General features: G+C 58.2%; 55 protein-coding genes and 1 tRNA gene (2 of these 56 cut by a window edge). 27 read left to right on the forward strand and 29 right to left on the reverse strand.

What is annotated here, in order from left to right:
• Positions 1-1,039: the 5' portion of an ASKHA domain-containing protein gene (locus ACR3E0_RS10065; RefSeq protein WP_480478604.1), read on the reverse strand. Its footprint begins 1,010 nt before the window's first position; 1,039 of the gene's 2,049 nt are visible here — the first part of the coding sequence; its start codon is at positions 1,037-1,039; its stop codon lies beyond the left edge, outside the window.
• A gap of 217 nt (positions 1,040-1,256) precedes the next feature.
• Here ACR3E0_RS10065 and guaB point away from each other — a divergent pair, with 217 nt between their 5' ends.
• The 3 genes from guaB to ACR3E0_RS10080 all read left to right on the forward strand — a co-directional run bounded on the left by guaB (position 1,257) and on the right by ACR3E0_RS10080 (position 6,348).
• Entirely contained in the window at positions 1,257-2,705 is a 1,449-nt protein-coding gene (guaB, locus tag ACR3E0_RS10070; protein WP_480478606.1) for an IMP dehydrogenase, read from the forward strand.
• Positions 2,706-2,792: 87 nt separating this feature from the next.
• The gene (locus ACR3E0_RS10075; protein WP_480478608.1) at positions 2,793-3,950 is read left to right on the forward strand and encodes an RsmB/NOP family class I SAM-dependent RNA methyltransferase; all 1,158 of its coding nucleotides are present in this window, start codon (positions 2,793-2,795) and stop codon (positions 3,948-3,950) included.
• A 106-nt stretch (positions 3,951-4,056) separates the two neighbouring features.
• The gene (locus tag ACR3E0_RS10080; RefSeq protein ID WP_480478610.1) at positions 4,057-6,348 is read left to right on the forward strand and encodes an ATP-binding protein; all 2,292 of its coding nucleotides are present in this window, start codon (positions 4,057-4,059) and stop codon (positions 6,346-6,348) included.
• Between the two features lie 6 nt (positions 6,349-6,354).
• Here ACR3E0_RS10080 and ACR3E0_RS10085 read toward each other — a convergent pair whose 3' ends face one another.
• Positions 6,355-6,948: a sulfotransferase family 2 domain-containing protein gene (locus tag ACR3E0_RS10085; RefSeq protein WP_480478612.1), complete on the reverse strand. Its 594-nt coding sequence runs from the start codon at positions 6,946-6,948 to the stop codon at positions 6,355-6,357.
• 191 nt (positions 6,949-7,139) lie between these two features.
• Between ACR3E0_RS10085 and recA the strand changes: the two genes are divergently transcribed.
• From recA to ACR3E0_RS10105, 4 genes are all read left to right on the forward strand, one after another.
• Entirely contained in the window at positions 7,140-8,204 is a 1,065-nt protein-coding gene (gene recA, locus ACR3E0_RS10090; RefSeq protein ID WP_480478614.1) for a recombinase RecA, read from the forward strand.
• Positions 8,205-8,373: 169 nt separating this feature from the next.
• Positions 8,374-11,046, forward strand: coding sequence for an alanine--tRNA ligase (alaS, locus tag ACR3E0_RS10095; RefSeq protein ID WP_480478616.1), 2,673 nt, complete (start codon positions 8,374-8,376; stop codon positions 11,044-11,046).
• 1 nt (position 11,047) lies between these two features.
• On the forward strand, positions 11,048-11,335 hold the full coding sequence (locus ACR3E0_RS10100) for a DUF1330 domain-containing protein (RefSeq protein WP_480478618.1): 288 nt from the start codon (positions 11,048-11,050) through the stop codon (positions 11,333-11,335).
• A 420-nt stretch (positions 11,336-11,755) separates the two neighbouring features.
• The gene (locus ACR3E0_RS10105; protein WP_480478620.1) at positions 11,756-12,328 is read left to right on the forward strand and encodes a transglutaminase-like cysteine peptidase; all 573 of its coding nucleotides are present in this window, start codon (positions 11,756-11,758) and stop codon (positions 12,326-12,328) included.
• 88 nt (positions 12,329-12,416) lie between these two features.
• On the opposite strand, the gene ACR3E0_RS10110 is transcribed toward ACR3E0_RS10105, so the two are convergent.
• The 6 genes from ACR3E0_RS10110 to ACR3E0_RS10135 all read right to left on the reverse strand — a co-directional run bounded on the left by ACR3E0_RS10110 (position 12,417) and on the right by ACR3E0_RS10135 (position 17,945).
• Positions 12,417-12,977, reverse strand: a complete 561-nt coding sequence (locus ACR3E0_RS10110; RefSeq protein WP_480478622.1) for a hypothetical protein — start codon at positions 12,975-12,977, stop codon at positions 12,417-12,419.
• A gap of 300 nt (positions 12,978-13,277) precedes the next feature.
• Positions 13,278-15,095, reverse strand: a complete 1,818-nt coding sequence (typA, locus tag ACR3E0_RS10115) for a translational GTPase TypA (RefSeq protein ID WP_480478624.1) — start codon at positions 15,093-15,095, stop codon at positions 13,278-13,280.
• A gap of 77 nt (positions 15,096-15,172) precedes the next feature.
• Positions 15,173-15,508: a DMT family transporter gene (locus ACR3E0_RS10120; protein WP_480478626.1), complete on the reverse strand. Its 336-nt coding sequence runs from the start codon at positions 15,506-15,508 to the stop codon at positions 15,173-15,175.
• Between the two features lie 378 nt (positions 15,509-15,886).
• Positions 15,887-17,050, reverse strand: coding sequence for an HD domain-containing protein (locus ACR3E0_RS10125; protein ID WP_480478628.1), 1,164 nt, complete (start codon positions 17,048-17,050; stop codon positions 15,887-15,889).
• Positions 17,047-17,292 (reverse strand): hypothetical protein, encoded by a 246-nt coding sequence (locus ACR3E0_RS10130; protein WP_480478630.1) that lies wholly within the window; start codon positions 17,290-17,292, stop codon positions 17,047-17,049. Before ACR3E0_RS10130 ends, ACR3E0_RS10125 begins: the two co-directional genes overlap by 4 nt.
• Positions 17,292-17,945, reverse strand: coding sequence for an alpha/beta hydrolase (locus ACR3E0_RS10135; protein WP_480478632.1), 654 nt, complete (start codon positions 17,943-17,945; stop codon positions 17,292-17,294). The genes ACR3E0_RS10130 and ACR3E0_RS10135 overlap by 1 nt, the downstream gene beginning before the upstream one ends.
• A gap of 178 nt (positions 17,946-18,123) precedes the next feature.
• On the opposite strand from ACR3E0_RS10135, the gene iscR reads away from it, so the two are divergent.
• The 10 genes from iscR (at position 18,124) to ACR3E0_RS10185 (ending at position 25,951) form a co-directional block, all read left to right on the forward strand.
• Positions 18,124-18,582 carry a Fe-S cluster assembly transcriptional regulator IscR gene (gene iscR, locus ACR3E0_RS10140; protein WP_480478634.1) on the forward strand — a complete coding sequence of 153 codons (459 nt, stop codon included), beginning with the start codon at positions 18,124-18,126 and terminating at the stop codon, positions 18,580-18,582.
• A gap of 51 nt (positions 18,583-18,633) precedes the next feature.
• The gene (locus ACR3E0_RS10145; protein WP_480478636.1) at positions 18,634-19,677 is read left to right on the forward strand and encodes a cysteine desulfurase family protein; all 1,044 of its coding nucleotides are present in this window, start codon (positions 18,634-18,636) and stop codon (positions 19,675-19,677) included.
• An 18-nt stretch (positions 19,678-19,695) separates the two neighbouring features.
• Positions 19,696-21,216, forward strand: a complete 1,521-nt coding sequence (sufB, locus tag ACR3E0_RS10150) for a Fe-S cluster assembly protein SufB (RefSeq protein WP_480478638.1) — start codon at positions 19,696-19,698, stop codon at positions 21,214-21,216.
• A complete protein-coding gene (locus ACR3E0_RS10155) occupies positions 21,216-21,419 on the forward strand; it encodes a hypothetical protein (RefSeq protein WP_480478640.1) in 204 nt (67 codons plus the stop codon). Before sufB ends, ACR3E0_RS10155 begins: the two co-directional genes overlap by 1 nt.
• A gap of 49 nt (positions 21,420-21,468) precedes the next feature.
• Entirely contained in the window at positions 21,469-22,224 is a 756-nt protein-coding gene (gene sufC, locus ACR3E0_RS10160) for a Fe-S cluster assembly ATPase SufC (protein ID WP_480478642.1), read from the forward strand.
• Positions 22,224-23,504, forward strand: a complete 1,281-nt coding sequence (locus tag ACR3E0_RS10165; RefSeq protein ID WP_480478644.1) for a SufB/SufD family protein — start codon at positions 22,224-22,226, stop codon at positions 23,502-23,504. The genes sufC and ACR3E0_RS10165 overlap by 1 nt, the downstream gene beginning before the upstream one ends.
• Positions 23,504-23,989, forward strand: a complete 486-nt coding sequence (locus ACR3E0_RS10170; protein WP_480478646.1) for a YIP1 family protein — start codon at positions 23,504-23,506, stop codon at positions 23,987-23,989. The genes ACR3E0_RS10165 and ACR3E0_RS10170 overlap by 1 nt, the downstream gene beginning before the upstream one ends.
• On the forward strand, positions 23,986-24,552 hold the full coding sequence (locus ACR3E0_RS10175) for a Yip1 family protein (protein ID WP_480478648.1): 567 nt from the start codon (positions 23,986-23,988) through the stop codon (positions 24,550-24,552). The genes ACR3E0_RS10170 and ACR3E0_RS10175 overlap by 4 nt, the downstream gene beginning before the upstream one ends.
• Positions 24,553-24,564: 12 nt before the next feature.
• Positions 24,565-25,785: a cysteine desulfurase gene (locus ACR3E0_RS10180; protein WP_480478650.1), complete on the forward strand. Its 1,221-nt coding sequence runs from the start codon at positions 24,565-24,567 to the stop codon at positions 25,783-25,785.
• Positions 25,786-25,874: 89 nt separating this feature from the next.
• Positions 25,875-25,951 (forward strand) — tRNA-Arg (locus ACR3E0_RS10185).
• Between the two features lie 273 nt (positions 25,952-26,224).
• Here ACR3E0_RS10185 and ACR3E0_RS10190 read toward each other — a convergent pair.
• The 6 genes from ACR3E0_RS10190 to ACR3E0_RS10215 all read right to left on the reverse strand — a co-directional run bounded on the left by ACR3E0_RS10190 (position 26,225) and on the right by ACR3E0_RS10215 (position 32,255).
• Positions 26,225-27,220, reverse strand: a complete 996-nt coding sequence (locus ACR3E0_RS10190) for an ABC transporter ATP-binding protein (RefSeq protein ID WP_480478652.1) — start codon at positions 27,218-27,220, stop codon at positions 26,225-26,227.
• A gap of 1 nt (position 27,221) precedes the next feature.
• Positions 27,222-28,250 carry a Gfo/Idh/MocA family protein gene (locus ACR3E0_RS10195; RefSeq protein WP_480478654.1) on the reverse strand — a complete coding sequence of 343 codons (1,029 nt, stop codon included), beginning with the start codon at positions 28,248-28,250 and terminating at the stop codon, positions 27,222-27,224.
• Positions 28,247-29,086 carry a carbohydrate ABC transporter permease gene (locus tag ACR3E0_RS10200; protein WP_480478656.1) on the reverse strand — a complete coding sequence of 280 codons (840 nt, stop codon included), beginning with the start codon at positions 29,084-29,086 and terminating at the stop codon, positions 28,247-28,249. The genes ACR3E0_RS10195 and ACR3E0_RS10200 overlap by 4 nt, the downstream gene beginning before the upstream one ends.
• 13 nt (positions 29,087-29,099) lie before the next feature.
• Positions 29,100-30,014, reverse strand: coding sequence for a carbohydrate ABC transporter permease (locus tag ACR3E0_RS10205; RefSeq protein WP_480478658.1), 915 nt, complete (start codon positions 30,012-30,014; stop codon positions 29,100-29,102).
• Between the two features lie 66 nt (positions 30,015-30,080).
• On the reverse strand, positions 30,081-31,331 hold the full coding sequence (locus ACR3E0_RS10210; RefSeq protein ID WP_480478660.1) for an ABC transporter substrate-binding protein: 1,251 nt from the start codon (positions 31,329-31,331) through the stop codon (positions 30,081-30,083).
• Between the two features lie 30 nt (positions 31,332-31,361).
• A complete protein-coding gene (locus ACR3E0_RS10215) occupies positions 31,362-32,255 on the reverse strand; it encodes an N-acetylmuramic acid 6-phosphate etherase (protein ID WP_480478662.1) in 894 nt (297 codons plus the stop codon).
• Positions 32,256-32,413: 158 nt separating this feature from the next.
• On the opposite strand from ACR3E0_RS10215, the gene ACR3E0_RS10220 reads away from it, so the two are divergent.
• Genes ACR3E0_RS10220 through nagA form a run of 4 tightly spaced genes read left to right on the forward strand, consistent with a single transcriptional unit; the run spans position 32,414 to position 36,256 of the window.
• Positions 32,414-33,301, forward strand: coding sequence for a glucosamine kinase nucleotide-binding domain-containing protein (locus tag ACR3E0_RS10220; RefSeq protein ID WP_480478663.1), 888 nt, complete (start codon positions 32,414-32,416; stop codon positions 33,299-33,301).
• Complete coding sequence (locus ACR3E0_RS10225; protein WP_480478665.1) at positions 33,298-34,062, forward strand: GntR family transcriptional regulator; 765 nt, start codon at positions 33,298-33,300, stop codon at positions 34,060-34,062. The genes ACR3E0_RS10220 and ACR3E0_RS10225 overlap by 4 nt, the downstream gene beginning before the upstream one ends.
• A gap of 8 nt (positions 34,063-34,070) precedes the next feature.
• Positions 34,071-35,102, forward strand: a complete 1,032-nt coding sequence (locus tag ACR3E0_RS10230; RefSeq protein ID WP_480478666.1) for an SIS domain-containing protein — start codon at positions 34,071-34,073, stop codon at positions 35,100-35,102.
• Positions 35,099-36,256, forward strand: coding sequence for an N-acetylglucosamine-6-phosphate deacetylase (gene nagA / locus ACR3E0_RS10235; protein ID WP_480478667.1), 1,158 nt, complete (start codon positions 35,099-35,101; stop codon positions 36,254-36,256). Before ACR3E0_RS10230 ends, nagA begins: the two co-directional genes overlap by 4 nt.
• Positions 36,257-36,316: 60 nt before the next feature.
• Here the strand turns inward: nagA and ACR3E0_RS10240 are convergent, their stop codons facing one another.
• From ACR3E0_RS10240 to ACR3E0_RS10255, 4 genes are read right to left on the reverse strand one after another with little or no spacing between them, the layout of a single operon-like run.
• Positions 36,317-36,877 carry a sarcosine oxidase subunit gamma gene (locus tag ACR3E0_RS10240; protein ID WP_480478669.1) on the reverse strand — a complete coding sequence of 187 codons (561 nt, stop codon included), beginning with the start codon at positions 36,875-36,877 and terminating at the stop codon, positions 36,317-36,319.
• The gene (locus tag ACR3E0_RS10245) at positions 36,870-39,815 is read right to left on the reverse strand and encodes a sarcosine oxidase subunit alpha family protein (RefSeq protein WP_480478670.1); all 2,946 of its coding nucleotides are present in this window, start codon (positions 39,813-39,815) and stop codon (positions 36,870-36,872) included. Before ACR3E0_RS10245 ends, ACR3E0_RS10240 begins: the two co-directional genes overlap by 8 nt.
• Positions 39,812-40,099 carry a sarcosine oxidase subunit delta gene (locus tag ACR3E0_RS10250; protein WP_480478671.1) on the reverse strand — a complete coding sequence of 96 codons (288 nt, stop codon included), beginning with the start codon at positions 40,097-40,099 and terminating at the stop codon, positions 39,812-39,814. The genes ACR3E0_RS10245 and ACR3E0_RS10250 overlap by 4 nt, the downstream gene beginning before the upstream one ends.
• Before the next feature lie 12 nt (positions 40,100-40,111).
• Entirely contained in the window at positions 40,112-41,362 is a 1,251-nt protein-coding gene (locus ACR3E0_RS10255) for a sarcosine oxidase subunit beta family protein (protein ID WP_480478672.1), read from the reverse strand.
• A 209-nt stretch (positions 41,363-41,571) separates the two neighbouring features.
• Here ACR3E0_RS10255 and ACR3E0_RS10260 point away from each other — a divergent pair, with 209 nt between their 5' ends.
• The 4 genes from ACR3E0_RS10260 (at position 41,572) to ACR3E0_RS10275 (ending at position 44,937) form a co-directional block, all read left to right on the forward strand.
• A complete protein-coding gene (locus ACR3E0_RS10260) occupies positions 41,572-42,435 on the forward strand; it encodes an urea carboxylase-associated family protein (RefSeq protein WP_480481013.1) in 864 nt (287 codons plus the stop codon).
• A gap of 90 nt (positions 42,436-42,525) precedes the next feature.
• Positions 42,526-43,368 carry a glycosyltransferase family 25 protein gene (locus tag ACR3E0_RS10265; protein ID WP_480478673.1) on the forward strand — a complete coding sequence of 281 codons (843 nt, stop codon included), beginning with the start codon at positions 42,526-42,528 and terminating at the stop codon, positions 43,366-43,368.
• Positions 43,369-43,513: 145 nt separating this feature from the next.
• A complete protein-coding gene (locus tag ACR3E0_RS10270) occupies positions 43,514-43,882 on the forward strand; it encodes a group I truncated hemoglobin (RefSeq protein WP_480478674.1) in 369 nt (122 codons plus the stop codon).
• Entirely contained in the window at positions 43,879-44,937 is a 1,059-nt protein-coding gene (locus tag ACR3E0_RS10275) for an adenylate/guanylate cyclase domain-containing protein (RefSeq protein ID WP_480478675.1), read from the forward strand. Before ACR3E0_RS10270 ends, ACR3E0_RS10275 begins: the two co-directional genes overlap by 4 nt.
• Here ACR3E0_RS10275 and ACR3E0_RS10280 read toward each other — a convergent pair whose 3' ends face one another.
• The 11 genes from ACR3E0_RS10280 to guaA form a co-directional block, all read right to left on the reverse strand.
• Entirely contained in the window at positions 44,938-45,552 is a 615-nt protein-coding gene (locus ACR3E0_RS10280; protein ID WP_480478676.1) for a TetR/AcrR family transcriptional regulator, read from the reverse strand.
• Positions 45,553-45,668: 116 nt separating this feature from the next.
• The gene (gene ppk2, locus ACR3E0_RS10285) at positions 45,669-46,538 is read right to left on the reverse strand and encodes a polyphosphate kinase 2 (protein WP_480478677.1); all 870 of its coding nucleotides are present in this window, start codon (positions 46,536-46,538) and stop codon (positions 45,669-45,671) included.
• Positions 46,539-46,587: 49 nt separating this feature from the next.
• A complete protein-coding gene (locus ACR3E0_RS10290) occupies positions 46,588-47,535 on the reverse strand; it encodes an alpha/beta fold hydrolase (protein ID WP_480478678.1) in 948 nt (315 codons plus the stop codon).
• A gap of 8 nt (positions 47,536-47,543) precedes the next feature.
• A complete protein-coding gene (gene metA, locus ACR3E0_RS10295) occupies positions 47,544-48,482 on the reverse strand; it encodes a homoserine O-acetyltransferase MetA (RefSeq protein ID WP_480478679.1) in 939 nt (312 codons plus the stop codon).
• Positions 48,483-48,520: 38 nt separating this feature from the next.
• Positions 48,521-49,393 carry an ATPase gene (locus ACR3E0_RS10300; RefSeq protein WP_480478680.1) on the reverse strand — a complete coding sequence of 291 codons (873 nt, stop codon included), beginning with the start codon at positions 49,391-49,393 and terminating at the stop codon, positions 48,521-48,523.
• 47 nt (positions 49,394-49,440) lie between these two features.
• Positions 49,441-50,337 carry a DMT family transporter gene (locus tag ACR3E0_RS10305; protein WP_480478681.1) on the reverse strand — a complete coding sequence of 299 codons (897 nt, stop codon included), beginning with the start codon at positions 50,335-50,337 and terminating at the stop codon, positions 49,441-49,443.
• A 100-nt stretch (positions 50,338-50,437) separates the two neighbouring features.
• Positions 50,438-51,583: an OmpP1/FadL family transporter gene (locus ACR3E0_RS10310; RefSeq protein ID WP_480478682.1), complete on the reverse strand. Its 1,146-nt coding sequence runs from the start codon at positions 51,581-51,583 to the stop codon at positions 50,438-50,440.
• Positions 51,584-51,709: 126 nt separating this feature from the next.
• The gene (locus ACR3E0_RS10315; protein ID WP_480478683.1) at positions 51,710-52,615 is read right to left on the reverse strand and encodes a DMT family transporter; all 906 of its coding nucleotides are present in this window, start codon (positions 52,613-52,615) and stop codon (positions 51,710-51,712) included.
• Between the two features lie 74 nt (positions 52,616-52,689).
• A complete protein-coding gene (locus tag ACR3E0_RS10320) occupies positions 52,690-53,388 on the reverse strand; it encodes an FkbM family methyltransferase (protein ID WP_480478684.1) in 699 nt (232 codons plus the stop codon).
• 116 nt (positions 53,389-53,504) lie between these two features.
• Complete coding sequence (locus ACR3E0_RS10325) at positions 53,505-54,557, reverse strand: hypothetical protein (protein WP_480478685.1); 1,053 nt, start codon at positions 54,555-54,557, stop codon at positions 53,505-53,507.
• A 260-nt stretch (positions 54,558-54,817) separates the two neighbouring features.
• Positions 54,818-56,377, reverse strand: a complete 1,560-nt coding sequence (gene guaA, locus ACR3E0_RS10330) for a glutamine-hydrolyzing GMP synthase (protein WP_480478686.1) — start codon at positions 56,375-56,377, stop codon at positions 54,818-54,820.
• Between the two features lie 92 nt (positions 56,378-56,469).
• Here guaA and ACR3E0_RS10335 point away from each other — a divergent pair, with 92 nt between their 5' ends.
• Together ACR3E0_RS10335 and ACR3E0_RS10340 are read left to right on the forward strand one after the other, a co-directional pair.
• Positions 56,470-56,913: a GNAT family N-acetyltransferase gene (locus ACR3E0_RS10335; protein WP_480478687.1), complete on the forward strand. Its 444-nt coding sequence runs from the start codon at positions 56,470-56,472 to the stop codon at positions 56,911-56,913.
• Between the two features lie 127 nt (positions 56,914-57,040).
• Positions 57,041-57,136, forward strand: partial view of a trimethylamine methyltransferase family protein gene (locus ACR3E0_RS10340; protein ID WP_480478688.1) — the beginning only. It continues 1,449 nt past the right edge of the window; the window shows 96 of its 1,545 coding nt (coding positions 1-96); its start codon is at positions 57,041-57,043; its stop codon lies off the right edge, out of view.

The raw sequence follows: 57,136 nt of genomic DNA on the forward strand, positions 1-57,136 counted from the left end.
TCATGGTGGTCAGACCCATCTCGCGCGCGGGCAGGGACAGGCTTTCGGACGTGGTCAGTGCAAAGGGGGCCTGACCCAGTTCTACCGGGTCCAGCCCCAGCAGCAGGTGGTGCATGACCGGGTTGCAGACAAACACCGTCTCGACAATCAGCGCGGCGTCGATGTCGGCTTCTGCCGCGATGGAGGTGGTCAAATCGTTGATCGCTTCGCGCACCGCCTTTGTCATCTCCTGATCCCCGCCGGGATTCATCATGGCGTAGGACACGCGGCTCATAAGGTCTTCGCCAAACCGGATTTGCGGGTTCATCAGTCCGGACGAGGCCTTGACCTCGCCGGTCTCAAGATCGGTCAAATGCGCGGCGATCGTGGTCGATCCCAGATCGATTGCCAGTCCGTACAGCCCGCCTTCATGTAATCCGGGCCAGATCTCGACAATGCGGGAAACGGCATCCGCGTGGCCCTTGTGAACGGCGACCGTGACCTCCCATTTGCCCTTGCGCAACGTGGGTTGCAGCTTGGACAACAGGGACAGATCGGCGGTTGCGGCTTCGATCTTCCATTGCTCGCGCAAGGCACGCTCCAGTCGCTCCAGATCACCCGTTGGCGAGTGCATATCCGGCTCTTCGACCACCACGAAATACAGGCGGGTCGCGGGGTCCATGGTGATCGCGCGCGCGGCTGCGGCCTTACGTACGACCTGACGGTGCACCTGGCTTTCCGGCGGGACATCGATGACGACGTCCCCTTGCACCGTGGCCTGACAGCCCAACCGGCGACCCGGTCTCAGCCCGCGCTTGTCGTCATAGCGCTGTTCGACCGCGTTCCATTCGCTCAGCGCATCCTCTTTGACAGTCACGCCATGTTTGGGAAATTCGCCATAGCTGGGTGTGATCTGGCATTTGGAGCAGATCCCGCGCCCGCCGCACACCGAATCCAGATCGACCCCCAACTGGCGCGCGGCGGTCAGAATCGGCGTGCCGGTGGGAAAATGCCCGCGTTTGCCGGACGGGGTAAAGACAACAAGGGGGTCGGTGGTCATGAACGGCCTGCCTTTTGTGTTCGCGCATCTGTCGGGCAAGATATGAGTTTGCGCGCAAAGGGGAAGGGCAATCCGCGGCACGTTTTGTGCATGTTGCGTCTTTTTGGGACGCGGCATTGCTCCGCAGGTGGCAACAACTTGAGGTGGGGGTCTTTTCCTCGGGTCAAATCCATGTAATAGGGTCACCGCCAAACGGGCTTTTGCATGGGGCTAACAGATGCAGATTCGTGAGGCACTCACCTTTGACGACGTTCTCCTGGTTCCGGGCGCATCTTCTGTGCTGCCCGCGACGGCGGATACGACAACGCGCGTGACGCGCGAGATCACCATGAACATCCCGCTGCTCAGCTCGGCCATGGATACGGTGACCGAAGCGCGCATGGCGATTGCCATGGCACAGGCTGGCGGCATCGGCGTCGTGCACAAGAACCTGTCAATCGAAGAACAGGCCCGCGAAATTCGGCGGGTCAAGCGGTTTGAATCCGGTATTGTCTATAACCCGGTGACTCTGCGTGCGGATCAGACGCTTGCCGATGCGCAGGCGTTGGTCGAGCGGTACAACTTCACCGGGTTCCCGGTGGTTGAAGGCGACGGTCGCGTTGTTGGCATTGTCACCAACCGGGACATGCGCTTTGCAACCTCGGATGACACACCGATCAAGGCAATGATGACGTCGGAAAACCTGGCGATGCTGCAGGAGCCGGCAGACCTGGAAGAAGCCAAGAGCCTGATGCGGGCGCGCCGGATCGAAAAGCTGCTGGTGGTTGATGCCGAAGGCAAGCTGACTGGCCTGCTGACGCTGAAGGACACCGAACAGGCGGTGCTTAACCCAACGGCCTGCAAGGATCGGTTGGGACGTTTGCGGGTTGCGGCGGCGACCTCGGTCGGGGATGCCGGGTTTGAACGGTCCGAGCAACTGGTGGATTCGGGTGTCGACATCATTGTTGTCGATACCGCCCACGGTCACTCGCAAGGGGTTCTGGACGCGGTGAAACGGGTGAAGACACTGTCGAACGAGGTGCAGATCATCGCTGGCAACGTGGCCACGGGTGAGGCGACGCGGGCCCTGATCGATGCGGGCGCGGATGCGATCAAAGTCGGCATCGGCCCGGGATCGATCTGTACGACGCGTATGGTGGCCGGCGTGGGTGTGCCACAGCTGACCGCCATCATGGACTGTGCCGCAGCGGCGCAGGATGTGCCTGTGATCGCGGATGGGGGAATCAAGTTTTCCGGCGATTTCGCCAAGGCCATCGCGGCGGGGGCTTCCTGTGCGATGGTCGGGTCGATGATCGCGGGGACGGACGAAAGCCCGGGCGAAGTCATCCTGTATCAGGGCCGGTCGTTCAAATCCTATCGCGGCATGGGCAGCCTGGGTGCGATGGCGCGCGGTTCGGCGGATCGGTATTTTCAAAAAGACGCGGCCAACGACAAGCTTGTGCCCGAAGGCATCGAGGGGCAGGTGCCCTACAAGGGCTCGGCCAGTGCCGTTGTGCACCAGCTTGTGGGCGGCCTGCGCGCCGCCATGGGGTATACGGGCTGCGCCACGGTGGAAGAGATGCGGCGCAACTGCAGCTTTGTGAAAATCACCGGGGCGGGTCTGAAAGAAAGTCACGTGCATGACGTTCAGATCACCCGCGAAAGCCCGAACTACCGGGTGATGTAGGCGATTTGTCAATGACGCCGGAGCCGGGTGTCGAATTGCGTGTTCGAAAACACAGAGTGAGCGGCACGCACTGCAAGGGAAGATAGAATGACACCTGCGGCCCGCGTTCAGGCCTCGATCGAAATCCTCGACGAGATTCTGGCCGGTACGCCGGTGGAAAAGGCGCTGACGGGCTGGGCCCGGCGCAGTCGCTTTGCGGGGTCCAAGGATCGGGCGGCGGTTCGGGACCATGTGTTTGATGCGGTCCGGTGCAGACGTTCGTTTTCGGCGCTTGGCGGTGCAGAAACGGGGCGCGGCCTCATGATTGGGGCCCTTCGTGCGGCCAGAGCAGATCTGGATGCCCTGTTTTCCGGAGACCGCCATGCGCCGGAACCGGTCAGGGCAAACGAAACACCGCGTGAGTTCGCCTCGGACGCCGAGCGATACGATGTTCCGGACTGGTTGTGGCCTCGGTTTTGCCACTCGCTGCAGGAAGACGCGGTCCCGGCCGCTGTGGCACTGCAAAGCCGGGCACCGGTTCATCTCAGGGTCAACACGCTGAAGTCCGACCGGCCAACGGCCATCGCGGCGTTGGCGGCTGATGGCATCTCCGCCCATCCCCATCCGGCATGTGATACCGCGTTGGAGATCACCGATGGCGCGCGAAAAGTCTCACAAAGCCATGCCTATGCTGACGGTCTGGTTGAACTGCAAGACGCTGCCAGCCAGGCCGTTGTGGCCTCGCTGACTCTTGCGCCTGGCATGCGCGTGCTGGATTACTGCGCCGGCGGTGGGGGCAAGGCCCTGGCATTGGCGGCCCATCCGGGCGTCGAGGTGTTTGCACATGACACAAATGCTGGTCGGATGCGGGATCTGCCGTCCCGGGCCGCGCGGGCGGGCGCTGATGTAACGCTGTTGGAAACCGGCGAAGTGGCCGGTTCGGCGCCATTTGACGTTATCCTGGTGGATGCGCCGTGTTCCGGTAGCGGCGCCTGGCGTCGTGCGCCCGCCGGCAAGTGGGAATTGACCGAGGACCGATTGACGCAGCTGACGACTGTTCAGGCTGACATTCTGGACCGTGTCGCGCCCTTTGTCGCGCAGGGCGGCACATTGGCCTATGCGACATGTTCGATGTTGGATGATGAGAATTCGGCCGTCGTCTGGGCATTTCTGTCCGATCACCAGGGCTGGCAGGAAAGAAGCCACAAAGCGTGGCGGGTGACACACGGAACGGACGGTTTTTTTGTTGCACACTTGACGCGGTAGCGCGACGGCGATTAGCAACCAAGGGTAGAGTTTTTCGGCCCGTCGTTAAGCAGGCCTTAACCAATACTGCGCCGTTATTGCGCGACGCCATTGCCCAGAGCCGTTTATGTCCGACACTGCTGAGTGCTTTTCTGAACCTTCCCTTCGCAAATCGCCGATGTTGGGGCGTCTCGCGTCTCTGATTGCGTTGGCCGTACTCCTTGCGGCAGCGCCGGCGCTTGGTGTTTTGCCCGCTGACTGGAATATGGGGCTGGTTGTCGTCGGCGTATCCTTGTTGGTTGTTGCTGTCGGCGCAGTGATCAAAGAGCGCTTGGCGAACAAGACGGCCCAAGAGGCGCGTGCGCTCATGGCCGCTTTTGTGGAGCAGGACCCGTTTCCCAGTCTGGTTGCCAATACGCACGGCCGGGTTCTGGCAGTCAACTCAATGGCGCGACGAAGATTCCATGCAGAACCGAACATGAGTATTGTCCGATGCCTGCGTTCCGTTTTTGCCAACCCGTCGGTGGTGGTCTTGCGTCTGCAATCTCTGGCGGAAACGCGCGGGCGCGCCCGGGAAGAGATTGTCACGCAGGGTCATGCGACCCCGGTTTCGGTATTTCGGTTGGGAGACGGGGTGTTTTGCTGGCGTTTTCAGATAGATGAGCCCGGACCATGGGATGACACGGAACTACCTGTGCTGACGGTGGGGCGCGATGGTGTGGTGTTACGCCTGAACGCTGCGGCAGAACAATTGGTGGGATACCGGCCCGGTTCAGTGGATCAGATCTTTGAAGACAGCATGCCCGAAAACGGCGCGATCTGCCGGGTTCGGACGAAATCCGGATCGGTGCCGGCTGCAGCGTCCTACCTGCCGCAGTCCGGCATTGGCAGAAATCTCGCTCTGGTGCCGTTGCAAGGGTGCCTCGAAACCAATGGCGGTACGGCTTTTGCGGATCTGCCGGTGCCGATCTTGTCTCTGTCTCCCGACGGGATCATTCTTGAGTCCAATCGACTGGCAAACAAACTGCTCGGCGACATCCGGCTGTGTGACACTCATATCAGTCATATCATGCAGGGTCTGGGCAAACCGATTCTGGACTGGCTCGACAAGACGGCCAATGGAGAAGAGGCGCCTCGGTCCGAGTTTTTGCGGCTGTCGAGGGATGACAAGGAAGTCTTTGTTCAGGTTACGTTGACTCGGGTATTAAAAGACGGGCAGGTCCGCCTCATTGCGGTTCTGAACGATGCGACCGAGCTCAAAACGCTTGAGGCGCAGTTTGTGCAGGGGCAAAAGATGCAGGCCGTGGGCCAGTTGGCCGGGGGGGTGGCGCATGATTTCAACAATCTTCTGACGGCTATTTCCGGGCATTGCGACCTGCTGCTGCTCCGGCACGATCAGAATGACCCGAACTACGGCGACCTGGTCCAGATCAACCAGAATGCCAACCGCGCGGCGGCGCTGGTCGGTCAGTTACTGGCCTTTTCGCGCAAACAGACGCTGAGGCCGGAAGTTCTGGATTTGCGGGACACGATTTCCGATCTGATCCATCTGCTGAATCGTCTGGTCGGTGAAAAAGTCCAGCTGACGCTCAGCCATGATCCGGTCCTGAAATCGGTCCGGGCCGACAAGCGACAGCTTGAGCAGGTGTTGATGAATCTCGTGGTCAACGCACGCGACGCCATGCCCGAGGGCGGCGAGATTCGCATTGAAACTGAGGTTTTGAATCTGACGCAGCCCTATCTGCGGGATCGCGCCACGGTGCCGCCGGGCGAGTATGTGACCGTCAAGGTGATCGATGGCGGCGTCGGCATACCGGCAGACAAGCTGCAGAAAGTGTTCGAGCCGTTTTACACCACCAAACGTACCGGCGAAGGTACGGGGCTGGGGCTGTCCACCGCATATGGTATCGTCAAGCAGACCGGTGGTTTCATCTTTGTCGACAGCACGATAAGGCAGGGGACCGAGTTCACGGTGTATCTGCCGGTTTGCGATGCCAAAGGGGACGCCGATCAGAGTACCTTTAAGCTGCCCGAAACCAAGACAGCGCGTCAGGGCGAGGGGGTTGTCTTGCTGGTGGAGGACGAAGCCCCGGTTCGCGCCTTCGCGACGCGCGCTTTGCGGCTCAAGGGCTATACCGTGCTGGAGGCGGAATCCGCCGAGGATGCGCTGAAACTTCTGGAGGATTCGGGGCTGAACGTCGATGTGTTTGTGACCGATGTGGTCATGCCCGGCATGGATGGCCCGACCTGGGTGCGCAAGGCCATGGAGACGCGTCCGGATGTACGGGTTGTTTTTGTGTCTGGCTACACCGAAGGGGCGTTCGGAGATTCCGGCCCCGAGATCGCCAATTCAACATTCCTGCCCAAGCCGTTTTCGCTCAATCAATTGACCGAGGCGGTGTTCCAGCAGATGAACTGAGGGCACCTAAAGGGCAGAGGCGTGAATGTGGAATTCTGCCGCGTGGGACTGTCGGAACCGGCGTTCCGTCTCTTCGGACAGGGTCAGGTCACCTGGCGGCGAGACATTTTCCCGTGGCAGGGTGATCATTAGATTCAGACGATCTTCCAGAAAGCTCAGGATTTTGTCCTGATGTTCGTATTTGAACACGTGGCTGGCACCAAAGCCGTTGCTGCGGGTGCGGAAAAACTGGCTCTGGCTTCCGACATCGGCAAATTCGGGCCGCGGGTTCTGCATATAGGCGCGGACAAACTCATCAAAGCTGAGGTCCCGCGTTGAATGCGGGTGTCCGATGCGGTCCTGCCGGCTGCGGAACCTGTACCAGCTGCCCAGCCAGTCGACGGGTTCGCGGACCACGGCCATGATCTCCATCTCGGTATCGTACATTTTCCGGAATATGTTCTGAAAGAAGCGATCATACCGGCGCACCGGTGCATGTTTCAGTTCGGGCGGGCCTGTGACCACCAGATCGGCCCGGTCGCGCAACGCTGAATGATAGGCGGTGCTGCCAGTTTTGGGGACGGCCAGAAAGGCGAGGCGTTCCTTATAGAAAACAAGCATTTAAACGTCTCTTTTTCCGCGGTCATTCCATCTCAGAGTGTCGTAAACGACTCCTTAATACAATTGCAGAACAGTGAGTTTGGTAAGTTTTTATTGAAATGTTCCCTTTTTGATCCCATAAGGAACAAGAGGCGAACAAAGCAGCGATTGCCGCCCGGCCAAGGGTGTGACAAAAGGAAAGTGACAGGACAATGGCGGATCTTCTGACGATGAGCGACAAGAAAAACGCGGACAAGCAAAAGGCGCTCGACAGCGCGCTGGCGCAGATCGAACGGCAATTCGGCAAAGGCTCGATCATGAAGCTGGGCGATGAAACCACGCAGGAGATCGAAGCGAGCTCGACCGGCTCATTGGGGCTGGACATTGCGCTGGGTATCGGCGGTCTGCCAATGGGTCGGATTGTCGAAATCTATGGGCCGGAAAGCTCGGGTAAGACAACGCTGACCCTGCATTGCATTGCCGAACAGCAAAAACGCGGCGGTGTCTGCGCTTTTGTCGATGCCGAGCACGCTCTGGACCCGCAATATGCGCGCAAGTTGGGCGTCGATCTGGACGAACTTCTGATTTCGCAGCCTGACACCGGTGAACAGGCGCTTGAGATCACCGACACGCTGGTGCGATCGGGGGCGGTGAACATGGTCGTCGTCGACTCGGTGGCGGCACTGACGCCGAAATCCGAGCTTGAGGGCGACATGGGCGACAGCAGTGTTGGCGTGCAGGCTCGATTGATGAGCCAGGCGATGCGCAAGCTGACAGGCTCGATCAGCCGTTCCAACTGCATGGTTGTCTTTATCAACCAGATCCGGATGAAGATCGGCGTGATGTTTGGGAGCCCTGAGACCACAACCGGTGGGAATGCCCTGAAATTCTACAGCTCGGTTCGTCTGGACATCCGCCGCATCGGTGCGATCAAGGATCGCGATGAAGTGGTCGGCAACCAGACGCGTGTCAAGGTGGTCAAGAACAAGGTCGCGCCGCCGTTCAAGCAGGTCGAATTCGACATCATGTATGGCGAAGGCATCTCAAAGATGGGCGAGTTGCTGGATCTGGGCGTCAAGGCCGGCGTGGTCGAAAAATCCGGATCGTGGTTCAGCTATGGCGACGAGCGGATCGGGCAGGGGCGTGAGAACGCCAAGCAATATCTGCGCGAGAACGAGCGTGTGGCGCTGGAAATCGAAGACAAGATTCGCGCCGCCCACGGGCTGGATTTTGAAATGCCGCCCGAAGCCGAGGAAGATGACATTTTAGAAGCCTGACACCCGCGGTCGGACCCGGCTCACGGGCACCGGCCAAGGTGAAGTGATGGAAACAGGGCGGTCCGGACGGGCCGCCTTGTTGCATTCTGCTGTGCCTATCCTGTGGACACTCCGGGGGCGCGGGGCTAAACCTGCGCAGTACCTTATGAATGCGCGCTGAGAGAGCCTTATGCCCACGCTGAACGATATCCGCTCAACCTTTCTGAACTACTTCGCCAAGCAGGGTCATGAAGTGGTTGCGTCCAGCCCGCTGGTGCCGCGCAATGATCCGACCTTGATGTTCGTAAATTCGGGCATGGTGCAGTTCAAGAACCTGTTTACGGGTGTCGAAACACGCGACTATCAGCGGGCCACGACCGCGCAGAAATGTGTGCGCGCAGGCGGCAAGCACAACGATCTGGACAATGTCGGCTATACTGCGCGCCACCATACGTTTTTTGAGATGCTGGGGAATTTCTCGTTCGGGGACTATTTCAAATCCGAGGCGATCCCCTTTGCCTGGGAGTTGATTACCAAAGAGTTCGGCATCGACAAGAACCGGTTGCTGACCACCGTCTACCATACCGATGACGAGGCCTTTGAGATTTGGAAAAAGGTCGGTGTGCCCGAGGATCGGATCATTCGCATCGCCACCCATGACAATTTCTGGCAAATGGGCCCCACAGGCCCATGCGGACCGTGCACCGAGATTTTCTACGACCACGGCGATCACATCTGGGGTGGCCCTCCGGGGTCGGCCGAGGAGGATGGTGATCGCTTCATCGAAATCTGGAACATCGTTTTTATGCAGAACGAGCAGTTCGAAGACGGCTCGATGGTCGAACTCGATATGCAGTCGATCGACACGGGCATGGGGTTGGAGCGGATCGGCGCTTTGCTGCAGGGGAGCCATGACAACTATGACACCGACCTGTTCAAGACCCTGATCGAGGCCTCGGCCGACGCAACGGGTGTCGATCCCTATGGCGACCAGAATGTGCATCACCGGGTGATCGCGGATCACCTGCGCTCGACCTCATTCCTGATTGCGGACGGGGTGATGCCTTCGAATGACGGGCGGGGCTATGTTTTGCGGCGGATCATGCGCCGGGCCATGCGTCATGCGCATCTTTTGGGCGCAAAAGATCCCGTGATGCACCGGCTTGTTCCAACGCTCGTGCAGCTGATGGGCGCACAATATTCCGAGCTTGGACAGGCGCAGCCTTTGATCGAGGAAACCCTGCTGCTGGAAGAGACCCGTTTCAAACAGACGCTGGATCGCGGTTTGAAACTGCTGGACGACGAGGTCGCGGGCCTGGCCGAAGGCGCACCCTTGCCCGGCGACGCGGCCTTCAAGCTGTATGACACCTATGGGTTTCCACTGGACCTGACGCAGGACGCGCTGCGTGAGAAGGGCCGGACCGTGGAAACGGACGGGTTCGATGCTGCGATGGCCGAGCAAAAGGCCAAAGCGCGCGCTGCCTGGGCCGGGTCCGGCGAAGCGGCGGATCAGGCGGTTTGGTTTGACGTGCTGGACGAGGCAGGGGCCACGGATTTTCTGGGCTACGACACGGAAAAAGCAGAAGGCCAGGTTGCGGCTCTGGTCGTGGATGGCGAACTGGTCGACAGGATCGAGCAGGGTGGCAGCGGCTGGGTCGTGGTAAACCAGACGCCATTTTACGGCGAAGCAGGCGGTCAGGTCGGCGACACGGGAGAAATCCGTCGCCTGGATGAACGCTCGGATGTTTCCCAGGTGCTGGACACACGGAAATTCGCCGAGGGCAAAGTTTATGCACACAACGTGACCGTTGACCACGGGACGCTGTCCAAAGGCGATGCTGTCGAGCTTGAGGTTGATCACGCGCGCCGGACGGCGATCCGCGCCAACCACTCGGCAACACATCTTCTGCACGAGGCCCTGCGCGAAACGCTTGGGGATCATGTGGCACAGCGCGGGTCATTGAACGCGGCGGACCGGCTGAGGTTTGATTTCAGCCATTCCAAAGCCCTGACTTTGGATGAGCTGCAAAAGATCGAGCGCGAAGTGAATGATTTCATTCGCCAAAACTCAGCAGTTGAGACACGGATCATGACGCCGGACGATGCGCGTGGGCTGGGGGCTCAGGCGCTGTTTGGTGAGAAATACGGCGACGAAGTGCGGGTTGTGTCGATGGGCAAGGCGCCCACGGGCAAAGGACAGGATGGCGAAACCTGGTCGATCGAACTGTGTGGCGGAACACATGTGCGACAGACCGGTGACATCGGAACTTTTGTCGTACTGGGCGACAGCGCCAGCAGCGCGGGCGTCCGCAGGATCGAAGCGTTGACCGGAGATGACGCGTTCCAATACCTCTCGGCGCAGGATCAACGGCTGGCGCAGGTTGCCGTGGAACTCAAGGCGCAGCCCGAAGATGTCGTTGGTCGCGTGAAATCGCTGTTGGACGAACGCAAGGCGCTGCAAAACGAGGTGGCGCAATTGCGTCGCGATCTGGCCATGGCGGGCGGTGCCGGACAGGGCAATGGTGCCGAACTGCATGAGGTGAATGGCGTTAAGTTCCTGGCCCAGGCACTGACAGGGGTGTCGGGCAAGGATCTGCCCACATTGATAGACGAGCACAAAAGCCGTCTGGGCTCCGGCGCGGTGTTGCTGATTGCCGATACAGGCGGCAAGGCTGCGGTGGCTGCGGGTGTCACATCCGATCTGGCGGACCGGATTTCGGCTGTGGACCTGGTGAAGGCCGCAGTGGCCGAACTGGGCGGCAAGGGGGGCGGCGGCCGCCCGGATATGGCGCAAGGCGGCGGTCGGGACGCCAGCAAATCCGACGCGGCCATCAAAGCCGCTGAACAGGTTTTGGGAGGATAACATGCCTGCACTTTGGATTGCGCACGTGACGGTAACGGATGCCGAGGCGTATGGAAAATACGCCGAACTGGCCGGACCGGCGATTGCCAAACACGGGGGTGAGTTCATTGCCCGGGCTGCGCGTTATGTTCAGCTTGAGGGAAAGGAACGTCCTCGCAACGTTGTGGCCCGTTTCCCGTCGGTCGAGGCAGCCGTCGAATGCTATAACTCGTCAGAATACCAACAGGCGCTTGATCACGCGCGTGGGGCCAGTGAACGTGAACTGGTTGTCGTTGAAATCACCGATTGAGCGTCGCCGAGCGTCACGATTTGCTCACAATTTCGTTAAGTGTGCCGTGCATAAGCGATTTTTTGCTCAAGCGGGCGCAATGGATTGTGTCATTTGCCCGGCGATTTCCGGCGTGAGCAATATTACATAAATGTCATAGTCTTAAACCACTTAGAGCGAGTGGCTTGTTGGTATTCGCGTCACAATTGTGGCCGGACCACCCCAATTCTTGCGCGAAATGGTCAAATTGAGTGACGAATTTCCGCCTTTTTTCCCCTTCAAGGTTGTCCACGATTGCATCTGCGGACCTGTTTACGCTTAGTTTGTGAAAACTAAATAAGGTCCTGTTTGACCGCAGTCGCTGGGAAAACTTTGGATCGAGGGACGGGCATGAGAACGTTTGGCAGTGAGTTCAAGACCGCCGTGGGGCGGATTGCGATAATGTCGGGACGTGCAATTGGGATGCTTGCCCTGGTGGGCGGCTCCTTTTTTATTGTCTCTGAGGCCAGCGCCAGCGAGGGGGCCTTCATCACCGCCGTTGCTGCATCGCCGCCGCCGTCCGGTGCCAATCAGCTGTGTCGGCAATACAGTTGGGCCTGCACGACCAAGCGGTCGGTCTCGCTGTCCAGCCAGCAGGAAATGCAGATCATCAAGCAGATTAACCGTCAGGTGAACGCGTCGACCCGCGAAGTGACGGATCAGTATCAGTACAAAACGCGCGAACGCTGGGCTCTGCCAACAGCATTAGGTGGGGACTGCGAGGATTTCGCCCTGCTCAAGAAGCGGGATCTGATCAAGGCCGGCATTGACCCCAATAGGCTGTTAATCGCAACGGTGCTGGATACAAGCCGCAATGCGCATGCTGTTCTCGTTTACCGCTCTGATCAAGGCGATCTGGTTCTGGATAATCTGACGAACCGAATCAAACCGTGGGCGGCAACCCGCTATCTGTTTCTGCGGATGCAGGATCCAAAACAACCGCGTCGCTGGGTTGGTGTTTACGGAAGAAGCTGAGATCACAAACTGAATTTTAGGCGACTGAAACGCCAGCGCACGGAGAGAGCTGCGCCGGCGTTTTTTTGATTTGTTAATCTTAGCTCATTCAGACGTTGGAGACACTTCCAGTGTCGCCGCCTTCATCGCCGCCTTCATCGCCGCCTTCGTCGCCGCCTTCGTCGCCGCCTTCGTCGCCGCCTTCATCGCCGCCTTCGTCGCCGCCTTCATCGCCGCCTTCGTCGCCGCCTTCGTCGCCGCCTTCGTCGCCGCCTTCGTCGCCGCCTTCGTCGCCGCCTTCGTCGCCGCCGCCGTTGCTACCACCGCCGCCGCCATTGTTACCGCCCCCGCCGCCTTCGTCAGATGCGCCATCGCCGGATCTTTGATCGGCAACACCAATCGATGCAGTGGGGAAGTCAGTCAGAACCGCTGCAAAAGCCGGGCAGACTTGCAGGGTCTGGGCCAGGATATCTTCAAAATCCGCGCGGCGTTGGATGTAGCGCAGCATGCGGGAGTCAACAACCGTGCAGGCACACAGCGTTTCAGTGGATACGGATTGTCTGGCAGTTTTGACCGTGCACATTTCTGCAGCCAGGGCAGGTGCAGCTGAAATCATGGGCGCGGCGGCCGAAACAAATACGAAAGATAACAAACGGGACTTAATACGCATAGCGCAACTCCTTGGAACTCATTACTCAACTACGCCGTTCTTATGCCCCAAATGAGTCGGGCCTTGTATGAACGACGTCACACTTTGGCCGTAAATACACCTTTCTCTGGCCCGATTTACAAGGGGCAATCAAGGTGATCATCGGGATTTAACTCCACCACAGGTAGAATGTTCTGAAAAAACATGTGGAAACGCTTACCTTACGGCAGCTTCTGCATTTCCCATCATTTTTGGAATGGATGAAAAAATGTCACACTAATGCCATTGTTTCCTGTTCGGCCACATGCATGGCCGAGCGGATCAGGCCGATTTCGCCATCCGTTTGCGTTCATGCGGGTCCAGGAACCGCTTGCGAAGCCGTACGGCGTTCGGCGTGACTTCGACCAGTTCATCGTCATCGATATAGGCAATCGCCTCTTCCAGTGAAAACTGGATTGGTGGTGTGAGACGGACGGCCTCATCAGAGCCGCTCGCCCGCACATTGGTCAGTTTCTTGCCCTTTAACGGGTTCACTTCCAGATCGTTGTCGCGTGAGTGCTCGCCGATCACCATGCCCTGGTAGACATCTGTCTGCGGGCTGACAAACATCCGGCCACGCTCCTCAAGGTTCCACAGCGCATAGGCCACGGCCTGACCCTTCTCCATCGAGATCAGAACGCCCGCGCGACGGCCGGGAATCGGACCTTTGTGCGGTGCCCACCCATGGAACACGCGGTTCAGAACACCGGTCCCGCGCGTGTCGGTCAAGAACTCTCCGTGATAGCCAATCAACCCCCGCGAGGGGACGTGGGCGATGATGCGGGTCTTTCCGGCGCCTGCCGGGCGCATCTCGACCAGTTCGCCCTTGCGTGCACCGGTGACCTTTTCAATCACGGCGCCCGAGAACTCGTCATCCACGTCGATGGTGACTTCCTCTATGGGTTCCAGCCGCTGGCCATCTTCTTCGCGGAAAAGAACCTGCGGGCGCGAGATGCTAAGCTCGAACCCTTCGCGGCGCATGTTTTCGATCAGAACACCCATCTGCAGTTCGCCCCGACCGGCAACTTCAAAGGCCTCGCCACCGGGTGTGTCGCTGATGCGGATCGCAACGTTGGATTCGGCTTCTTTCATCAGCCGGTCCCGGATCACGCGCGACTGCACCTTTTTGCCGTCACGACCGGCGAGCGGCGAATCGTTGATGCCGAAGGTCACGGTGATGGTGGGCGGGTCGATCGGCTGAGCGGGCAGGGCCTCGTCCACTTGCGGAGAGACCAGCGAGTCGGCCACGGTGGCCTTGCTCATGCCGGCGATGGTGACGATGTCACCCGCTTCGGCGATGTCGATGGGCTGCTGGCTCAGACCTCGGAATGCCAGGATCTTAGACGCACGGAAATTCTCGATAAGACCGCCATCCCGGCTGATTGCTTTCAGGCTCTCGCCGGCTTTCAAAGTTCCGCTTTCGACGCGTCCGGTCAGGATGCGACCGATGAACGGATCGCTGCCCAGCGTGGTGGCCAGCATTCGGAACGGTTCATCTTTTCGGGAGGCCTGTTCGGGTGCGGGGACGTGATCGACGATCAGATCGAACAGGGCGTTCAGGTCCTTTCGGGGCCCGTCCAGTTCCATATCGGCCCAACCGGACCGGCCAGAGGCGTACATGGCTGGAAAATCCAGCTGATCGTCATCGGCGCCCAGGTTTGCGAACAGGTCGAAACACTCATCCAGCGCCCGGTCCGGTTCCGCGTCGGGTTTGTCGACCTTGTTCAGTACCACAATGGGGCGCAAACCCAGCGCCAGTGCCTTGGAGGTCACGAATTTGGTCTGCGGCATTGGACCTTCGGCAGCATCGACCAACAGCACGACACCGTCGACCATGCTGAGGATGCGCTCGACCTCGCCTCCGAAATCGGCGTGGCCGGGAGTGTCGACGATGTTGATCCGGGTGCCTTTCCACTCGACCGAAGTGGCCTTGGCCAGAATGGTAATGCCCCGTTCCCGTTCCAGATCATTGCTGTCCATGGCACGCTCGGCCACAGCCTGATTTTCCCGGAACGCGCCGGATTGCTTCAGCAGCTCATCCACCAGCGTTGTCTTGCCGTGGTCCACGTGAGCGATGATTGCGATATTGCGCAGGTCCATGAGAGGTCAGCCTTTGAACGGGAGGTTGGCCCGGCGCATAGCGCGGCTTGGCAAAAGATACCAGCCCAAACGCGCGTTCAATGGCCAGCCGTCTTGGAAAACAGGTGAATGACCAGGATACCGACCAGAATCAGCGACAATCCAAGCACCGCGGGCCAGTCGAGTTTCTGGCCGAACACAACAAAGCCGATGATAGCGATGAAGAAGATGCCAAGACCGGACCAGACCGCGTATACCACGCCCACCGGCATGACCTTGAGTGTCAGGGCCAAAAGGTAAAAGGCGCACCCGTATCCCACAATAACCAGAACCGACGGCCAGAATCGGGTGAATTGCTGGCTCGCCTGCAATGCGGTTGTGCCGATCGTTTCCGCCACAACGGCCAGCATCAAGATTAAATACGCTTTGGGCATGATACACACCTTTGCACCGGATTTGCACAGTCGGGTTGAGCACGATCTTTTGAAATGAGGCAAGAAGATTCCGGCCCATTCTGACAGAAATACAATGCGACTGGGTCAGGTTTACCTGACTTTAGGTAAACCTGTTTTTGTGTACAATCACGGTCGTTATTAATGATTTGTTAACGAGTATTGTTTCATGACGACATTTGTAAAATCCGTCATTGTTGCTTCGGCACTGATAGCGGCGCTTGGGTGGCTTGCAGGCGGGGGGTCCGTCAAAACTGATGCAGCCCATTCGGTTCAACAGTTCGATGGTAGCGTGATTTAGCGCCGTTAGGACAAAAGTTGGGAAAAAGGAGCCTTAGGGCTCCTTTTTCATTTAAGTTATCAGATGTTTACGGCTTGGTTGGCTGTAAAATACGCTATCAGTTGCGGCTCAAGCCATTCCCAGAGTTGTGGCGCTCCTTGCTCAATCGCGGGTCTGACACGAGATTCGATCTGGGGATACGTGACATCGTAGTCAATCCACGAGCCACCATCGGTTTCGAGATTGGCGATCGGGGTCTGAAGCCGGTCAATCCCCTTGGCAAATCTTGCATCCGGGCTGACCGCGGCTTCGAACTCGTGCCAAAGGCCGTGGAACGCCGTCCCTTGATCCCTGGGAAGCAGGCCGAACAACCGGCGCGCCGCTGCATTTTCTTTGGCGGCTTGCGCGTCATGATCAACCTGTCCGTGGATCGGATGATCTCCGGCGTCTATTTCGACAATATCATGCAGCAAAAGCATGCAAAGAACGCGGTCGACCTGAACGTCATGGCCCGCATACTCGGACAAAACCCACGCATACAACATCACATGCCATGAATGCTCGGCAGAGTTTTCAAAGCGCTGGCCGGCAATCAGGCGCGAGGCGCGCATTACCGACTTCAATTGATCCGCTTCGGCCAGGAACGGCAGCCGATCCGTGAAGGATGTGCTGTTTGTCTCGTTGCCGGTCTGCAGACCTACGGCATGCGAGAACGCCTGGGGAAACGCATCGGCCAAGTAGGCTGCCCGCCCGCCATCCAGATTCGCCCGCACAACATCCAGATGATCTGGCCGAGGCTGTTTTGCGCACAAAACCTGAAACAAGGGCTGGCACCGGTCCAGGATCTTGGCAAAACGGGCATCCGGTGTCTCGTCGGCCTCAAACTCGTGCCACAGCGCCAGAAATTGATCCGACTGGTCGTCGGGCAGGAGGCCGAACACGTTCAGAGCAGCGGATTGCTCGGCTTTTGCAACAGCCTCCCAGTTGGTGTTTAGATGAATCGGATGATCACCCACGATGATTTCTACCAGATCATGCAGCAGCAACATGCGGATCACCCGGTCGATTGACACGTCCGCATCGGCCAGCGGTGCCATGACCAGCGCCCATAGCGCCAGATGCCAGCTATGTTCGGCAGAGTTTTCCGCGCGGCTCTGGTCGAGCAGGACATTTGCGCGCTCAACCGTTTTCAACCTGTCTGCCTGCTTGAGGAACCCGATCTGTGCCGACAGGCGGTCCGTCATTGCTTTTCGATTGCCTTCAGTTTCGACCGGTGCTCGGACAGCCGCTTGATCAGGAATTGACGCGCCTTGCGCTCTGCCAGGCGGACCCGGATTTCGGTCAGATAGGCTTCCTCCAAAGACTGAGAGGCCGCGCCCAAAACCTCGCCGACCTCGACAAAGAAACGGTCTTCTCCGGTCTCATCCATAACCTTCATCGTGTCTTCGGCCAGTTTAGACGCAAGAGTGGTGATGGTGTCGGACATCAGCGCGTGGTCTCGGTGAGGCGGCGCTTTACATAGTCGCTGACATTGGTGATCAGCGTGTCCATGTGGCGGTCCTGGAAGAAGTGATCGGCCCCTTCGACCTCGGTGTGAGTGATGGTGATGCCCTTTTGCTCGTGCAGCTTGCCGACCAACGCGGTTGTATCGGCAGGTGGCGCGACCCGGTCAGCGGATCCGTTGATGATCAGGCCCGAAGACGGGCAGGGCGCCAGGAAGGAAAAGTCATACATGTTCGCCGGGGGCGATACGCTGATGAACCCGGTGATCTCCGGGCGGCGCATCAGTAACTGCATGCCAATCCAAGCGCCAAACGAGAACCCCGCGACCCAGCAGTGTTTCGAGTTGTTGTTCATGGATTGCAGATAATCCAGCGCCGAGGCCGCATCGCTCAGCTCCCCCACGCCCTGATCGTATTCGCCCTGGCTGCGTCCCACGCCGCGGAAATTGAACCGCAACACGGTGAACCCCATGTTGTAGAACGCATAGTGCAGGTTGTAGACCACCTTGTTGTTCATGGTCCCGCCAAACTGTGGATGCGGGTGAAGCACGATGGCGATCGGTGCGTCTTTTTCCTTTTGCGGGTGGTAGCGGCCTTCCAGGCGGCCTTCGGGTCCGGGAAAAATCACCTCGGGCATGTGTGCTTTGGTCCTGTCTTTTTCTCTGCTGGCCCGGGGATATACTTGACGGTATCCATCAGGCACTTTAGAATGGTTCTAACTAGTTTGCACTGCGCAATGACGCTGTTTGTCGGAGATACGCACTGGCTGCGGCGGCGTCAATGATTTCGCGCGTGCCTGCCGCGAGGGATGTTCAATGAAGCTGTCGACCAAAGGTCGTTATGCCATGGTGGCCTTGGCCGACATTGCGTTGCAATCACCGGATGCGCTGGTCACGCTTGGTGAGATTTCCGAGCGCCAGGACATCTCTCTTCCTTATCTTGAGCAATTGTTCGTCAAGCTGCGCCGGGCCGAACTGGTCACGTCCGTTCGTGGACCTGGCGGGGGATATCGCCTTGCGCGTCCCGCGTCGGAGATCCGTGTGGTCGAGGTATTGTCCGCCGTTGATGAGACCGTGGATGCGATGCACAAGGGCGCGGGTGCGTCCGGGGCCTCGTCGGGCAGCAAGGCGCAGTCGATGACCAACCGCCTTTGGGAAGGGCTGAGTGCTCATGTCTATGTGTTTTTGCACCAGACCCGTTTGTCCGATGTGATCCAGAACGATCTGGCGCCGTGCCCGGCGGTTCCCAGCCTGTTTGCCGTTGTCGACGACTGAGAAATTGGGGCACCGTCGGCATATGATTTCTGTGTGGAAAAAGATGCATCCATGAAACGCGTTTATCTGGATCATAACGCCACGACCCCGCTGCGGCCCGAGGCGCGCGACGCGATGATCGCGGCCATGGATGTCTGCGGCAATCCCTCATCGGTTCATGCCGAAGGCCGCGCGGCCAAGTCGGTGATCGAGAAAGCCCGCGCGCAGGTTGCGGCGGCCTTTGGTGCGGATGGTGCGGATATTGTGTTCACGTCGGGGTCGACCGAAGGGGCTGCGCTGACGATGGCCGGGCGGGGTCTGCACGGCGCAGCGATTGAGCATGACGCGGTCAGGGCGTGGTCGGTCGAGGATCTGGGCGTTTCCGGGCAAGGACTGGTCACGCCGGAAAGCCCCGAGCGCTCCACGCTGCAACTGGCCAACTCGGAAACCGGGATCGTTCAGGACCTGCCGGATGGGTTGGCCTTGACGGATGCAACACAGGCCTTCGGCAAACTGCCGATCGCGTTCAATTGGCTGGGGGCGCAGATGGCGCTGGTGTCGGCTCACAAATTGGGCGGGCCCAAGGGTGTCGGTGCCGTCGTAATGAAGCGCGGAACCGATCTGGCGGCGCAGATCAAAGGCGGCGGACAGGAAATGGGCCGACGCTCCGGGACGGAAAATGTAATTGGAATCGCGGGGTTCGGGGCCGCAGCTGAAGCAGCCGCGCACGATCTTGTCAATGGTGTCTGGGATCAGATTGCTGAATTTAGAAATATTCTAGAAAGTGCTCTTGAGGCCGGAACTAAATCACCTATTTTTGTCGGGAAAGGCCAGAAGCGCCTTCCAAATACCTCGTGTTTTGCCTGCCCCGGATGGAAGGGCGAGACGCAGGTGATGCAGATGGATCTGTCGGGTTTTGCGGTCAGCGCGGGCTCTGCCTGTTCCAGCGGCAAGGTTCGCGCCAGCGCGGTTCTGACTGCGATGGGATACGATGAGGTGACAGCAGCCAGCGCGATCCGCGTATCGCTGGGTCCCCTGACAACGGAAGAAGACGTGCTGCGTTTCGCCGAAACGTGGCTGGAAAAAGAGAAAAAGCATCGCGCGCGCGCCGCGTGATCTGAAGGAGGGTAAGACATGGCCGCATTGGACCAGACCCAGGTGAAAGAGGGTGTCGATCAGGAAACCGTGGATGCGGTGCGTGAGGTCGGAACCTACAAATACGGCTGGGATACAGATATCGAAATGGAATACGCGCCAAAAGGCGTAAACCCGGATATCGTGCGGCTGATCTCAGAAAAGAACGAAGAGCCAGAGTGGATGACCGAGTGGCGCCTGGCCGCGTTCGAGCGGTGGACACAGATGGAAGAGCCCAAATGGGCCATGGTGCACTATCCTCCGATCGATTTTCAGGACCAGTATTATTACGCCCGTCCCAAGTCGATGGAAGAAAAGCCCAAATCTTTGGATGAGGTTGATCCCAAGCTTCTGGCCACATACGAAAAGCTGGGTATCCCCCTGAAAGAACAGATGATTCTGGCGGGCGTCGAAGGCGCCGCGGCGGCACCCGCCGAGGGCCGCAAGGTTGCGGTGGACGCGGTGTTTGATTCAGTGTCCGTGGGGACGACTTTCCAGAAAGAGCTGAAAGAGGCCGGTGTCATCTTTTGCTCGATTTCCGAGGCGATCAAAGAACATCCCGAATTGGTCAAAAAGTACCTCGGGACTGTGGTTCCGGTGTCGGACAATTTCTATGCCACGCTGAACTCGGCCGTATTCTCGGATGGGTCCTTCGTCTACATCCCGCCGGGTGTCCGATGCCCGATGGAGCTGAGCACGTATTTCCGCATCAACGCGGAAAACACCGGCCAGTTCGAGCGCACGTTGATCATCGCCGACAAGGGCTCGTACGTGTCCTATCTGGAAGGGTGCACCGCGCCGCAGCGCGACACCGCGCAACTGCATGCGGCGGTCGTTGAGATCATCGTCGAAGAAGATGCCGAGGTGAAATACGCGACGGTTCAGAATTGGTTCCCCGGTGACGAGAACGGCAAGGGTGGTATTTACAACTTTGTGACCAAGCGTGCCGACTGCCGGGGTGACCGGTCCAAGGTGATGTGGACCCAGGTCGAAACCGGCTCGGCTGTGACGTGGAAGTACCCGTCCTGCATCCTGCGGGGTAACGAAAGTCAGGGCGAATTCTACTCGATCGCGATTGCCAACAACTATCAGCAGGCCGACACTGGCACCAAGATGGTTCACCTGGGCAAGAACACCAAGTCGCGGATCGTGTCGAAAGGGATCAGTGCCGGCAAAGCACAGAACACCTATCGCGGGCTTGTATCCATGCACCCCAAGGCGAAAGACAGCCGCAACTATACGCAATGCGACAGCTTGCTGATCGGTGACAAATGCGGGGCGCACACGGTGCCGTATATCGAGGTCAAGAACAACTCGAGCCGTGTCGAGCACGAAGCCACCACCTCGAAGGTGGACGATGACCAACTGTTCTACTGCCGCCAACGCGGTATGGACGAGGAAGAGGCCGTGGCGCTGGTGGTCAACGGGTTCTGCAAGGACGTGCTCCAGGCGTTGCCGATGGAATTTGCGATGGAAGCGCAGCAGCTCGTCGCGATCTCGCTGGAAGGCTCTGTTGGTTGATGACGCGTTCACCCCGGAACCGCATCCAGAAGGATGATGTGCTGACCGTACTGGGATATGCACTTCCGGTTCTGGGCGGCTTGCTGGGCGTTGCCTACGTCAACATCAACTACATGGACTTCATCAACCCGGTTTGGGCAGTGGGCGGAGGCGCAATCCTGGGTTGGGTTGCGGCACGCCTGATCCGCCGAATGCTGGGATAGGAACTGACCGGGGCCAAAGCGCCCCTTGCGATACGCAAAAGGACAAAAAATGCTGGATATCAAGAACCTGCACGTGAAACTTGAAGAAGAGGAAAAGGAAATCCTCAGCGGTGTCGACCTGACGGTTGAGGCCGGCAAGGTGCATGCGATCATGGGCCCTAACGGTTCGGGCAAATCGACGCTGAGCTACGTGCTGTCCGGTCGTGACGGGTACGAAGTGACCGACGGATCGGCCACGCTCGAGGGCGAGGACCTGCTGGAGATGGAACCGGAAGAGCGCGCCGCCGCCGGTGTGTTCCTGGCGTTCCAGTATCCGGTGGAAATTCCCGGGGTCGGCAACATGACCTTCTTGCGGACCGCCGTGAACGCCCAGCGCAAGGCGCGGGGTGAAGAAGAATTGTCCGCGGCCGACTTCCTGAAGGAAATCCGTGCCAAGGCGAAATCGTTGAAAATCGACGCCGAAATGCTGAAGCGCCCGGTCAATGTCGGGTTCTCGGGCGGCGAGAAAAAACGCAACGAAATCCTACAGATGGCCATGCTGGAGCCCAAGCTGTGCATTCTGGACGAGACGGATTCGGGTCTCGATGTCGATGCCATGAAACTGGTGGCCGAGGGCGTGAATGCGCTGCGCGATACAGGACGCGGCTTTTTGGTCATTACCCATTATCAACGCCTGTTGGATCACATCAAACCGGACGTCGTGCACATCATGGCCGACGGGCGCATTGTGAAATCCGGAGGTCCGGAACTGGCGCTTGAAGTCGAAAACAACGGCTATGCCGATATTCTCGCCGAGGTGAACTGATGGCCGTACCCGAAGTCAAACAAACCGCGACCGAGGCGCGGCTGGCCGCGCTGACCATGCCCGATGCCGGTTGCACCCGCGCCGCGCGCGAGGATGCACTGGCCCGTGTGCTGGAAACCGGCTTGCCGGGGCGCCGCGACGAATACTGGAAATACACCAAGCCAGACACTCTGGTGTCGGTGGCTGCATTGCCTGCGGCTGTGTTTCAGGACGACGAGACCTTGGTCTTTGATGATCTGGACCGCCTGAAGATCGTTTTTGTCGACGGTGTCTTCAGCCCGGAGGAATCTGATGATCTGTCTCTGGAGGGTGTCAGTATAGATCGTCTTGAAGACATCTGCTGCAAGGACATCCACTGGGCCAGAGACTTGTATGGCGTGCTCGAGGCGCGCGGGCAAACCCCTGTTGCCCGTCCTCTGGCGGCGTTGAACACAGCCTTCGCCTCGGACGGCGTAGCGATCCATGTGAGCGGGAAACCGTCCAAGCCCATCAACTTTATCTATCGCCACGCCTCGGCCACGTCCGACGCGATTCTGCACCACGTCATCCGCGTGGAAAGTGACGCGGAGGTGACGATTCTGGAAACCGGTCCGGCGGCCTCGCGGTTCAACAAATGCATGGAGATCGATATCGCCGACGGCGGCACCCTGCATCATGTCCGCGCGCAGGGCAGAGATCATGAGCGCCGCGCGGCGACACATATGTTCACGCGTCTGGGCAAGGAATCTGTTTACAAATCATTCACCCTGACTGTGAACGGCGTGCTGACTCGGAACGAGCAGGTGATCGAGTTGACCGGCGATGACGCCGTCGCTCATGTGGCTGGCGCCTGTGTCGGGGATGGCGACTTTCATCACGATGACACTGTTTTTGTGACACATGACGCGGTGAACTGCGAAAGCCGCCAGGTGTTCAAGAAAGTCCTGCGCAACGGGGCCACCGGTGTGTTCCAGGGCAAGATCCTGGTCAAGGAGGGCGCGCAGAAGACCGACGGCTATCAGATCAGTCAATCCCTGCTGTTGGATGAGGACAGCCAGTTCCTCGCCAAACCTGAACTTGAAATCTACGCGGACGATGTGGCCTGTTCGCATGGCTCGACATCGGGGGCGATCGACGAAGATGCGCTCTTTTACCTCAGATCCCGCGGTGTTCCGATCAAGGACGCCACCAACATGCTGACACTCGCCTTCCTGGCCGAAGCGGTGGACGAGATCGAAGACGCTGCGTTGGCCGAAGCCATTGTGGATCGTCTGGAAGGTTGGTTGGCGCGGCGCAGCTAATGCCCGTTTCGACAGATATTGTGGCGACGTACCGGGGGCCGGGGCGCGTTGTGCGCCGGCTGCTGGATATGGGGCCGCGCGAAGATCGTGCGCTGGCCTTTGTGATGGCGTTTTGCGCGGTGGCCTTCGTTGCACAAACGCCTGCTCTTGCGCGTCGTGCGCATCTGGAAGGTTCGGACCTGAACATGCTTCTGGGCGGGGCCTTGTTGGGCTCAGTGTTCATTTTGCCACTGTTCTTTTACGCTTTGGCGATGGTGTCCCATTGGGGCGCGCGCCTGACCGGTGGCCAGGGAACGGCCTACGGCGCGCGTCTGGCGTTGTTCTGGGCCTTGTTGTCCTCGACGCCGTTGGTGTTGCTTAATGGTCTGGTCGCCGGATTTATCGGCCCGGGACCGACTTTGACGGTTGTGGGTGTCGTTTGGGTTGCTGTTTTTGTCTGGTTCTGGTTATCCGGTCTGAGACAAGTGCAAAGGTCCGAGCAATGAACACGGTTTTCCTGAGCAATCTGGCGGTATTGACGCTGACCAAACCGGCAGAGGCCGCCCGCCGCCTGTTGGAGTTGAAACCCGGGCGCGAAGTCCTGTGGCTCGCGTTTTTTCTGGCGGTCGTGCTTAACTGCATGGTCCAGCTTGGTATCGACGTGTTCGTGCGGGCGGCCGAAGCTGATGCGCTGACCGAACCCGACCCTGTGCCGTTGATTTTGCTGAAATCCGCCGGGGCCATGATGCTGAGCATCCTGGCTTTTTTGTATGTCGGACGTCTCTTTGGCGGTACGGGCACCTTTGACGATATGATGGTGCTGACGATCTGGTTGCAGTTTCTGCAGGTCGCGGCCTTGCTGTTCTCGCTGTTGGTCAGCTTGGCGATGCCGTTTTTCATGCTGCCGCTGACGCTGGCCATTGCATTGCTCAGCCTCTACATCACCCTGCATTTTTTGAATGAAGCGCATCAGCTTGGATCGCTGGGCAAGGCCTTTGTGGTGATTTTGCTCTCGGGCCTGATTGCGGTTCCTTTCGTTCTCATGTTGACCCCGGCCGGGCCCGTCTAGGAAGACAAACCTATGTATGATGTGCAGAAAATCCGCTCTGACTTTCCGATCCTGTCGCGTCAGGTGAATGGGAAACCGCTGACGTACCTGGACAATGGCGCGTCGGCGCAAAAGCCGCAGGTGGTGATCGACGCTGTGACCCGCGCCTATGCCGAGGAATATGCGAATGTGCATCGCGGTCTGCATTACCTGTCCAATCTCGCCACCGAGAAATACGAGGCGGTGCGTGGAACGATTGCACGGTTTCTGGGCGTGTCGAACGAGGATGAGATCGTTCTGAATTCCGGCACGACCGAAGGGATCAACCTGGTTGCCTATGGCTGGGCCATGCCGCGCCTGCAGGCCGGGGATGAGATTCTACTCAGCGTGATGGAACACCATGCCAACATCGTGCCCTGGCATTTTCTGCGCGAACGTCAGGGCGTTGTGTTGAAGTGGGTGGACGTGGACGCGGATGGCGGGCTGGACCCGCAGGCGGTGATTGAGGCCATTGGGCCAAAAACCAAGCTGGTCGCATTGACGCATTGTTCGAATGTTCTGGGCACGGTTGTTGATATCAAAGCCATCACCGAAGGCGCCCACGCTAGGGGCGTTCCCGTTCTGGTGGACGGAAGTCAGAGCGCAGTGCATATGCCGGTCAATGTGGACGACATCGGATGCGATTTCTATGCAATCACCGGGCACAAGCTCTACGGCCCTTCAAGCTCGGGCGCGATTTACATCAAGTCCGAGCGCATGGCCGAGATGCGCCCGTTCATCGGTGGCGGCGACATGATCAAGGAGGTCAGCAAGGATCAGGTCATTTACAACGATCCGCCGATGAAATTCGAAGCGGGCACGCCGGGTATCGTGCAGATCATCGGTTTGGGGGCCGCTCTCGACTACATGATGGATCTGGGGATGGAGAATATCGCAGCCCATGAATCCGGGTTGCGGGACTACGCGATGCAGCGCCTGACCGGCTTGAACTGGCTGCAGGTGCAGGGCACCCGGCCGGACAAGGCCGCGATTTTCAGTTTCACGCTGGACGGGGCAGGGCATGCGCATGACGTATCCACCATTCTCGACAAGAAAGGCGTTGCGGTACGTGCGGGCCATCACTGTGCGGGACCGTTGATGGATCATCTGGGCGTGACGGCAACATGCCGCGCGAGCTTTGGCCTCTATAACACCACGGATGAGGTCGATACTTTGATCGATGCTCTGGAGCTGGCGCATGATTTGTTTGCCTGAGGCCGTCTGATTTGACCGGCCTCAACCCGCCCGCCTGCAATAGATTTGCAGTTGCACACGGATCGGAACAAGGTTAGCTAACGGCCAAGGCACCTGTAGCTCAGCTGGATAGAGCGCTGCCCTCCGAAGGCAGAGGCCAGAGGTTCGAATCCTCTCAGGTGCGCCATTTTAAATTAAAACCAACACCTTAGCATGTTGATGGTTTCGAGTGACGGCTTACACCAAGGCGCCATGCGGCTTCTCTTCGCGGTGCACACGGCTCTATCGTAGAGACGCGGTGAAGCGTGGTGCGCACCATTGTCCCGCGCCGATGCCACCGTTCCTGCCTTGTCACATTGTGTAAAGTCGCCGGTCAGGAGCGGTCCGGTTTTCGCCGGTTCACCGCCCGATTCGAGCTCAGCTCTCGCAGAACGAATAGGCGGCAGAGGAGCAAAACAGGTCACACCCTCAACCCATCCGCACCAAATGCCAGGACGTTGCCTTGCTCGAACGAGATGCAGACGTTGCTGCCGGGTGACACATCGTGCTGTCCAAACGCGCGTACGGTGAATGGCCTGTCTGTCCCGATATTGACCAAGACGTTGGTATCGGCCCCGAGATTTTCGACGTGAACGACCGTCCCTGACAATGCACCCTTGTCCTCCAGCCGCGCGTATTCCGGTCGGATGCCAAAAACGGTGCCGGTGCTGCCGCCGATCATGTCCGCCGGAACAAAGTTCATGGCGGGTGAGCCGATGAATTCCGCCACAAACCGATTGGCTGGATTGTTATAAAGTTCCATCGGGCTGCCCACCTGTTCAACGCGTCCGTCCCGCAGAACCACGATCTTGTCGGCCAGCGTCATCGCCTCGGTCTGATCATGAGTGACATAGATCATGCTGGCACTGATTTGCCTGTGCAGGTTGGCAATCTCGACCCGGGTGTTCAGCCGCAGGGCCGCGTCGAGATTCGACAACGGTTCGTCAAACAGGAAAAGCTTGGGGTTGCGTACGATTGCGCGACCGATGGCTACCCGCTGGCGCTGCCCGCCCGACAACTCTGCGGGGCGACGCTCAAGGTAAGGGTCCAGCGATAGCATCCGGCTGGCTTCGGCGATGCGGCTGGCGATCTCATCCTTGGAATGGCCCGCCTGTTTCAGGCCCAGCGCCATGTTTCCCCGCACTGTCAGGTGCGGATAGAGCGCGTAGGACTGGAACACCATCGCTATTCCGCGTTTGGCCGGTGGCACATCATTCACCTGCTGTCCGCCGATATCCACGCTGCCCGAAGTTGCATCCTCAAGCCCCGCGATCACGCGCAATAGCGTGGACTTGCCGCATCCCGAAGGCCCGACGAAGACCACAAACTCGTTTTCTTCGACGGTCAGGTCGATGTTTTTCAGCACTTCGACCTGTCCGAAGGACTTGCACACGTTGCTCAGTGTCAGGGCGGTCACGTTACGTCTCCTTCAGGTCGACCGGCTGGCCGGTTCTTATGCTTTCATCCGCGGCAAGGCAGATGCGCAGGGATTGCACGGCGTCGTTCATATGGCGGGCCAGATCGATATCCTCGGAGATCGCCCGCAGCATGTAAGACTGTTCCGCGTCGCACAGATCCTGATGCCCGGGTTCGCCGGTCATTTCGATCAGCGTGTCACCTGAGGGGCGGTGGACAAGGATGCCGCCGACCTTGGTATGCCCGTCCACGTCATCCGAGTGGCCCTTATTGCCTTCGGTGATCGACACCGCGCCGTTGGGTGAGACGATGTCCTTCACGAAAAACGCGGTTTCCGACATCATCGGACCCCACCCGGCCTCGTACCATCCGACCGAGCCATCCGCGAACACGACCTGAAACTGGCCGTAATTGTACATGTCCGGCGCGATCTCATCCGACAGGCGCAGACCCATTCCATTGACGCGCACGGGCAGGGCATCCGTGATCTGGCACATCACATCGACATAGTGGACACCGCAATCCACGATGGGTGAGGTGGTCTGCATCAGGGCTTTGTGCGTTTCCCATGTGGGACCGGTCGATTGCTGGTTCAGGTTCAGGCGAAAGACATATGGCCCGCCGAGAGCACGCGCCTCGGATATCAGGCGCATCCACGAGGGGTGGTGGCGCAGGATATACCCAACCACCAGCTTGCGGTGTGTTGCGATGGCCGTCTCGACCACCCGCCGGGCATCTTTGACCGTGGTGGCGAGCGGTTTTTCGACAAACACATGTGCCCCGGCCTCCATCGCTGCGCAAGCATAGTCGGCATGACTGTCGGAATAGGTGGCAACAACGACCAGATCAGGATTCGTTTCCGCCAGTGCCGTGTGAAAATCGGTATAGATCGGATAACCCTGCAGGTCGGCGTTGCCGACCTCTCCACTGCGGTTCACCAGCCCGACGATTTTCGCGTCGGGATGAGCGTGATGCGCCAACGCGTGGCTCAGCCCCATATTGCCCAGACCTGCAACAAGGACCCGGATCATTTGACGGCCCCCGACGTAATCCCACGGATCAGTTGCCGCGAGAAGATGACATACAGCACCATCACCGGCAGGATCGCCATGCTGAGCGCGGACAGGACCGCGTTCCAGTCGGTCACGAACTGCCCGATGAAAACCTGGCTGCCCAGCGTCAGGGTCTTGGTCTCTTCGGCCGGGGCAAGGATCAGTGGGAACCACAGGTCGTTCCAGATTGGGATCATGTTGAACACCGCCACGGTCGCCATGGCCGGACGCACCAGCGGCAGGACGAGCCGGAAAAAGATGGTGTATTCGCTCAACCCGTCGATGCGGCCCGCGTTCTTGAGGTCGTCGCTGACCTGGCGCATGAACTCGGACAGGATGAATACCGCAAGCGGCAGCCCTTGCGCTGTGTAAACAAGGATCAGCGCCATCAACGTGTTCACAAGGCCCGTCGCCACCATCATGTCCAGAATCGCAACCGTGCCGATGCGGATCGGGATCATGATGCCTAGGGCAAGATAGAGCCCCATCAGGGTATTGCCCCGAAACCGGTACTCGCTCAGCGCAAAGGCCGCCATCGCACCAAACAGCAGAATGAAGAACAGCGATGCGACGGTCACAATCATCGAGTTCTGGAAATACAGGAAGAAATCGCCCTGCTTCATCACCGTCTGGTACCCGATCATCGAAAAGCTCTCAGCGTCGGGCAGGGCCAGCGGTTCCCGAAAGATCGCTTTGCGCGACTTGAAGCTGTTGATGATGATCACAAAGACGGGGAACAGCGCGATCAGGGTGTACAGGATCAGCGCGCCATGCATTGCGGCGAGGTTGAACGGGTTTCTGCGAGCTTTGTTCATGATCGGTACGCCTTCAGAACTGATACCGACGGATGCGGGTTTGGATCAGGAACAGGTACAGGCAAACCCCCGTCAGGATGATGAAGAACATACCTGTCGCGATGGCCGATCCCATATGTGGATCGCCCAGTTGCAGCTGAAAGCCGAAGAAGGTGCGGTACATGAACGTGCCCAGAATATCCGTCGAGAAATTCGGCCCGGCCAGCGCGCCTTGCGACGCATAAATCAGGTCAAACGCGTTGAAATTGCCGACAAATGTCAGGATCGAGATGATGCCGATCGACGGCAGGATCAGTGGCAGTTTGATTTTCCAGAAGGCGGCGAGCCCTGTGATGCCTTCGACCTCTGCGGCTTCCAGGATCTCTTCCGGGATCGACAGAAGGGCGGCATAGATCAGCATCATCGGGATGCCGATGAATTGCCAGACCGAGATAAGCGCTAATGTCGTCAGCGCGTATTCCTCTTTGCCAAGCCATGGCGCAAACAGCGACTTGAGGCCAATCGCCGCCAGCATATCCGGCGCAATTCCCCAGATCGGAGACAGGATCAGCTTCCATGCAAAGCCGACGATCACAAAGGACAGGATGGTCGGAATGAAAATGGCAGACCGGTAAAAGGCGGCAAATCGCAGGTTTGGGTGGCTGAGCATGGCGGCCAGCGCAATTCCGATCGGGTTCTGGACCAGCATGTGAATGAAGAAAAACCAGAAGTTGTTGCCCAAGGCATTCCAGAACGACTCGGACCACAATGGATCTCCGAACAACGTGCGGAAATTGGCAAGTCCTACAAAGACGCGCGTTTGGTCGACCTCTGTGTAGAGCGCCAGACGCAACGTGTTGAACAAGGGAAAGACCATGACGGCGGAATAGACCAACACCGCGGGCGCCAAAAATACCACGATGTGCCATTTGATGCGGCTGTTGCCCATGTCGTGCCTCGATGGTTCCGGGGTGGGTCCGGCCTTTCGGCCGGATCCGTTTGCTTCGTGAGTGGATTACTGATGTGGCGCGTACCAGGAGGCCAGGCCATCCTGCAGCCGTTTGCCGGCGTCTTCCGGGCTTTCCTCGCCCTTGATCACCTGAGCCGAGGCGTTCCAGGTCTCGTTTTCAAGGTTCGGAGTTCCGCGCGACAGGATCTGATAGGTCGACCGGATGGTCGATCCGCAATCCCCGCGCCAGCTGACGAATTCCTGCGCCAGCGGGTCTTCCATCGCGACGTCAAAGCTGGACAGCGAGAAGAAGCCGGGCAGGGCGTTTGCATAGATCGTCGCAAACTCTTCCGATCCGACCCAGTCGAGGAAGGTCCGTGCAGCTTCGGCATTGGGCGAGGCTGCGTTCAGGCCGATGGCAATATCGGTGTGATCCGAGATATAGCAGGTGTCGCCCGCATTCTGGACCGGCGGCTTGAATGCGCCCATCTCGAAATCGGCGAGATTGTTGAAACCGCTGATTTCCCAACTGCCAGCCGGGTAGATCGCGGCGCGCCCGAGCGTGAACAGGTTCTGGCTGTCGGGATAGGTCTGCGCCTCATAACCATCGCCCAGATACTCACCCCATTTCGCCAATTGGCGATAGGGCGCGATCCACGCGTCGTCCGTCAGTTTCTGGGACCCCTCGATCAGCGCCAGACGACCTTCCTCGCCTTTCCAGTAGTTCGGGCCGATGTTGTTGTAACCCATCGTGGCCGCTTCCCACTGGTCGTTGGTGCCCATGGCCATCGGGATATAGCTGCCGTCTTCCTTGATCTTGGCGAGGACATCGAAGAACTCGGCTTCGGTCTGCGGGACAGACAGGCCCAATTCGTTGAACGCGTCCTTGTTATAGATGAACCCGTGGATGACCGACGCCATTGGAACGCAGAAGGTGGCCGCCCCGTCATCCGTCTGCCAGGCAGATTTGGCCACATCCGAGAAGTTGGCCATTCCAGCCAGATCGGACAGATCGGCCAGATGCCCGGCGTCGTAAAGACCCAGGGACGTATCGAAGGGGCGGCAGGTGATCAGATCGCCGGCCGAACCCGCGTCGAGCTTGGCATTCAGCGCCGCGTTGTATTCTGCCGGGGCCGAAGGCGCGAAGTTGATCTTGATGTCTGGGTTCTGAGCTTCAAATGCCGGAATGATCTTTTCCTGCCACAACGCCAGATCGTCGTTGCGCCAGCTTTCGATCGTCAGGACGGTTTCGGCCTGCGCCGCGCCCGCAAGAGCGGATGACGCCAGCAAGATTGCACTGAGCGATTTAAGTTTCATGGTCTTCTCTCCCTAGTGTTTTGTTTTCGTTCAAATCTGTTGAAGGGCCGGCCGCAGATGCCCGCCGGACTGGTTCAATAATTGCTCGGCATGCGCCAAGTCTTTTGCACCCAAAGCCAGCAACACCGCGTGTTTGAGATTGCCCGAAGCATTGTTCAATGCGGCGTGGGCCTCGGCATCGGAAACGCCAGCAATATTCTGAATGATACCCTCGGCGCGCTGACGCAGCTTGTGGTTATCGGCTACGACATTGACCATCATGCCGTCATGGACGTGCCCGAGGCGGACACCCATCAGCGTTGACATCATGTTCAACGCCGCCTTTTGCGCCGTGGCGGCCCCCATGCGTGTCGATCCTGCGATCAGTTCCGGCGGCGTGTCCAGGAAAATCGCGCACTCGGCGAATTCGAACAACGGCGCGTTTTTGTTGTTGGCGATGCATATGGTGCTGGCGCCCTTGGAGCGCGCAATCCGGGCAAACTCAAGCGGGTAGGGCGTGGAGCCACTGGCAGAGACGGCGATAACGGCGTCATTTGGCCCGACCGATTGTGAGGCTGTTTTAGCCGCCATGGAATCGTCTTCGGTGTGACCGGGCATATCTGCCTCCGTGGGCACTCCACCAGCCATGCAGATCGAGATCAGGCTTGGTGACAATCCGTAGGTGCCGGGCAGCTCAGCGCCATCGGCCAGGCTCATGAGACCCGACGATCCTGCGGCTGCGTAGTAGATACGTCCCCCGGCTTCGATTGCTTTGACCAAAAGTGCTGCGCCATCTGAAAGGTCCGTCAGGCAATTGTTGAGGCCCGACAGAGCCGCCTTTTGCGACTCCAGCAGTTGCCCAAGAATGTCTGTATCTGAACGCTGATCCAGACCCTTGGCTTCGTCACGCAGCATTTCGGTTTGCGGCAGCACTTGCGGCGACATGTGATTCCCCTTTGGTGGACCCACTAAATACCTTTTTAATACCTTTTGTCCACCTCTTGTTTAAATACTGTGGAAAACCGGAGATTTTTAAGCCTTTTGGTGGCTAAGGTTGAGTATTGGTCTTTTCTTCCGCCAAAAGGTATTGTAAAGGTATCTATATGGTCGAGTCTCTCCCATACCTGATTGCAATAGACGGTGGCGGCACACGCTGCCGGTTTGCGATGACCGCGCCAACGGGCCAATTTGAGATCACGCTTGGCAGTGCCAACGTGTTTTCTGATCGTGACGCAGCCATACGGACGCTGAACACGGGTTTGGCGCGTCTGGCGGATCAGGCTGGGCTGTCGCGTACCGATCTGGCCGGCATTCCGGTTTATGCGGGCCTTGCCGGCGTGACCGGTGCCAGCGTTGCATCCGAAGTCGCCCGGCACTTGCCGTCGCGCATCATTCAAGTTGAAGATGACCGGAGGTCCGCCGTCGTGGGCGCGTTGGGTGCGCAAGACGGATGTCTGATCGGCATCGGAACGGGGTCATTCTTGGCCCGACAGGTCGATGGCGACATTACATTCATCGGCGGCTACGGCCCATTGATCGGGGATGAGGCGTCGGGAAACTGGCTGGGCACTCAGGTGTTGCGGCGGGTTTTGCTGGCAATGGACGGAATAGAACCGCACAGCGCCTTCACCCGGGAAATCAGCGCCCGCTTCCGCGATGATCCGATGCAGATCGTGGCGTTTTCAGGAACCTCCCGCCCGTCGGATACTGCAGAGTTTGCCCCTCAGATTGTCGCGGCCGCGCAGTCTGGCGATCCGATCGCACAGGAATTGATGCGGGCAGGTGCGGATTACATCGTCGGCGGATTGCACGCTCTTGGCTTTGCCGAGGGAGAGCAGGTGTGCGCCATAGGCGGCGTTGCCCCACATTACTTCGACTATTTGCCCGAGGGGATCGGTCAGGGTCGGATCGAACCTGCTGGAACGGCTCTCGATGGCGCTTTGCAACTGGCGGGCCGATTGGCGGATCAGGCCAGGATGGGGGCGTCATGACCGCAGAAACCATAGAGAGCTTTCTGAGACCCGACGACTGGATGCAGGACGCCGGACCCCGCTATGTCCGCCTGCGCAAACGGATCGAAGAAAGCATAGAAATGGGGTTGCTGGTCGAAAGCGCCCCCTTGCCGGCGGAAAGAGAGATCGCCAGCCTGACGGGCCTGTCGCGCGTGACTGTGCGCCGGGCGATGCAGGATCTCGTGGACCGGGGTATCGTAGTTCAGCGCCAGGGGTCCGGCAGCTTTGTGGCCGACGGCACCCCGCGGGTCGAACAGTCACTGTCGCGCCTGACATCGTTTACCGAGGACATGAGCCGTCGCGGGATGGAGTCCACCAGCGAGTGGCTGGATCGCGGCATCCACTCCCCGTCTCCGGAAGAAGTCATGGCGCTGGCCTTGTCCTCGGGCGAGGCGGTTGCCCGTATTTCGCGGCTCCGGCGTGCAGATGATCGACCCATGGCCATCGAACGTGCGTCGTTGCCGATTGACATCCTGCCCAAGCCGCTGGAGGTCGAATCCTCGCTGTATGAAGTCCTCGAACGCGATGGGAACCGACCCGTGCGTGCTTTGCAACGGATATCCGCAGTGAATCTGGAGAGCGACGACGCAGCCTTGCTGGGTGTCGAAACCGGTGCCGCGGGTCTGCGCATCGTGCGTACATCTTACCTGTCCAACCGGCGTGTCGTCGAATTCACCCGCTCTATCTATCGCGGCGACGCCTATGACTTTGTGGCCGAGCTGCGTTTGGCCAACAACTAGGAAACACAATGCAAACTCAAATCACCCAGATGCGCCGGGAAATCGACGAGATACCCGAGGCCGTGGAGCGCCTGCTGGTTCGCGGCGCGAAAGACATATCGGATGCCGCTGCGATGGCGCGGGACTTGGACCCGTCTTTCATTGTGACCGTTGCACGGGGGTCTTCGGACCACGTTTGCACATATCTGAAATACGCATCCGAGATCCTGCTGGGAACTCCGGTTGCGTCCGTCGGGCCATCGATTGCATCGATTTATAATGCACGTCTCAAGCTGCAGAACAGCCTGTGCCTGTCGGTTTCTCAGTCCGGCAAAAGCCCGGATATCCTGTCGATGGCGCGAAATGCGCGCCGGGATGGTGCGGCCGCAATTGCCTTGACCAACGATGCGTCTTCACCTCTGGCCGAGGCCAGTTCTCATCTGATTGATATTCAAGCGGGCCCTGAGCTGAGTGTTGCGGCCACGAAGACCTTTGTGACGTCGGCGGTTGCCGGTCTGTGGGTGCTGGCCGAATGGGCCGGGGACGAGCGTCTTTTGTCCGCGATCCGCGCATTGCCGCGGCAAATGTCGGACGCCGCCCATATCAACTGGCCCGAGGTGCGTGCGGCAATCGGCGAAAACCCGTCCTTGTTCACGCTGGGCCGGGGTCAGGCGCTGGCCGTTTCGAACGAGGCGGCTCTGAAATTCAAGGAAACCTGCCAGTTGCACGCGGAAAGCTATTCCTCGGCCGAGGTGCTTCACGGACCGGTTTCCATCGTCGCAGAGGGTTTTCCGGTGTTGAGCTTTGCCACAGCCGATGCTGCGGAACCGGCGCTCGCTGAGGTCGCTGATGCAATCAGCGCCAAGGGCGCGCGTGTCTTTGCAACATCGGACAAAGTCACCCGGGCCGCCAAGGTGGATCACGTCAGAACCGAGCACCCGCTGACGGATGCGCTCAGCTTGATCGTTACCTTTTATTCGATGGTTGAGGCGTTTGCCGCGTCTCGCGGCATAGACCCAGATAAGCCAAGGCATCTGAACAAGGTGACGGAAACCGTATGAGCGAAGCCCTTCAAGCCTTGGTCGGTGCGGATATCCTGACGTCAGACGGCGTTCAGCCCGCCCATGCCTTATTGTATCGCCAAGGTGTTATTGAGGCCGTGATGCCGGTCGCCGATGTCAGCCCGACCGTGGAACGGATTGAACTGGACGGGGGAGTTTTGGCACCGGGATTTGTTGACCTGCAGGTCAATGGCGGTAATGGGCTGATGTTCAACAACGCCCCTGAGGTTGAAACGCTGCGCCGGATGGCCGACGCTCATGCCCGGATTGGTGCGACGTCCATCCTGCCCACACTGATCACCGACACACCCGAGGTCACGAGGCAGGCAGTCGCAGCAGTCGCAGAGGCAGTGGCCGAAGGTGTACCCGGCGTTCTTGGCCTGCATCTCGAAGGGCCCCATTTATCCCCATCGCGCAAGGGCGCGCATGACGCCGCGTTGATCCGACCGATGGAGCACGCCGATCTGGAGATGCTCCTGCAGGCGGCGACCAAGATGCCGGTACTCAAAGTCACCGTCGCCCCTGAAAATGTCTCTGCTGAGCAGATCCGGAATTTGGCGAATGCCGGTGTCCTTGTTTCTCTGGGCCACACCGATGCGGGTTTTGATGATTGCGCGGCAGCGGCACATTCGGGTGCGCGCTGTATCACCCATCTGTTCAACGCCCAAAGCCAGATGGGCAATCGAGAGCCGGGAACCGTTGGCGCGGCCCTTGCATTGGGGCAGTTTTCTGCGGGCATTATCGCCGACAAAATCCATGTTCACCCGGCATCTCTGCGCAATGCCATTCGGGCCAAGACAGGTCCGGGACACATTTTTCTGGTCAGCGACGCCATGGCGACCGCGGGGTCGGATATCGAATGCTTTCGGCTGAATGGCCGGGAAATCCACCGGGATGGCGATCGGTTGACGCTGGCCGATGGTACTTTGGCAGGGGCCCATCTGACCTTGCTGGACGCGGTTCGGAACGTCTGTGATGTGGCGGATATTGCCTTTCCGCAGGCGCTGGACATGGCCAGTCGCCATCCGGCCGATCTGATAGGGCAAACGCAAATCGGACGTCTGTCACCGGGAGCCGCGGCCGACATTTTGCACATTGATCGGGACGGGACGCTCGCGCGCATCTGGAAAGGTGGTCGCGAGATCGGCCTTTGAGATTCAAGGCGATACGCAACCCGATGATGCGAAGACTATGATTTCTGCCCGAAAACCTGTTCACAAGGCGGATTTCAGTGCAGTGATCAGGGCGTGATGCAGCGAACCTGCGGACGAACGCGGCCCATACACGCTGAACAGCTCGTCAGACCGGCGCAGCAGGAAACACCCGAGATGATGGATCAGCGTTCGGGTCGCATCTCCCTCGTTCATCCGGTGCGCGTTCACGGGGCACAAGAGTTCCAACACACTGAGCACACCGGGACCACTCAGATCAAACCGGACCCAGGCGTCGGTCTGTTCTGTCACCGAAGCCGTCGTGCCGACCCCCTGCTTGATCTGGTCTGCAAGGTTCTCGTGCGTGTCGAACGGCGCCTCGATCATCCATTGGTCAGGCCCGGTCCAGAAGGCGGTGAACGATGCACCATCGAAGCGCCCGATATCGGGTGTTGGCGCACCGGTCAGTTTCTTCAGAGCTTTGGCCGTTTGGCTTTCCTGTCCCATTCGTGCGGCAACGGAAGCCAGAGCAACGCCGGGCACTTCGGTACAGGTGACGGTTGCGATTGTGTCAACACGCGGTTCCGCGCTGCCAAGCGCGGTGATTGCAGCAAGATCATGCACGGAGCCGTTCTCCCTCAGGGTCGACGAAATGGGCTGATACGATTTCAACCTCTGTCGTCTGGTCGGTCAGCGGCGACACGAGGCGCAGGGTCTCACCGTATCGCGCGCCACCGTTTTTCAGAAACCCAAGACCAATGTGGCTTTCCAATGTGGGTGAGTAGGCCGCCGAGGTGACGTAACCCTGATCATGTGCAGCATCGACCGGACCTGTTACGTTCATCAGATGCGCGCCGGCAGTGACCGGGTCGTCCCGGTTTACGGGCTTTATACCAACAAGCATCAGCTGGTCTGGCGCATTCAAGGCGTCGCGTTCCGACAGGATCGAGCCGATACAGTCTTTCTTCTTGGACACCATCCGCCCCATGCCAAGGTTCAGCGCCGTCGTGGTGCCATTCAGTTCGTTGCCGACCGCATGGCCTTTCTCGATCCGCATAACGCCCAGTGCCTCGGTCCCATACGGAACAACGTGGAATTCTTCACCCTCGTGTATCAGTCGCCGCATCAGGGCGTCGCCATAACGAGATGGCACGGCGATTTCGAATGCCAGCTCGCCCGAAAACGAAATCCGGAACAGGCGCGCCCGCAGGCCGCCACAAACGGTGATGTTCGCGCAGGCCATGAAGGGAAAGGCGTCGTTTGAGATATCGAATTCCGGATCGACGATTTTTTGCAGCAGCTTGCGAGCGTTCGGTCCGGCGACCGCATATTGCGCCCAAGCTTCGGTGGTCGAGATCAACTGGACATCCAGATCCGGGAACAGGCATTGGCCTACAAATTCCATATGCCGATAGACACTCACGGCGTTGGCGGTTGTCGTTGTGACCACAAAGTGGTCTTCGGCCAGACGGGCCGCCGTCCCGTCATCCATCGCCATGCCGTCCTCGCGCAGCATCAGACCATAGCGGGTCTTTCCGACGGCGAGTTTGGCAAACCCGTTGCAGTAGACCTTGTTGAGAAATTCTGCGGCATCGGTGCCCTGAACGTCGATCTTGCCCAGCGTCGTGCAATCACATACGCCAACTGACGCCCGCGTCTGCCGCACCTCGCGGTCAACGGAATCACGCCAATGGGTTTCGCCCGGCAGCGGGAACCATTGCGCGCGCAGCCAGTTGCCCACCTCGACAAACACCGCGCCGCGTTCTTTGGCCCAGTAATGCGACGGCGTCAGACGGGTAGGATGAAACTCCGGCCCCTTCATACGACCGGCAAACGTTGCAATCGGGACGGGCGTGTAGGGCGGGCGGAAAATCGTGGTGCCGGTGTCCGGTATCGATTTGCCCGCCAATTCGGCCATGATCGCCAGACCACCGATATTCGAGGTCTTGCCCTGATCGGTTGCCATACCCAGCGTCGTATAGCGTTTCAGATGTTCGACCGAGCGGAAGCCTTCCTGATGGCTGAGCTTCACGTCTTTGACCGTCACGTCGTTCTGCTGATCCAGCCACGCACGGGAGCAACCCTGCACATACCAGAACGGTTTCTGGGAAACCGGGGCGTCCTCGGCCTCGGGCAGTTCGGGCAAACCTGTTTTGAGTTCCAGCGCTTTGACAGCACCCTCTGCGCCGGATTGCAGGGCACCATGGGTGGACATCACACCGTTTGCCGCACCCGCAACACGCATCCCCGGTGGCAAGTCGGGACCGGGTACAAAAGCGGCAAGGCCGTCATTCCAGATCGGACGTCCACGATGATGACAGGTCAGATGCACGTTTGGGTTCCAGCCTCCGGACACGCCCAAAGCCCCGCATTCCAGCATTCGGGTCGAACCATCCGCCAGGGCGACTTCAACGAATCTGAGACCCAGCCGCCCCTTGGTGTTGACGACCTGCGCACCGCGCAGCACCTCGTAATCGTAGCTGATCGGCGCATCGTCCCGCACATCGATCACGGCTGCGATCTTGACGCCTTTTGCGCGCAGATCATCCGCCGTGCGATGGCCATCATCGTTATTGGTGAACACCGCCACCCGTTGTGACGCGGTCACCGCAAACCGGTTGGCATAGGTGCGCATGGCGCTGGCCAGCATTATGCCCGGACGATCATTGTTGTCGAATGCGATCGGCCGCTCTGTCGCCCCGGCGCATAGCAATGCGCGCTGGGTATAGATACGCCACAGGATCTGGCGGGGTTTGCCTGCGGGCAGGGCGGGCAAATGGTCCCCGGTGCGTTCAACAGCACCATAGATGCCATGGTCGAACGCCCCGATCACGGTTGTCCGCGACATCAGGCGGACATTGGGCAGCGTGGACAGTTCGGCCACGGCTGTGGCGGCCCAATCGCTTGCCGAGCCATCGCCCACCGAAGTTTTTTCGCTGTTGAGGCGTCCGCCCAAGACAAAGTCTTCGTCTGCCAAAATGACGTCTGCCCCGGCGCGCCCTGCGGTGAGTGCGGCCATCAGACCGGCGGGACCGGCGCCGATGATCAGCAGGTCGCAATGGCGGAACCCCTTGTCATATTCGTCCGGGTCCTCCTGCATCGACAGGGACCCCAGGCCGGCCGCCCTGCGGATCATCGGCTCGTACAGTTTTTCCCAAAAGGCCGCAGGCCACATGAAGGTTTTGTAGTAGAAACCGGCTGTCAGAAAACTCGAGAACAGGTCATTGATCCCCAGCGCATCGAAGTGAAGGCTGGGCCAGCGGTTCTGGGACCGTGCTTCGAGACCTTCAAACATCTCGGCTGTTGTGGCGCGCGTATTTGGTTCCTTGCGATTTCCAGCGCGCAACTCGACGATGCCGTTGGGCTCTTCGGAACCGGCAGTCAGCAATCCACGCGGGCGATGATACTTAAAGGACCGCCCAATCAGCCGCACGTCGTTGGCCAGCAGCGCCGAGGCAAGCGTGTCGCCTGGGTGGGCCGTGTAGGTCCGGTTGTCAAAGCGAAAGCTCAGAACGCTGTTGCGGTCAATCTGACCGCCGCTGAGCCGATTTACCTGATTCATTTGGAACGCCCCCGGGCCCGAGCCACGTCACGGGCCAGTTCCACTTTTGATATTTCATGAGTCAGCGTATCGCGGGTCACCACCAACCAAGACCGGTCCCCGCCCTCGTGATACCAGAGCTCCTGGTGTGCACCGGCCGGGTTGTCGCGCAGGTACGCGTAGTCATGGAACGCTTCGGCAGCGTTTTCAGCCTGCCAGTCGGGGCGGTCGATCAGCGATGCGTCGCCCAGATACACGAATTCCGAGCTGTCGCGTGGGCCCAGGAGGGGATGGTTGATGATCATGATTCTATCCCCTCAATGCAGGTTGGGCTGGTTGCCCGCCCCGCGTTCGTCAATCATCCGGCCGGTCCGGAACCGATCCAGCCGGTATGCCGTTGCAACCGGATGCGGTTCGTCCTGCGAAAGCAAATGAGCAAAGCAATACCCCGAGGCCGGGGTCGCCTTGAACCCGCCATAGCACCAGCCGCCATTGAAATAGAGCCCCTCGACCGGGGTACGATCGATGATTGGGGAGCCATCCATCGACATGTCCATCACGCCACCCCACATCCGCAGCAACCGTGCGCGGCCAATCATCGGCATCAGGGCCATGCCGCCTTCGCAGACATCTTCGACGACCGGCAGATTGCCGCGCTGCGCGTAGGTGTTGTAACCGTCGATATCGCCGCCGAAGACCAGCCCGCCTTTGTCCGACTGGCTGATATAGAAATGCCCGGCGCCAAAGGTGATGACGCCCGGCAGCACGGGCTTCAGGCCTTCCGATACAAAGGCCTGGAGCACGTGACTTTCGATGGGAAGGCGGAGGCCGGCCATGCCCATCAGCCGCCCAGAATTGCCCGCAACAGCGCACCCGACCTTGCCCGCACCGATAAAGCCTTTCGAGGTTTCGACGCCGAGGCATGTTCCGTTTTCAATGCGCAGGCCGGTGACTTCGCAATTCTGGATGATATCAACGCCGTAACCGTCCGCAGACCGCGCATATCCCCATGCAACCGCATCGTGACGCACTGTCCCGCCGCGCCGTTGCACCAGCCCGCCCTTGATCGGGAACCGCGCGTCGTCGAAGTTCAGATAGGGATGTTCTTTGCGGACCTGATCGGCATCCAGCAACTCGGCATCCGCCCCGTTCAGGATCATCGCGTTGCCGCGTCTTGTGTAAGCGTCGCGCTGCGCATCGGAATGGATCAGGTTGATGATCCCGCGCTGGCTGACCATGGCGTTGTAGTTCAGGTCCTGTTCCAGCCCTTCCCACAGTTTCAGCGAAAACTCGTAAAAGGGCTCATTTCCATCCAGCAAATAGTTCGAGCGAATGATGGTTGTGTTCCGCCCGACATTTCCGCTGCCGATCCAGCCTTTCTCGATGACCGCAACACGGCGTTTGTCAAAGACCTTGGCCAGATAGTGCGCCGTCGCCAACCCGTGGCCACCTCCGCCAACAATGATGATGTCGTAATGCGGCTTCGGCTCTGGGTCCCGCCATGCCGGTTTCCAGCCTTTATGGCCGGTGAGTGCCTGTTTGATGACCTGAAAACCAGAGTATCGCATGAATCGGACCTTTTTTCGCATATTTCAATTCTCTGCGGCTCTTTGACACTCTCGATTCCGACATTGGGGACAATAAATCAGACGCGATTGGGACATTGGCTGTGACCAGGTCAGAAATCAATCCGCAGATGGCGCAGCCCCGCGATTTGCGGTACCTGAGGTCGGGTCAGGCGTTCACCGCGCCCTAGAATCGGAGGTCTTTCGTGAAACTGCAGAATCCAGATTTTCAGGCCCCTCAAGACGCAGCAGATCGCAAGTCTATCCGGCCCGTCATTTGTTATCCGCCGGACACGCTCGATCCGCCTGACCTGAGCGGCCTGGATCGTTTGCGTCGGCAATCCCAACACACAGCAGAGGTAACCGCAGCACCGCGCGATGCGGCCTGCATCGACGTTCCGGCGGGTGCCTTTTTTCGTATCGTATCCGTCGAGGGGGCCCAGGTGGGTGATCTGAACCTCTGGAACAAACACGATCTGACCGAGCGGTTCTATTCCGGTAAAACCCGCGCCTTGCATGGGAGCCACTTGTCGACCGGAGACCGGATGTGGTCGAGTTTCCCGAACATGCGCCCCATGGCGACGATCGTCAGCGACACGCTGGACTGGTACGGGTTCGATGACTTCGGAGGGTCCGTTCACGATGTCATCGGTACACGTTGCGATCCGTATACAGGGCGACTGCTTTCGGGGGACGACTATCACTATTGTTGTCATTCCAACCTGACCCGCGCCCTGGCCAGCCATTGCGACCTGCCTTTGCACGAGGCCGAGATGCATGTGCACGACGTGCTGAACGTGTTCATGTGCACCGGGTTCACGCGGGACACCGGCCAGTATTTTATGAAAGCCAGCCCGGTGCGCCCCGGCGACTATCTGGAGTTTTTTGCCGAGATTGACCTGATCGTGGGTCTGTCGGCCTGTCCCGGAGGGGATTGTTCGTCAGAACACTCGTCGGATACCGCCGCCTGCCATCCATTGTTGATCGAAGTATACGATCCCGGCGAAGCGGCACGGGCGGCGCACAGTCAACCGCCGGTCTCTGCTTACGACCGAACCCACGGAACCGGCGGTTAGAGACCCGCTCTGACGATGGCCGCCCTCCACAAGGGTTGATTTTCGGCGTGTGCCGGTCCTATTTGGCGGCACCGAGCGAAAGGACGCGTTTTGGGCCAGCAAAAGCTGCAACCGGGCACCGGTGTTTTCTATATCAATCTGGATCGGGTACCCGAACGCCGGACGTTTATGGAGGCGCAGTTTGCAAAAGCCAGGGTCCCGGACGTCATGCGGTTCAGCGCAACGGATGCGCAACAACCAGATGCGCTGAAAGACAACGGGTACGCGCCCGGCACCGGCAGCCGCTGGGGGTTGAAACAAAGCGAAATCGCATGTTTCGAAAGCCACCGCGCGGTTTGGCAACGGATCGTCGACATGGATTTGCGGGGCGCGGCGATTTTTGAGGATGACGTCGAAATGTCGACCGGGGCAGGGCGCGTGATTGCGTCGCTGCTGACGGCTGGGGACGGGTTCGATTTCGTAAAGCTGGATTTCTCGCCGCGATCTCTTCGATTCGGACCGGAAGAGCACATTGCGGATGTCCCTGTCCGACCAATGCTGGAAATGGCGCCAAGCGCGGCAGCGTATGTCCTGTCGCGTGAGGGGTGCCGCAAGTTGCTGGCGTGGTCGGAAATGTACTCGGACCATTTGGATGATTTTGTGTCCCTCCCACGTCCGGGCTGGCGCATGTTTCAGGTGTTTCCGGCGGTCGGCGTGCAAATGATCTGGTCCAAGCAACAGGATCAGAGCGTAGAGCAGGTCAAGACCAGCGAGCGGACACAGGACCAAACAACCAACAGCGGCCTGGACAAGGGGCCCCTGTGGTTTCGGGTCCGGCGCGAGTTGCGCGCCGCCAGACGCAAGCTCGGGTGGCGGCTGGGAGGCCAGGATCGACTTTTGCAACAGGGTGGCTTTGTCGGTTTCATCCCATGCGCCGACGATTTGCGGGTCTGAACCCTGCGCGCAAAAAACGATCACGGATACAACCGGAAGACAGGAATTCAAATCCGGTTTTCCCGCCAAGCTCATATGCATTAACAAAAATCTCAAATTGGTATACTGTTGCAGTGTTATTCGACGGTAACGCCCGGGTTTTGGTGTGTCACAGACGCTTTATGAGAAATATGGTGGGTTCAAAACGATCAGCCGGGTCGTGATGACATTTTATGAAATGGCGTTGGAGTCCGAACAGATCGGCGACTATTTCGAAGATATCGATATGCCGCGTCTGATCGATCACCAGACAAAATTCGTATCGTCTCTGATTGGCGGACCGGCATCTTTCAGCGATGACCGGATCGAGGCCGTACATCGACACCTGAATATCTCACATGATGATTTCGACGAGATGGCCGAACTGTTTGGCCACGCCTTGGCGCAGCACGGCGTTTCCGACGGTGACGTCAAAGTGGCCCTGAGGGCGATCGAAGGAAAACGCGCAATCATTGTCGCCCGGGACGCTGCATGAGCATCCTTGCCATCAACGAGCAATTGTTGCGCGCCATTGGTGTCGGCGTGGCCGTGGTGCGAGCCTCGGACCTGAGCTTCATCTTTATCAACGGATCTTTCGCCGAGTGGTTCGGGTCGCCGGAAGACGGGCAAAATCTCAGGGATTTTCTGCCCGACCTTGATCCAAAAGAACTTGAAGATGTGAAGCAATCCGGGCTGCGCTACTCGGTCGAACTGCAGATCAAACCCCGGCGCCGGACGTTGATCTTTGCCGTCACCGTATCGCTGGCCAACGGGTTGGAAGATCAGGTGCTGATCATCGAATGCCAGAACATCACGCGTATTCGAGAGCTGGAAAGCATGATCGACAGCTACTCGACCATGGTCGAGCGCAATACGAGAGAGTTGGAGCGCGAAAAGGAACGGGTGGAGCGGTTGCTGCTGAACCTGATGCCGCGCGCGGTGTACGAGGAGTTCAAAACCTTCGGCGTTGTCACGCCCCAACTCTATGATCAAGTGTCCGTTGTCATGCTGGATTTTGTCGGGTTTACAGACTTCGCTGCAAAAACGGATCCGACCGTGACGCTCAGCGAGTTGAACGATATCTTCACGGCCTTTGATCGGATCGTTGAACAGTTCGGGTGCGAGCGGATCAAGACCATCGGTGATGCGTATCTGGCGGTGTCAGGCATGCCGGACCCGACGCCGGACCATGCCACCGCCGTTGCCCATTGTGCGGTTCGGTTCCTGCGGTATCTCGAGCGGCGAAACGAGAGCCATCCGCACAAATGGCAGGCGCGGATCGGCTTGGGCATGGGCGCTGCTGTCGGGTCTGTCGTGGGGATTCAAAAATATGTCTACGATGTCTTTGGCCCGGCCGTGAACATCGCCTCGCGCCTGCAGGTCTTTGCCAATCCCATGAACATCGTGGCACCGGAAGAGATGAAGTACGCGTTGATCGACGAGTTTCAGGTCTCGGATATGGGATGCGTCGACATCAAGGGAATGGGTGAGATGGACCTGATCAACGTCACCTCGGGCCTAAGCGTGCCCCAGGGCAGCAGGCGGCTGTGATCATTCGTCCTGCGGGACCAGACCCAAACCCCTGAGATAAATGCCGATCCCGCTTTCCAACAAGTCCTCGGGCGGGAAGGGTGAGGTCGCGCCCGTGTTGCGGGCGTAAAGCTCGACCACGCCGTGGCTCATCGCCCAGATATGCGCACTGAACATGGACGCGGGCGGGCGCTTTTCCGCAGGAATATGCTGGGACAGTTCTGCCGCCGCCTTCTCCAACACGTTTCGGGCGCGATTCGCGGCCAATGACAGTTCCGGCGTGCGATTCAGAGAGATGCCGCTTTCGAACATGGCGATGTAGTGACCCGGATGCTTGCGCGCAAAAGCCAGATACGCCCGGCCTGTGGCCTCGAACGCGGCCAAAGCGGACGGCTGTCCCTTGTCATAGGCGTATTGCATGAGATCCGCGAACATCTCGAACCCTTGGCGGGCCGCTTCGGCGATCAGATCCTCACGCCCGTGGAAATGCCGATAGACAGCCGCCGGTGTAACCCCTGCTGTTTTCGCGGCTTCGGACAGGGTGAACCCGGTTGGGCCTTTCTCTTCGATCAGCGATAACGCAGCCTCGATCAGGGCTTGTTTTAGATTCCCGTGGTGGTACCCGCGTTTCGTCATCCCGGCCTCAGGTGAGTTTTTGTTCTGTTGTTGGGAAACAAAGACATAATGTGTGCGGGCCTGTCCGTCCAACATTTGAACGCCGGAAAATTGGCGGGCCCATATCGCATCATGCCCTATGCCTCCCAGATTTCCGGACCACCGCAGATTTTGCCATCGATCTCGCCAAGTGCCTGTTTGTCCTTTTCGTCGTAGTCCAGCCCGTGGAGCACCGTCCGGATCGCCGCAAGGCGGGCGCGTTTCTTGTCGTCGGACCGGACAATAGTCCAGGGGCAGTTCTCGGTGTGGGACCGGGTCAGAGTTTCTGAGATGGACTGGGTGTATTCCTCCCATTTATCCAGGCCGGCCACATCAATCGGGCTGAGTTTCCATTGCTTCAGCGGGTCAGATTCACGCGCCAGAAAGCGGTTCAGCTGTTCTGCCCGCCCGACGTTCAGCCAAAACTTGAACAGGTGAATCCCGTCATTGACCAAGCCTGTTTCCAACGGAAATACCTGGCGAAAGAACCGCTCTCGTTCCACGGGAGTGCAGAATCCAAAGACGTTTTCGACAACGCCCCGATTGTACCAGCTGCGATCAAAGAACACGATTTCTCCGGCCGCCGGCAGATGCTGAATGTAGCGCTGGAAATACCACTGGCTTCGTTCTGCATCCGACGGTTTGCTGAGCGCCACGTTTCGTGCCCCGCGGGGGTTCAGGTTTTCCCGGAACCGCTTGATGGTTCCCCCCTTGCCGGCGGCATCACGCCCTTCGAAAATGAGTGCGACACGCTGATCCGTTTCCTTGACCCAGGATTGCATTTTGACCAGTTCGATCTGCAATGCCTCCATCTGCTCCTGGTAGTCTTTGGTCCGCATCTTTTCGGAATAGGGATAACTCGGGTTCAGAATGTCGCCTTTTTTGCCGCTCTTGATCTCGTCGCGCACATCCTTGGGCGCGCCTTTGCGAAAATACTTCTCGATAGAGCCTTTTTCCGTCCGGGCCATGTGCTACCTCGCGATAAAATCCATATCCTACTATGGATTACGGGGTGTCTTAACGCAAACCCGCACGCTGGGCGGCCCGGTCAATTGCTGCGGCCACTTCGGGCGCCGCGACAACCTGTGGCATATGCCCGATACCCGGCAGTTCGATCAGCTCGGCACCGGGGATTTCATCGATCAGACGTTCGGAGTGCCAGCCCAACCCGACCGTGTCATCCGCGGTTCCGTGTACGATCTCAGTCGGAACGGAAATCTCGCCATACCGGGGCCTTAGCTCAGTGACTTCGTCCAACAGGTTTGCCCGTTGCTTGGCGTTGGCGTGCATTGAGGCGCGGCGCATGGTCAATTCCGGCCCAAAGTGATCGGCATAGCCGTCGGGGGCCGTTTGGGGCGCAAAGACGTCATCCAGCGCTTGCGTCACATACCAGTTTGGAACAAATGCGGTGATCAGGGGCAGGGCGAGCGCATTTCCGGCCGGTGTCGAGGCGAGCCGGTTGAAACCGTCAAGCGGCGTTTCCCAGGGAATGGCCGCCGGTGCGATCAGTACCAGGGCCGAAATGTCTTCAGGCCTGGTGACCGCCCAGGCCAACGACACCGAACCGCCATAGCTCTGACCGGCCACAATCGGTTTATCCGCGCCAAGTTCGGCAGCAGCACGTTGCAGAATATCGGCCTGCTGGGTGATCGTTTCGCCATCCGAATTGAAACTGGCGGAATACCCAAGACCCGGTCGGTCAAAAACGATCACGCGATAGTTTTCGGCCAGGATCGGCGCAAGCGCAAAGGTCATATCGCGGGTATTCCCACTGGAGCCATGCAGCAACACGACATCCGGTCCTTCGCCCATCACAACGGCATGAACGCGCACCCCGTCGATGTCCAGAATCTGGCCCTCGGGCGGAAACGAGGCTTCGGCCCTGGTTTCCTGACGCGACGCACGCCAGAGCGAGATGCCCCAGAGAATTGCCAGTACAATCAGGATGATCAGACCGACACGCATCGTTTGCTTCACGCTCTCAGATCGGTTGTATCCACACCGATCCGGTTGATGTCATATGGCGTGGTTTCATAGATCTCGCTGATCCAGTTGCCATAAAGCAAATGCGCGTGGCTACGCCATCTGTTCTGCGGAGTCTGCGACGGGTCGTCTTCCGGATAATAATTGAGCGGAACGTTTATCGGTGTGCCGTTGGCGACGTCCCGGTCATATTCCTGTTTCAGCGTATCACTGTCATACTCGAAGTGATTGAAGATATAGAGCGCGCGATGCGCCTTGTCTTCGATCAGGCAGGGTCCGACATCATCGCTTCCCAACAAGGTGGTCAGACCCGGAGCGCTGTCGATTTCGTGCTGTTTCATCTCGGTCCAGCGGCTGACGGGGATCACGCAATCATCCGAAAACCCGCGCAGAAACGGCGAGGCAGGATTAAGGTTGCGGTGCCGGAAACAGCCGAACGCCTTGGCATCCAGCATGTGTTTCTTCACGCCGTGGAAATGGTTGATCATCGCCATTCCGCCCCAGCACACGCCGAAGGTGGAATGCACGTTGGTTTGTGTCCATTTAAAGACCTCGCAGATCTCCTCCCAGTACGTGACATCGTCAAATTCCAGATGTTCGATCGGCGCACCGGTGATAATCAGTCCGTCAAACTTCTCATCCTTGACCTCCTGAAAGGGACGGTAGAACTCGGCCATGTGTTCAGCGGCCGTGTTCTTTGTCCGATGCTCGGTCATGCGGATCAGCGACAGATCGATCTGCAGCGGCGTCGCCCCGATCAGACGTGCGAACTGGTTTTCGGTCTGAATTTTCTTCGGCATCAGGTTCAGCAAGCCAATCCGCAGGGGCCGGATATCCTGTCGCATGGCCTGATCCTCGGCCATTACCATAACGCCCTCTTGGGTCAGGACATCAAAGGCGGGCAGGTCGGAGGGGATTTTGATCGGCATTGTTTCAGGCTTTTAACCGGTTGGTGGAGTGCAGCTAGTTAGGCGCTATTGCGGCGGGCCTCAAGGGTGCGTTCAATCAACTCATCGAAATCAGCGGCGTCATGGACATTGCCGATTTCTTCCGCAGCAATCGTGATGCCCCAGTTTTTGGCCATTGCTTCATATCTGGGCTGGCGGTGGGCCAGCGCGCGGGCGTAGGTCCAGCGGATGAACGCGTCGGGATCGACATCAGCCTCGGAACAGCCGTGTTGATCAAGGTACGCCTTCCAGACGCCTGTGAGGAACTCAGCCTGGTAGGACATTGGTTTTGGCGCTTTGTCAAAGCGCCGGATCAGTTCGGCCGTATGATCCTCGTCCCCTTTGAGCCAGATCATCAAAGTGTGTCGGGACAATTCGGACAGGACCGGATCATCGGGATCGCCCGGGTCCACCCATTCACAGATCGATCCACCTGTATCGCAGATAAAGTTCGGGTATTTGTAGAGGCGCCGTGCCCGATCAATGAAATACTCTGTGTCCAACAGAGCGCTGATTTCGGCCTGGCGGAACTGTTCCTGCCTGCGGCGATATTCAGGCATCTCTAACCCGCCAAGCGCCGGATTGCCGGGTTTGCCCAAGTAGGTTGCAACCGGCGTGAGATTTCGGAACGAGATATTGGAGCCGATATAGATCGAGTCCGACAGCAGGAGATCGCGCAGAAACGGCACTTTCATCGCTTCTGCCTTGGCATTGTCGATGATGTATTCGCCCATGTAGCGCGTGCCGATCCGGTAATCGATCGAATAGTGAAACCAGTCCCCGGAATCCCGCAGAATGTTAGAGACATGGGTTTTTCCCAGGCCCGACATCCCGAAAAACAGCACTTTCTTACGTGCCGCATTGCGCCAGTCCTGTGCCGAGCCGTAAATCATGTCCCACCGTCCCTTTTTGCCCTAGCTAAATGGGGCAGGGGATCGCGTCAATCACGTCGACCGGATCGGTTCAGAACCATCAGTCCAACTGCAAGGATTGCGAAGCCCAGATAGGCGCTTGGTTTCAGGGCTTCATCGCGCAGGACAGCCCCGAGAACGATGGCCACCGGCGGGATCACAAGCGTTACCAGCATCAGATTGCCGCTGCCCGCCATGGCCAGAACACGGTAGTAAAGCAAATAGGCGCCGGCCGTTGCGATGATGGCGTAGTAAGCAATTGCGGCCCAAGTCACCGCAGGCAGGGCCAGCGTGGGTACCCCATCCACGATCAACGTGATCGGCAGGATCAGCAAGGTCGAGCCGGTCAACATCCCAGCAGCTGCAACCTGAGGCGACAAACCGGACAAACTGGTGCGCGCCCAGGCCGCTGCCAGCGCGTAAAAGATCGTACCAGCCAGAACGGCCAGCTGAGCTGTGCTTTGCAGGCTGAAACTGGTGAAATTCTGGAGCCCGATTGCAATTGAGACTCCTAAAAATCCCAATGCTACACCGATCAGGCGCGACCTGGTGAGACGCTCGTCTTTGAAGAACATCGCAGCGATGAGGACACCGAAGATTGCGGTTGCAGCATTCAAAATCGCCGTCAGGCCCGTGTCGATGTAAAGCTGCCCCCAGGCCATGAGAGAAAAAGGAATGGCGTTGTTCAACAGCCCCATCATCAGAAAGGCCGCCCAGGTTTTGGGATCGCGTGGAATGTCCAGTTTTCGAACCCAGACCACCAGCCAAAGCACTAACATGGCCCAGAAGGTGCGATGCAGGACCGATGTCATAACCGGGATCGTGTCGAGCGCGATCCGGATCGAGACAAAAGACGCCCCCCAGATGAGGCCGAGCAACAAGAGTTCGGCCCAGGCACGTGGAGATATGTGTTTTTGAGGTTCCATGGTGCCACTCTGTCGATCCGATGAGACCAAGGCGACCCGAAACTTGCGACAAAAAAAACCCCGCTGAAACAGCGGGGTCTTGCGTTGGTTTGACTTTTGATCAGTCGAAGGCGTAGGTGATTTGGAAACCAACGCTCCAAGCGCTGTTTCCTGAGAAATTGGCCGTTTGCCCAAATCCACCATCAGCGGTTGCGTCCCCAATGTCTGTATAACGAACGCCACCGGATATTTTGGCTTTCTCCAGTGAATACGTGCCGCCCAGGCCAATGCTCCAGAACCCATCTGTTGGGCCAAGGTTCGAAACCGGGGTGCCTTGAGAGGACTCATAACCCAAGGTCACGGCGCCTGAGAACTCGTCCGTGAACTGATACCCCAGACCTAGGGAGTAGGTGAAAGTTGCATCTTCATAGTCAACCAGATTGTCTCGGCCAAGAGGGCCAGTGTAAACAGGCGGCGCATAAAGCAGTTGGGGCCAATCGACCCAACGGACAGAACCAAACAACAGCGTTTTGGGCGCCACACCGGTCTGGAAGTCCAGGTTTATAGACTGCGGTGTTTCGATTTCGCTGCTGGTCTGGGCACTTCCTGTCGCAAGGCTTGCTTCTGTTTGCGAAATATCATGCGAAATCTTTGAGTTGTAGGTCAAAGAAACCCGCGCAGCAATTTCCGGTTTTTCCCATGCAACACCTACCAAGTATCCGAAAGCCGTATCTGCATCTGTTTGCACACTATAACCAGCGACTGCAGGGACAGTCACACTTGCTTCTACACGCTGCGCGCGAATACCAGCCAATGCGCTGAAGCCATTGTCAAATTTGTAACGAAACAAACCGGTGATTGCGTCTGTGTCAGCCGTGGCACGAAGCTGATTTGTAACGGCCGGCGCCAATGGGTTAATAGACAACGGATAGGCGGATGAATATGCGATGTCCGCGCCGAAAGGCTCATCGTACATAATCGCAAAATCAAGTTGATCGGTTATCGACGTTTTGAAGCCAAGATGCGGAGTAAAAAAGTCGTTTGCTACGCTACCCGAGTCGACGACTTGTCCGTTGGTTGGGCTGGCAGGGTTTGCATCAAGCATGGAACCGCTCACACTGGGGTCCGTGTACCCCAATCGGAACTGAACAACGGTTCCCTCTTCAAAAATTAGGTTGATGCCCTGACCGCTGCGGTCAAGGCCACCTGCCTGCGCCGTCGTTGCCCCTACGCAAAGCGCGCACGCTTTTATAAGCGCCTTTTTCATGTATTCCTCCCATACTGTCGCTTTCGGACCAACTTTGCGGTGATTGAGTGGGTCAAGTCGGCCCGGTTATTCGCGGTAGCCAATATTCGCGCGCAGTTCATTTTACCGTCAATTGGTGACCGTGCGTTACTTAGACTTTGTTACGTTACGGACTGTTGCCAAACTGTTACGATTTTCGGACCAGACATTCAGAAAGATACCCGAGAAGATAACTGCCGCACCCAAAAGCGTCCAGTGGTCGAGCGGTTCATGGTACAGGATCATGCCAACGACGGCGATTGTAGGCAGGCGGGCAAAATCAAACGGAACCACAACCGTAGCCGGGGCAATGGCCAATGCGTTTGTGATGCAGAAATGGGCCAGCAGCCCGGCAAGCCCGACGAGGATCAAATACGGTGCTGTTTGCCAGGTTGGCAGACCAATTTGACCGTCAATACCGGATGCAACTGCCCCCAAAACAGCCTGCATCGTTGTCAGCCAGAAGACAATGCAAGCGATGCTCGCGTAGTTCGTAAGCTTCTTGGTGGAAATGGTTGTGAACGCGAAGAAAATTGCCGAGGCCGCGGCCGCCACTATGCCGGGGCTCAGCGGTGCCGTTCCGGGTCGTGTGACAATAAGGATTCCTCCGAACCCGATCAGAGCCGCCATCATCCGCGGGACCGTCAAGCGCTCCCCCAAAAGCAAAGGCGACAGGAGGATGACCCAGATTGGCTGCGTGAACTCCAGCGCAAACACCTGTGCCAATGGAATGACACCCACGGCATAGAACCACAGATTCTGGCCTGTGAAATGGAGCGTGTTTCTGATCGCGTGAAGACCCAGCCGGTTGGTGGAGACCTGATGCCAGTTCTTCGTCACGCTCAGGACCAGAGCAACAACAAAAATCCCCACAATACTGCGGTACATCATGATCTCGAACGTATCGTGATGCAGGCTCAACTCACGGCCCGCCACGGCCATGGAGGAAAAGGATGCAATTGCACCGGTCATCCACAGGCTCGCCTTGAGGATCGGTCGACGAGAATGCGTCACGGCCACTTTACCTTACTTTGCACACGTGTTGGCATGATGTCCGGCATTTCGAAAAAAGCGCAAGTAAACGAAGTTCAGCCAATTTCTTGGGATTTGTTGTCTCTAAAAAGATAGTCATGTGCACTAAGGGCGGTTTCGTACTCGTAACCCAAGGGGGTCAGATACGATTTCAATCGCTCAAAGTCTCGACATTCAATGAGCATGAAGTCGAACCGAAAATGATTGTGGTCAATTCCTTTCAGCACGCTAAGCTCGGCGCCTTCGACATCCAACGACAAGAAATCAATTCGTCTTGGTGCGTCGCCTTCAATCAGTATTTCGTTCAAAGGTCTTGCCACGGCGCCGAACGAAAAACTAACTTCCGTTTCACTCATATGCTGTTGAGCATTCTGGATATGCTTGTCTGGGTCATCGAGGTCGAGATCCAACCCTACAGAGACGCTCATTAAGTTCGCGTAGGTTATCTCAACAAGCCTTTCTGGAAAGCCGAATTCAACACAGGCATTGCAAAAAACGCGGTTGTTAAGGCCTCTGCGATTGTAACATTTCAAGAAGTTGTGCGGCGCAGGTTCTATCAGAATTCCATGCCAGTTCCGATTTGACTCGAAGTAGAGGGTGTTGGATTGATTCTCACCGTCGTTTGCCCCCAACTCCACATAGAACCCATTGTCGTAGTCCACATAGCGCTCAAGCTTTTTGTCCAAATCATTCAGGCCGTAGTACTTTGGATGTGTCCTGTGCTTTCTGCCAAACAGATTGCGAAGATTTTTCACCTGACATCCTCCGTGCGCTCGGTTGTATTGAGTCTGGGGTTTAGCTGATTTTTAGGGTGCCAACACTACGAATTCTAATCCATCTACACAAAAAAGCGCTCATCCCTTCAACCGGCTCAGTTGATGTCTTGAGCAAAGCGTCGGGCGATCTCGAGATTTCCTTGGGCGTTCACGTGGCAACAGTGATCAACATAAAAGTCTTGATCCAGACTGCCCGAATAATCGTGAAAGCAATCCAGGCCCTGTGCATTTTTCCGGATCAAGGGGTAGACTTGGTGAATCTGGTTTTCGTAGGTTCCGTTGTGGCTGTAAGGACGTGTGGGTAACGTGTACGGGTTTGGCTGAAGAACGCACATGAAACTCGCGCCTCTGGATTTGACTATTGCCTCTGTCGCGGCCCAGTTGTCCACGAGGAAACTGGCGACCTCGTCGGCGTAGTCCGCATCATCACAGCGGTTTAACTGCGCGAACTCGGCATCGGCGTCTCGGGAGTCCAATCGCTGGCTCACACCGTGGGCCAATCGATAGATCGAAGATGATTTCAGGATCCCCCGAAACCCGCCTGATCCGTTTCTCAAACTTTCCCGGATGAAGCCTTCGCGTGGATGGCCGTTCGGAGAGTTCAGGCTCAGGCAATTGTGATAGACGTCATTCACACCATCGAAAAACACAACGGTGTCTCCGGGTTGAATGCTGCCCAGAGAGTTCAAAAGCCGGTTGAGGCTTTGGCGCGAGTTATACGCCTGTTCGCCAAGATTGATCGAATGAAGGCCCGTCAACCCACTAAATTGAGACGGGATTGTGTTTTCGTCCGCGACACTGTGCCCCCACATCGTCGACCCGCCAAAGAAGTGCACCTTTGGGCTTGTTTCCGGCCCGGAGTTTACGGTTCTGCGTCTCAGATGTTCATCTATGTTCAGGGTCTCACTGGAAATCGCGGGAGATTGCCAACCGACAAATGCCTTGTACGGATAGCCCTGAAAACTCTGAACATCGTGCTGAAACTGACGTGTTTCCTGATCTCGATTGGGATTGTCCGATGCTGCGTGCGTGGTTTCTCCACGTGCTGCTTCACGGATTTTAAAGGCCGCAAACAGCAAGAATTCCAAGACGATCAGCGATGAAATCGAAATCAAAACAACAACAATTACATTCCGTACGAAAGCCATGAACAAAACCTTAGGCGCTACTTAAGAAGCACCCAAACATGAAAATGGATTTGGGCACTAACCAGTCTCGTGACCGGGCTTCTGCATTATGCTGAGAGAACGCATGAGGGAAAGCAAGCTGTAAACATCTTTCGATATTCGTTTGAATGCAACGCGGTCCAAAATTCGCTTTATCAATCAACCGCAAAACCGCATTGCGACGCTTGGACGGCAAGTGAGGGAGATCCCCCCTCGACTTTACTCTGCGTGCCAAGAACGTGCTATTCCCACTCAATTGTTCCCGGCGGTTTTGAGGTGATGTCATAGGTGCAGCGGTTGATGCCCTTGACTTCGTTGATGATCCGGGTGGCCGTTTCGCCCAGAAACTCATGGCTGAACGGATAGTAATCCGCCGTCATACCATCGACCGAAGTTACGGCACGCAGCGCGCAGGCGTAGTCATAGGTTCGGCCATCGCCCATCACGCCTACGGTTCGAACCGGCAAGATGGCGACAAAGGCTTGCCATATGTCATCATACAGACCGTGTTTGCGGATCTGGTCGATGTAAATCGCGTCGGCCTCGCGCAGGATGCCCAGCTTTTCGCGCGTGATCTCGCCAGGGCACCGGATGGCAAGACCCGGTCCGGGAAAGGGGTGGCGGCCGATAAAACTCTGGGGCAGACCCAGTTCGCGGCCCAGCGCGCGCACCTCGTCCTTGAACAGCTCGCGCAGGGGTTCGACCAGTTTCAGGCCCATCTTTTCCGGCAATCCGCCGACATTGTGGTGCGATTTGATCGTGACCGAAGGGCCGCCCGAGAAAGAGACCGACTCGATCACATCCGGGTAGAGTGTGCCTTGGGCCAGAAACTCGGCGCCTTCGATCGTGTCGGCGTGTTTCTGGAACACGTCGATGAACAGCTTACCGATGATTTTTCGTTTGGTTTCCGGATCGCTTTGACCGTCAAGCTCGCCCAGGAACAGTGCGCTCTCGTCGGCGTGGATCAACTGGATGTTGTAGTTGTCCCGGAACATGCCGACGACTTCCTCGGCCTCGTTCTTGCGCAGCAGGCCGTGGTCGACGAAGACGCAGGTCAACTGATCGCCGATGGCTTCATGGATCAGGATCGCCGCAACCGAACTGTCCACACCACCGGACAGGCCGCAGATGACTTTTTTGTCGCCAACCTGTTCGTGGATTTTGCGGATCATCTCTTCGCGGTAGGCGCCCATGGTCCAGTCGCCTTTGAAACCCGCCAGCTTCACGAAATTCTCGTACAGCTTTGCACCCTTGGGGGTGTGATGCACTTCGGGGTGAAACTGCACCGCATAGAAATGGCGATCGGGGTCCGCGGTGATCGCAAACGGCGCGTTGGGAGACGTGCCGTAAACATGAAAACCCGGAGCGATTTCACTGACATGATCGCCGTGGCTCATCCAGACCTGCTCATCCCCGTCGGCAAACCATCCGTCAAGAATGTCCAGCCGGTTGTTCGGGGTCACGAAGGCCCGTCCGAACTCTGCAGTGCCATGCCCGCTTTCCACTTGGCCGCCCAATTGGTGCATCATCACCTGTTGGCCGTAACAGATCCCAAGGATCGGCACGCCGTAGTCGAAAATCTCTTGCGGGGCGCGGGGCGACCCGTCGCGGGTCACACTGTCCGGTCCGCCCGAGAAGATCACGGCGCGCGGGGACATTTCGCGCACGAAGTCCATCGTGATCTTTTGATAGGGGTGAATTTCGCAGTAGACATTCAGCTCACGCAGGCGTCTGGCGATCAGCTGTGTCACCTGGCTGCCGAAGTCGATAATCAGAAGGCGATCATGGGATGTCTGGCTCATAACCGGCTCATAGGTCGCACGCCTTGTATGTGCAAGCGCAATGACATCATTTGAGGAAAAACACCGCATCGCCTGTATTGGAGAACATCACGATGGCGAACATTCTGCTGCGACCCGCGAGTGTCGGGGATGCCGACGCAATCAAACTGTGCGTCGAGCAGGCCTATCGTGACGCAAGGCGGGAAATCCGGGATCTGCCTGATGTGACAGACGGAATCCCCGACACCATTGAAAACCATCAGGTCATTCTGGCCGAGCTGGCCTCGGATGTCCTCGGCGTCATCATGTTTGATCGGGCGGGTGACGCGACGATGATATTCAATCTTGCCGTTGCTCCCAACGCAAGGGGGCAGGGGCTGGCGCGCCGCCTGATGCAATTTGCCGAAGACAAAGCGCGTGAATTGGGATGCGCCAAGCTGAGACTGCGCACGCATCGGCTGATGACGGATACGATTGCGATGTATCTGCATTTGGGCTGGATCGAGGTCGAAAGAACCGGAAACGGGATCACGATGGAAAAACCTGTGTGCCTTTGATGCGGGTAGAGCCGAGGGTTTCACATCAATGTCGCTTTTCCCCCTAGAGCGCCGCAATCCAGATGCGCTAGGCTGTCCCAATCCGATAACACAACGCTCAACCTAACCAATCAGACGGGATTTTCTCATGGCAGAGGCAAACACCCGGCGCCGGGCGAGAGGTGGCGGTGGCGCCGCCCGCCGGGCCGAGCGCACCGCAGTTCGTATCGAAACGGCGAAGTAT

The sequence above is a fragment of the Ruegeria sp. AJ12 genome, from assembly GCF_056536245.1.

Excerpts from the sequence above, each read along its gene's own strand:
- guaB (WP_480478606.1), top strand. The coding sequence starts at position 1,257 with ATGCAGATTCGTGAGGCACTCACCTTTGACGACGTTCTCCTGGTTCCG.
- ACR3E0_RS10075 (WP_480478608.1), top strand. The coding sequence starts at position 2,793 with ATGACACCTGCGGCCCGCGTTCAGGCCTCGATCGAAATCCTCGACGAG.
- ACR3E0_RS10080 (WP_480478610.1), top strand. The coding sequence starts at position 4,057 with ATGTCCGACACTGCTGAGTGCTTTTCTGAACCTTCCCTTCGCAAATCG.
- ACR3E0_RS10085 (WP_480478612.1), bottom strand. The coding sequence starts at position 6,948 with ATGCTTGTTTTCTATAAGGAACGCCTCGCCTTTCTGGCCGTCCCCAAA.
- recA (WP_480478614.1), top strand. The coding sequence starts at position 7,140 with ATGGCGGATCTTCTGACGATGAGCGACAAGAAAAACGCGGACAAGCAA.
- alaS (WP_480478616.1), top strand. The coding sequence starts at position 8,374 with ATGCCCACGCTGAACGATATCCGCTCAACCTTTCTGAACTACTTCGCC.
- ACR3E0_RS10100 (WP_480478618.1), top strand. The coding sequence starts at position 11,048 with ATGCCTGCACTTTGGATTGCGCACGTGACGGTAACGGATGCCGAGGCG.
- ACR3E0_RS10105 (WP_480478620.1), top strand. The coding sequence starts at position 11,756 with ATGTCGGGACGTGCAATTGGGATGCTTGCCCTGGTGGGCGGCTCCTTT.
- ACR3E0_RS10110 (WP_480478622.1), bottom strand. The coding sequence starts at position 12,977 with ATGCGTATTAAGTCCCGTTTGTTATCTTTCGTATTTGTTTCGGCCGCC.
- typA (WP_480478624.1), bottom strand. The coding sequence starts at position 15,095 with ATGGACCTGCGCAATATCGCAATCATCGCTCACGTGGACCACGGCAAG.
- ACR3E0_RS10120 (WP_480478626.1), bottom strand. The coding sequence starts at position 15,508 with ATGCCCAAAGCGTATTTAATCTTGATGCTGGCCGTTGTGGCGGAAACG.
- ACR3E0_RS10125 (WP_480478628.1), bottom strand. The coding sequence starts at position 17,050 with ATGACGGACCGCCTGTCGGCACAGATCGGGTTCCTCAAGCAGGCAGAC.
- ACR3E0_RS10130 (WP_480478630.1), bottom strand. The coding sequence starts at position 17,292 with ATGTCCGACACCATCACCACTCTTGCGTCTAAACTGGCCGAAGACACG.
- ACR3E0_RS10135 (WP_480478632.1), bottom strand. The coding sequence starts at position 17,945 with ATGCCCGAGGTGATTTTTCCCGGACCCGAAGGCCGCCTGGAAGGCCGC.
- iscR (WP_480478634.1), top strand. The coding sequence starts at position 18,124 with ATGAAGCTGTCGACCAAAGGTCGTTATGCCATGGTGGCCTTGGCCGAC.
- ACR3E0_RS10145 (WP_480478636.1), top strand. The coding sequence starts at position 18,634 with ATGAAACGCGTTTATCTGGATCATAACGCCACGACCCCGCTGCGGCCC.
- sufB (WP_480478638.1), top strand. The coding sequence starts at position 19,696 with ATGGCCGCATTGGACCAGACCCAGGTGAAAGAGGGTGTCGATCAGGAA.
- ACR3E0_RS10155 (WP_480478640.1), top strand. The coding sequence starts at position 21,216 with ATGACGCGTTCACCCCGGAACCGCATCCAGAAGGATGATGTGCTGACC.
- sufC (WP_480478642.1), top strand. The coding sequence starts at position 21,469 with ATGCTGGATATCAAGAACCTGCACGTGAAACTTGAAGAAGAGGAAAAG.
- ACR3E0_RS10165 (WP_480478644.1), top strand. The coding sequence starts at position 22,224 with ATGGCCGTACCCGAAGTCAAACAAACCGCGACCGAGGCGCGGCTGGCC.
- ACR3E0_RS10170 (WP_480478646.1), top strand. The coding sequence starts at position 23,504 with ATGCCCGTTTCGACAGATATTGTGGCGACGTACCGGGGGCCGGGGCGC.
- ACR3E0_RS10175 (WP_480478648.1), top strand. The coding sequence starts at position 23,986 with ATGAACACGGTTTTCCTGAGCAATCTGGCGGTATTGACGCTGACCAAA.
- ACR3E0_RS10180 (WP_480478650.1), top strand. The coding sequence starts at position 24,565 with ATGTATGATGTGCAGAAAATCCGCTCTGACTTTCCGATCCTGTCGCGT.
- ACR3E0_RS10195 (WP_480478654.1), bottom strand. The coding sequence starts at position 28,250 with ATGATCCGGGTCCTTGTTGCAGGTCTGGGCAATATGGGGCTGAGCCAC.
- ACR3E0_RS10200 (WP_480478656.1), bottom strand. The coding sequence starts at position 29,086 with ATGAACAAAGCTCGCAGAAACCCGTTCAACCTCGCCGCAATGCATGGC.
- ACR3E0_RS10205 (WP_480478658.1), bottom strand. The coding sequence starts at position 30,014 with ATGGGCAACAGCCGCATCAAATGGCACATCGTGGTATTTTTGGCGCCC.
- ACR3E0_RS10210 (WP_480478660.1), bottom strand. The coding sequence starts at position 31,331 with ATGAAACTTAAATCGCTCAGTGCAATCTTGCTGGCGTCATCCGCTCTT.
- ACR3E0_RS10215 (WP_480478662.1), bottom strand. The coding sequence starts at position 32,255 with ATGTCGCCGCAAGTGCTGCCGCAAACCGAAATGCTGCGTGACGAAGCC.
- ACR3E0_RS10220 (WP_480478663.1), top strand. The coding sequence starts at position 32,414 with ATGGTCGAGTCTCTCCCATACCTGATTGCAATAGACGGTGGCGGCACA.
- ACR3E0_RS10225 (WP_480478665.1), top strand. The coding sequence starts at position 33,298 with ATGACCGCAGAAACCATAGAGAGCTTTCTGAGACCCGACGACTGGATG.
- ACR3E0_RS10230 (WP_480478666.1), top strand. The coding sequence starts at position 34,071 with ATGCAAACTCAAATCACCCAGATGCGCCGGGAAATCGACGAGATACCC.
- nagA (WP_480478667.1), top strand. The coding sequence starts at position 35,099 with ATGAGCGAAGCCCTTCAAGCCTTGGTCGGTGCGGATATCCTGACGTCA.
- ACR3E0_RS10245 (WP_480478670.1), bottom strand. The coding sequence starts at position 39,815 with ATGAATCAGGTAAATCGGCTCAGCGGCGGTCAGATTGACCGCAACAGC.
- ACR3E0_RS10250 (WP_480478671.1), bottom strand. The coding sequence starts at position 40,099 with ATGATCATCAACCATCCCCTCCTGGGCCCACGCGACAGCTCGGAATTC.
- ACR3E0_RS10255 (WP_480478672.1), bottom strand. The coding sequence starts at position 41,362 with ATGCGATACTCTGGTTTTCAGGTCATCAAACAGGCACTCACCGGCCAT.
- ACR3E0_RS10275 (WP_480478675.1), top strand. The coding sequence starts at position 43,879 with ATGAGCATCCTTGCCATCAACGAGCAATTGTTGCGCGCCATTGGTGTC.
- ACR3E0_RS10280 (WP_480478676.1), bottom strand. The coding sequence starts at position 45,552 with ATGACGAAACGCGGGTACCACCACGGGAATCTAAAACAAGCCCTGATC.
- ppk2 (WP_480478677.1), bottom strand. The coding sequence starts at position 46,538 with ATGGCCCGGACGGAAAAAGGCTCTATCGAGAAGTATTTTCGCAAAGGC.
- ACR3E0_RS10290 (WP_480478678.1), bottom strand. The coding sequence starts at position 47,535 with ATGCGTGTCGGTCTGATCATCCTGATTGTACTGGCAATTCTCTGGGGC.
- metA (WP_480478679.1), bottom strand. The coding sequence starts at position 48,482 with ATGCCGATCAAAATCCCCTCCGACCTGCCCGCCTTTGATGTCCTGACC.
- ACR3E0_RS10300 (WP_480478680.1), bottom strand. The coding sequence starts at position 49,393 with ATGATTTACGGCTCGGCACAGGACTGGCGCAATGCGGCACGTAAGAAA.
- ACR3E0_RS10305 (WP_480478681.1), bottom strand. The coding sequence starts at position 50,337 with ATGGAACCTCAAAAACACATATCTCCACGTGCCTGGGCCGAACTCTTG.
- ACR3E0_RS10310 (WP_480478682.1), bottom strand. The coding sequence starts at position 51,583 with ATGAAAAAGGCGCTTATAAAAGCGTGCGCGCTTTGCGTAGGGGCAACG.
- ACR3E0_RS10325 (WP_480478685.1), bottom strand. The coding sequence starts at position 54,557 with ATGGCTTTCGTACGGAATGTAATTGTTGTTGTTTTGATTTCGATTTCA.
- guaA (WP_480478686.1), bottom strand. The coding sequence starts at position 56,377 with ATGAGCCAGACATCCCATGATCGCCTTCTGATTATCGACTTCGGCAGC.
- ACR3E0_RS10335 (WP_480478687.1), top strand. The coding sequence starts at position 56,470 with ATGGCGAACATTCTGCTGCGACCCGCGAGTGTCGGGGATGCCGACGCA.